This window comes from Pelagibius sp. CAU 1746 (assembly GCF_039839785.1).
In the GTDB taxonomy this organism is placed as follows: Bacteria; Pseudomonadota; Alphaproteobacteria; order Kiloniellales; family Kiloniellaceae; genus Pelagibius.
Window position 1 is genome coordinate 677,556 of sequence record NZ_JBDOQT010000002.1, and the last position, 55,140, is coordinate 732,695.

Annotated in this window: 55 protein-coding genes and 1 tRNA gene (2 of these 56 running past the window's edge); 25 read left to right on the forward strand and 31 right to left on the reverse strand. The window is 67.3% G+C overall.

Annotation, left to right across the window (positions count from 1 at the left end; genetic code table 11):
* The 7 genes from gmd to AAFN88_RS19980 all read right to left on the reverse strand — a co-directional run.
* Positions 1-1,029 carry the 5' portion of a GDP-mannose 4,6-dehydratase gene (gene gmd, locus AAFN88_RS19950; RefSeq protein WP_347522431.1) on the reverse strand. The gene continues 33 nt to the left of window position 1, outside the view, so only the first 1,029 of its 1,062 coding nucleotides appear in the window; the start codon lies at positions 1,027-1,029; its stop codon lies beyond the left edge, outside the window.
* A 32-nt stretch (positions 1,030-1,061) separates the two neighbouring features.
* Positions 1,062-2,009, reverse strand: coding sequence for a GDP-L-fucose synthase (locus AAFN88_RS19955; RefSeq protein ID WP_347522432.1), 948 nt, complete (start codon positions 2,007-2,009; stop codon positions 1,062-1,064).
* A 42-nt stretch (positions 2,010-2,051) separates the two neighbouring features.
* Complete coding sequence (locus AAFN88_RS19960) at positions 2,052-2,963, reverse strand: glycosyltransferase (protein WP_347522433.1); 912 nt, start codon at positions 2,961-2,963, stop codon at positions 2,052-2,054.
* Between the two features lie 27 nt (positions 2,964-2,990).
* Entirely contained in the window at positions 2,991-4,430 is a 1,440-nt protein-coding gene (locus tag AAFN88_RS19965) for a mannose-1-phosphate guanylyltransferase/mannose-6-phosphate isomerase (RefSeq protein WP_347522783.1), read from the reverse strand.
* Between the two features lie 22 nt (positions 4,431-4,452).
* Positions 4,453-5,406 carry a glycosyltransferase family 2 protein gene (locus tag AAFN88_RS19970; protein ID WP_347522435.1) on the reverse strand — a complete coding sequence of 318 codons (954 nt, stop codon included), beginning with the start codon at positions 5,404-5,406 and terminating at the stop codon, positions 4,453-4,455.
* Positions 5,407-6,076: 670 nt separating this feature from the next.
* Positions 6,077-6,151 (reverse strand) — tRNA-Val (locus tag AAFN88_RS19975).
* Positions 6,152-6,302: 151 nt separating this feature from the next.
* On the reverse strand, positions 6,303-6,662 hold the full coding sequence (locus AAFN88_RS19980) for a response regulator (protein ID WP_347522437.1): 360 nt from the start codon (positions 6,660-6,662) through the stop codon (positions 6,303-6,305).
* A 246-nt stretch (positions 6,663-6,908) separates the two neighbouring features.
* Here AAFN88_RS19980 and AAFN88_RS19985 point away from each other — a divergent pair, with 246 nt between their 5' ends.
* From AAFN88_RS19985 to AAFN88_RS20000, 4 genes are all read left to right on the forward strand, one after another.
* Positions 6,909-7,811, forward strand: a complete 903-nt coding sequence (locus tag AAFN88_RS19985) for an N-formylglutamate amidohydrolase (RefSeq protein WP_347522438.1) — start codon at positions 6,909-6,911, stop codon at positions 7,809-7,811.
* Positions 7,808-8,365 (forward strand): N-acetyltransferase family protein, encoded by a 558-nt coding sequence (locus AAFN88_RS19990; protein ID WP_347522439.1) that lies wholly within the window; start codon positions 7,808-7,810, stop codon positions 8,363-8,365. Before AAFN88_RS19985 ends, AAFN88_RS19990 begins: the two co-directional genes overlap by 4 nt.
* 413 nt (positions 8,366-8,778) lie before the next feature.
* On the forward strand, positions 8,779-9,411 hold the full coding sequence (locus AAFN88_RS19995; RefSeq protein ID WP_347522441.1) for a transglycosylase SLT domain-containing protein: 633 nt from the start codon (positions 8,779-8,781) through the stop codon (positions 9,409-9,411).
* A gap of 107 nt (positions 9,412-9,518) precedes the next feature.
* The gene (locus tag AAFN88_RS20000) at positions 9,519-10,058 is read left to right on the forward strand and encodes a PAS domain-containing protein (protein WP_347522442.1); all 540 of its coding nucleotides are present in this window, start codon (positions 9,519-9,521) and stop codon (positions 10,056-10,058) included.
* Positions 10,059-10,158: 100 nt separating this feature from the next.
* Here the strand turns inward: AAFN88_RS20000 and AAFN88_RS20005 are convergent, their stop codons facing one another.
* Genes AAFN88_RS20005 through AAFN88_RS20030 form a run of 6 tightly spaced genes read right to left on the reverse strand, consistent with a single transcriptional unit; the run spans position 10,159 to position 14,669 of the window.
* Positions 10,159-10,485, reverse strand: coding sequence for an NIPSNAP family protein (locus AAFN88_RS20005; protein WP_347522443.1), 327 nt, complete (start codon positions 10,483-10,485; stop codon positions 10,159-10,161).
* A gap of 32 nt (positions 10,486-10,517) precedes the next feature.
* On the reverse strand, positions 10,518-10,877 hold the full coding sequence (locus tag AAFN88_RS20010) for a hypothetical protein (RefSeq protein WP_347522444.1): 360 nt from the start codon (positions 10,875-10,877) through the stop codon (positions 10,518-10,520).
* Between the two features lie 5 nt (positions 10,878-10,882).
* Entirely contained in the window at positions 10,883-11,731 is an 849-nt protein-coding gene (locus tag AAFN88_RS20015; RefSeq protein ID WP_347522446.1) for a MaoC family dehydratase N-terminal domain-containing protein, read from the reverse strand.
* A complete protein-coding gene (locus AAFN88_RS20020; protein ID WP_347522447.1) occupies positions 11,728-12,852 on the reverse strand; it encodes a CaiB/BaiF CoA-transferase family protein in 1,125 nt (374 codons plus the stop codon). The genes AAFN88_RS20015 and AAFN88_RS20020 overlap by 4 nt, the downstream gene beginning before the upstream one ends.
* 6 nt (positions 12,853-12,858) lie before the next feature.
* Positions 12,859-14,022 carry an acyl-CoA dehydrogenase family protein gene (locus AAFN88_RS20025; RefSeq protein ID WP_347522448.1) on the reverse strand — a complete coding sequence of 388 codons (1,164 nt, stop codon included), beginning with the start codon at positions 14,020-14,022 and terminating at the stop codon, positions 12,859-12,861.
* 44 nt (positions 14,023-14,066) lie between these two features.
* Complete coding sequence (locus tag AAFN88_RS20030) at positions 14,067-14,669, reverse strand: HIT family protein (protein WP_347522449.1); 603 nt, start codon at positions 14,667-14,669, stop codon at positions 14,067-14,069.
* Between the two features lie 303 nt (positions 14,670-14,972).
* Here AAFN88_RS20030 and AAFN88_RS20035 point away from each other — a divergent pair, with 303 nt between their 5' ends.
* The 3 genes from AAFN88_RS20035 to AAFN88_RS20045 are packed head-to-tail and all read left to right on the forward strand — an operon-like array spanning position 14,973 to position 17,244.
* Positions 14,973-15,662 carry a class I SAM-dependent methyltransferase gene (locus AAFN88_RS20035; protein WP_347522450.1) on the forward strand — a complete coding sequence of 230 codons (690 nt, stop codon included), beginning with the start codon at positions 14,973-14,975 and terminating at the stop codon, positions 15,660-15,662.
* A gap of 11 nt (positions 15,663-15,673) precedes the next feature.
* Positions 15,674-16,018 carry a hypothetical protein gene (locus AAFN88_RS20040; protein ID WP_347522451.1) on the forward strand — a complete coding sequence of 115 codons (345 nt, stop codon included), beginning with the start codon at positions 15,674-15,676 and terminating at the stop codon, positions 16,016-16,018.
* Positions 16,015-17,244 carry a crosslink repair DNA glycosylase YcaQ family protein gene (locus tag AAFN88_RS20045; protein ID WP_347522452.1) on the forward strand — a complete coding sequence of 410 codons (1,230 nt, stop codon included), beginning with the start codon at positions 16,015-16,017 and terminating at the stop codon, positions 17,242-17,244. The genes AAFN88_RS20040 and AAFN88_RS20045 overlap by 4 nt, the downstream gene beginning before the upstream one ends.
* 6 nt (positions 17,245-17,250) lie before the next feature.
* Here the strand turns inward: AAFN88_RS20045 and AAFN88_RS20050 are convergent, their stop codons facing one another.
* The 6 genes from AAFN88_RS20050 to dgcN form a co-directional block, all read right to left on the reverse strand.
* Positions 17,251-18,657 carry a hypothetical protein gene (locus AAFN88_RS20050; RefSeq protein WP_347522454.1) on the reverse strand — a complete coding sequence of 469 codons (1,407 nt, stop codon included), beginning with the start codon at positions 18,655-18,657 and terminating at the stop codon, positions 17,251-17,253.
* 139 nt (positions 18,658-18,796) lie between these two features.
* Positions 18,797-19,990 carry a benzoate/H(+) symporter BenE family transporter gene (locus tag AAFN88_RS20055; protein WP_347522455.1) on the reverse strand — a complete coding sequence of 398 codons (1,194 nt, stop codon included), beginning with the start codon at positions 19,988-19,990 and terminating at the stop codon, positions 18,797-18,799.
* Positions 19,987-20,631, reverse strand: coding sequence for a ceramidase domain-containing protein (locus AAFN88_RS20060; RefSeq protein WP_347522457.1), 645 nt, complete (start codon positions 20,629-20,631; stop codon positions 19,987-19,989). Before AAFN88_RS20060 ends, AAFN88_RS20055 begins: the two co-directional genes overlap by 4 nt.
* A gap of 53 nt (positions 20,632-20,684) precedes the next feature.
* Positions 20,685-21,140 carry a hypothetical protein gene (locus tag AAFN88_RS20065; RefSeq protein WP_347522458.1) on the reverse strand — a complete coding sequence of 152 codons (456 nt, stop codon included), beginning with the start codon at positions 21,138-21,140 and terminating at the stop codon, positions 20,685-20,687.
* 26 nt (positions 21,141-21,166) lie between these two features.
* Complete coding sequence (gene dgcA / locus AAFN88_RS20070; protein WP_347522459.1) at positions 21,167-22,147, reverse strand: N-acetyl-D-Glu racemase DgcA; 981 nt, start codon at positions 22,145-22,147, stop codon at positions 21,167-21,169.
* Between the two features lie 7 nt (positions 22,148-22,154).
* Positions 22,155-23,153, reverse strand: coding sequence for an N-acetyltransferase DgcN (gene dgcN / locus AAFN88_RS20075; RefSeq protein ID WP_347522460.1), 999 nt, complete (start codon positions 23,151-23,153; stop codon positions 22,155-22,157).
* Positions 23,154-23,399: 246 nt separating this feature from the next.
* Between dgcN and AAFN88_RS20080 the strand changes: the two genes are divergently transcribed.
* Positions 23,400-24,809, forward strand: a complete 1,410-nt coding sequence (locus AAFN88_RS20080) for an MATE family efflux transporter (protein ID WP_347522461.1) — start codon at positions 23,400-23,402, stop codon at positions 24,807-24,809.
* A gap of 158 nt (positions 24,810-24,967) precedes the next feature.
* Here AAFN88_RS20080 and AAFN88_RS20085 read toward each other — a convergent pair whose 3' ends face one another.
* From AAFN88_RS20085 to AAFN88_RS20100, 4 genes are all read right to left on the reverse strand, one after another.
* Complete coding sequence (locus tag AAFN88_RS20085) at positions 24,968-25,381, reverse strand: hypothetical protein (protein ID WP_347522463.1); 414 nt, start codon at positions 25,379-25,381, stop codon at positions 24,968-24,970.
* Positions 25,382-25,690: 309 nt separating this feature from the next.
* A complete protein-coding gene (locus tag AAFN88_RS20090) occupies positions 25,691-27,244 on the reverse strand; it encodes an ATP-binding protein (protein WP_347522465.1) in 1,554 nt (517 codons plus the stop codon).
* Positions 27,245-27,249: 5 nt separating this feature from the next.
* Positions 27,250-28,020 carry a response regulator transcription factor gene (locus AAFN88_RS20095; RefSeq protein ID WP_347522466.1) on the reverse strand — a complete coding sequence of 257 codons (771 nt, stop codon included), beginning with the start codon at positions 28,018-28,020 and terminating at the stop codon, positions 27,250-27,252.
* A 60-nt stretch (positions 28,021-28,080) separates the two neighbouring features.
* On the reverse strand, positions 28,081-28,650 hold the full coding sequence (locus AAFN88_RS20100; RefSeq protein WP_347522467.1) for a hypothetical protein: 570 nt from the start codon (positions 28,648-28,650) through the stop codon (positions 28,081-28,083).
* A gap of 596 nt (positions 28,651-29,246) precedes the next feature.
* On the opposite strand from AAFN88_RS20100, the gene AAFN88_RS20105 reads away from it, so the two are divergent.
* From AAFN88_RS20105 to AAFN88_RS20125, 5 genes are all read left to right on the forward strand, one after another.
* On the forward strand, positions 29,247-30,347 hold the full coding sequence (locus tag AAFN88_RS20105; RefSeq protein WP_347522468.1) for a polyamine ABC transporter substrate-binding protein: 1,101 nt from the start codon (positions 29,247-29,249) through the stop codon (positions 30,345-30,347).
* Positions 30,348-30,468: 121 nt separating this feature from the next.
* Positions 30,469-31,647, forward strand: a complete 1,179-nt coding sequence (locus tag AAFN88_RS20110; protein ID WP_347522469.1) for an ABC transporter ATP-binding protein — start codon at positions 30,469-30,471, stop codon at positions 31,645-31,647.
* A gap of 139 nt (positions 31,648-31,786) precedes the next feature.
* The gene (locus AAFN88_RS20115) at positions 31,787-32,647 is read left to right on the forward strand and encodes an ABC transporter permease subunit (RefSeq protein WP_347522784.1); all 861 of its coding nucleotides are present in this window, start codon (positions 31,787-31,789) and stop codon (positions 32,645-32,647) included.
* Between the two features lie 4 nt (positions 32,648-32,651).
* Positions 32,652-33,473, forward strand: coding sequence for an ABC transporter permease subunit (locus tag AAFN88_RS20120; protein ID WP_347522471.1), 822 nt, complete (start codon positions 32,652-32,654; stop codon positions 33,471-33,473).
* Between the two features lie 57 nt (positions 33,474-33,530).
* Entirely contained in the window at positions 33,531-34,772 is a 1,242-nt protein-coding gene (locus AAFN88_RS20125; protein ID WP_347522472.1) for an O-antigen ligase family protein, read from the forward strand.
* Between the two features lie 9 nt (positions 34,773-34,781).
* On the opposite strand, the gene AAFN88_RS20130 is transcribed toward AAFN88_RS20125, so the two are convergent.
* A complete protein-coding gene (locus AAFN88_RS20130; RefSeq protein ID WP_347522473.1) occupies positions 34,782-35,048 on the reverse strand; it encodes a hypothetical protein in 267 nt (88 codons plus the stop codon).
* Between AAFN88_RS20130 and AAFN88_RS20135 the strand changes: the two genes are divergently transcribed.
* A complete protein-coding gene (locus AAFN88_RS20135; RefSeq protein WP_347522474.1) occupies positions 35,047-35,439 on the forward strand; it encodes a hypothetical protein in 393 nt (130 codons plus the stop codon). The two genes, AAFN88_RS20130 and AAFN88_RS20135, sit on opposite strands and share 2 nt — an antisense overlap.
* Here AAFN88_RS20135 and cysC read toward each other — a convergent pair.
* The 5 genes from cysC to AAFN88_RS20160 form a co-directional block, all read right to left on the reverse strand.
* Positions 35,381-37,333 carry an adenylyl-sulfate kinase gene (cysC, locus tag AAFN88_RS20140; RefSeq protein WP_347522475.1) on the reverse strand — a complete coding sequence of 651 codons (1,953 nt, stop codon included), beginning with the start codon at positions 37,331-37,333 and terminating at the stop codon, positions 35,381-35,383. The two genes, AAFN88_RS20135 and cysC, sit on opposite strands and share 59 nt — an antisense overlap.
* A 17-nt stretch (positions 37,334-37,350) precedes the next feature.
* Positions 37,351-38,145: a sulfate adenylyltransferase subunit CysD gene (cysD, locus tag AAFN88_RS20145; protein WP_347522476.1), complete on the reverse strand. Its 795-nt coding sequence runs from the start codon at positions 38,143-38,145 to the stop codon at positions 37,351-37,353.
* A 287-nt stretch (positions 38,146-38,432) separates the two neighbouring features.
* The gene (locus AAFN88_RS20150) at positions 38,433-39,413 is read right to left on the reverse strand and encodes a GDP-mannose 4,6-dehydratase (protein ID WP_347522477.1); all 981 of its coding nucleotides are present in this window, start codon (positions 39,411-39,413) and stop codon (positions 38,433-38,435) included.
* A 45-nt stretch (positions 39,414-39,458) separates the two neighbouring features.
* Positions 39,459-40,751, reverse strand: a complete 1,293-nt coding sequence (locus tag AAFN88_RS20155; RefSeq protein WP_347522478.1) for a nucleotide sugar dehydrogenase — start codon at positions 40,749-40,751, stop codon at positions 39,459-39,461.
* Between the two features lie 118 nt (positions 40,752-40,869).
* Positions 40,870-41,421, reverse strand: a complete 552-nt coding sequence (locus tag AAFN88_RS20160; protein ID WP_347522480.1) for a 3'-5' exonuclease — start codon at positions 41,419-41,421, stop codon at positions 40,870-40,872.
* Positions 41,422-41,673: 252 nt separating this feature from the next.
* Here AAFN88_RS20160 and AAFN88_RS20165 point away from each other — a divergent pair, with 252 nt between their 5' ends.
* The 8 genes from AAFN88_RS20165 (at position 41,674) to AAFN88_RS20200 (ending at position 49,428) form a co-directional block, all read left to right on the forward strand.
* Positions 41,674-42,342 carry a winged helix-turn-helix transcriptional regulator gene (locus tag AAFN88_RS20165; protein WP_347522482.1) on the forward strand — a complete coding sequence of 223 codons (669 nt, stop codon included), beginning with the start codon at positions 41,674-41,676 and terminating at the stop codon, positions 42,340-42,342.
* Positions 42,339-42,839: a transcriptional activator RfaH gene (locus AAFN88_RS20170; RefSeq protein WP_347522483.1), complete on the forward strand. Its 501-nt coding sequence runs from the start codon at positions 42,339-42,341 to the stop codon at positions 42,837-42,839. The genes AAFN88_RS20165 and AAFN88_RS20170 overlap by 4 nt, the downstream gene beginning before the upstream one ends.
* Before the next feature lie 132 nt (positions 42,840-42,971).
* Positions 42,972-44,006 (forward strand): UDP-N-acetylglucosamine 4,6-dehydratase (inverting), encoded by a 1,035-nt coding sequence (gene pseB, locus AAFN88_RS20175; RefSeq protein ID WP_347522484.1) that lies wholly within the window; start codon positions 42,972-42,974, stop codon positions 44,004-44,006.
* Entirely contained in the window at positions 43,994-45,232 is a 1,239-nt protein-coding gene (pseC, locus tag AAFN88_RS20180) for a UDP-4-amino-4,6-dideoxy-N-acetyl-beta-L-altrosamine transaminase (RefSeq protein ID WP_347522485.1), read from the forward strand. The genes pseB and pseC overlap by 13 nt, the downstream gene beginning before the upstream one ends.
* Positions 45,233-45,301: 69 nt before the next feature.
* Positions 45,302-46,084, forward strand: coding sequence for a glycosyltransferase family 2 protein (locus AAFN88_RS20185; RefSeq protein ID WP_347522486.1), 783 nt, complete (start codon positions 45,302-45,304; stop codon positions 46,082-46,084).
* Between the two features lie 12 nt (positions 46,085-46,096).
* A complete protein-coding gene (locus AAFN88_RS20190) occupies positions 46,097-47,020 on the forward strand; it encodes an NAD-dependent epimerase/dehydratase family protein (RefSeq protein WP_347522487.1) in 924 nt (307 codons plus the stop codon).
* Positions 47,017-48,357, forward strand: a complete 1,341-nt coding sequence (locus AAFN88_RS20195; RefSeq protein WP_347522488.1) for a 3-deoxy-D-manno-octulosonic acid transferase — start codon at positions 47,017-47,019, stop codon at positions 48,355-48,357. Before AAFN88_RS20190 ends, AAFN88_RS20195 begins: the two co-directional genes overlap by 4 nt.
* 57 nt (positions 48,358-48,414) lie before the next feature.
* On the forward strand, positions 48,415-49,428 hold the full coding sequence (locus tag AAFN88_RS20200) for a DUF3179 domain-containing protein (protein WP_347522489.1): 1,014 nt from the start codon (positions 48,415-48,417) through the stop codon (positions 49,426-49,428).
* 25 nt (positions 49,429-49,453) lie between these two features.
* Here AAFN88_RS20200 and AAFN88_RS20205 read toward each other — a convergent pair whose 3' ends face one another.
* Positions 49,454-50,122 carry a TetR/AcrR family transcriptional regulator gene (locus AAFN88_RS20205; protein ID WP_347522490.1) on the reverse strand — a complete coding sequence of 223 codons (669 nt, stop codon included), beginning with the start codon at positions 50,120-50,122 and terminating at the stop codon, positions 49,454-49,456.
* Positions 50,123-50,243: 121 nt separating this feature from the next.
* On the opposite strand from AAFN88_RS20205, the gene AAFN88_RS20210 reads away from it, so the two are divergent.
* The 3 genes from AAFN88_RS20210 to AAFN88_RS20220 are packed head-to-tail and all read left to right on the forward strand — an operon-like array spanning position 50,244 to position 54,739.
* A complete protein-coding gene (locus AAFN88_RS20210) occupies positions 50,244-52,676 on the forward strand; it encodes an MMPL family transporter (RefSeq protein ID WP_347522492.1) in 2,433 nt (810 codons plus the stop codon).
* Positions 52,621-53,472, forward strand: a complete 852-nt coding sequence (locus tag AAFN88_RS20215; RefSeq protein WP_347522493.1) for an outer membrane lipoprotein-sorting protein — start codon at positions 52,621-52,623, stop codon at positions 53,470-53,472. Before AAFN88_RS20210 ends, AAFN88_RS20215 begins: the two co-directional genes overlap by 56 nt.
* Before the next feature lie 4 nt (positions 53,473-53,476).
* On the forward strand, positions 53,477-54,739 hold the full coding sequence (locus AAFN88_RS20220; RefSeq protein WP_347522494.1) for a hypothetical protein: 1,263 nt from the start codon (positions 53,477-53,479) through the stop codon (positions 54,737-54,739).
* 89 nt (positions 54,740-54,828) lie between these two features.
* Here AAFN88_RS20220 and AAFN88_RS20225 read toward each other — a convergent pair whose 3' ends face one another.
* Positions 54,829-55,140, reverse strand: the 3' portion of a protein-coding gene (locus AAFN88_RS20225) for an SgcJ/EcaC family oxidoreductase (protein WP_347522495.1). 75 nt of this gene lie beyond the right edge of the window; only the last 312 of its 387 coding nucleotides appear in the window; the start codon falls outside the window, past its right edge; the stop codon is at positions 54,829-54,831.

Consider the following 55,140-nt stretch of genomic DNA (forward strand, 5'->3'; position numbering starts at 1 on the left):
GACGTCGAGATCGGCCTGAACCATTTCGGTCACCAGTTGCCGGAAGCTCGTCGTCGCCTGCCATCCAAGGACGTCCCGCGCCTTTGCTGGGTCGCCCAGCAGCAGCTCCACTTCAGTGGGACGGAAATAGCGTGGATCGATCTCCACCAGGAGATCGCCGCTTTGCGCATCGAGGCCTTTTTCCTCGACACCCGATCCTTCCCAGCGGATCGTCCTGCCCGTTTCGGCAAAGGCCAGTTCGACGAACTCCCGCACGCTGTGGGTCTCGCCCGTGGCCAGCACGAAATCGTCGGGCTGCTCCTGCTGCACGATGCGCCACATGCCCTCGACGTAGTCGCGCGCATGACCCCAGTCCCGCTTGGCGTCCAGGTTGCCCAGGTAGATCTTGTCCTGCAATCCCAGCTTGATCGCGGCAACCGCCCGGGTGATCTTGCGGGTCACGAAGGTTTCTCCACGGATCGGGCTCTCGTGATTGAAGAGGATGCCGTTGGACGCGTGCATGCCATAGGCTTCCCGGTAGTTCACCGTGATCCAGTAGGCATAGAGCTTCGCCGCGGCGTAAGGCGACCGGGGATAAAAGGGCGTCGTCTCGCGCTGCGGGGTTTCCTGCACCTTGCCAAAGAGCTCCGAAGTCGAAGCCTGGTAGAAGCGAGTCTTATCCTCCAGCTTCAGGATGCGGATGGCCTCCAGAATACGCAGGGTTCCCAAGGCGTCGGCATTCGCGGTGTATTCCGGCGTTTCGAAGCTTACCTGCACATGGCTCTGCGCCGCGAGATTGTAGATTTCGTCCGGCTGCGTCTCCTGGACAAGACGAATCAGGTTCGTCGCATCGGTCATATCCCCGTAGACCAGGCGAAACTTCGGATCGTTCACATGCGGGTCGACGTAGAGATGATCGACCCGGGCCGAATTGAATGACGAAGCACGGCGCTTTACGCCCCAGACGCGATAACCCTTCGCCAAGAGGAGCTCCGCGAGATAAGCCCCGTCCTGCCCGGTAACACCGGTTATGAGCGCACGCTTCTCCATCTACCAATCTACCCTTCATCCAATATCGTGTTCTAATTTCCGCGGAGCTGGCCGTGGTTCTTCAGGAACCACTCATAGTAGGCCTCGAGGCCGCTTCGCAGGGAAGTCTGCGCCGACCAGCCCAGGGAGCACAGAGCGCTGACGTCCAACAGCTTTCGCGGCGTCCCGTCGGGGCGCGACGTATCGAAGACGATCTCGCCGGGAAAGCCGACAATCTCACGGATCGTGGCCGCGAATTCGCCGATCGATATGTCGCGGCCGGTGCCGACGTTGATGTGATGTTCTTCGGAATAGTTCTCCATGAGGAACACACAGGCGTCGGCCAGGTCGTCGACATAGAGGAACTCGCGCATCGGACGGCCCGTTCCCCAGACGGTCACCGACTCGGCGCCGGCATTCTTCGCCTCATGGAAACGGCGAAGCAGCGCCGCCGGAACGTGGCTGTATTCCGGGTGAAAGTTGTCTCCGGGACCGTAGACGTTGGTCGGCATGGCGGAAATAAAATCGCTGCCATACTGCCGGCGGTAGGCGCGGCACAGCATGATGCCGCTGATCTTGGCGATCGCGTACCATTGATTTGTCGATTCAAGGGGCCCCGTAAGCAAGGCCTCTTCGACCATCGGCTGGCTCGCATCGCGCGGATAGATGCAGGAAGACCCGAGCAGGAGCAGTTTTTCGACCTCCGCACGCCGTGCGCCCTCGATGATGTTTTGCTCGATTGCGAGGTTGTCGTAGAGGAACGTCGCCGGAAGGCTGTCGTTGGCGTAGATCCCACCAACCTTGGCGGCGGCGACGAAGACAGCTTGAGGGCGCTGCTGGGCCATCCAATCCTCGACCTCCGCCTGGCGGGTCAAGTCCAGCTCCGAACGCGCGACCGTCAAGACGGTGCATTCCTCACGCTCCAGCCGCCGCGCGATGGCCTGCCCCACCATGCCGCGGTGACCGGCCACCCAAACCCGCTTCCCTTTCAGGCTATACATCGAGATGACACCCAGCGTTCATCACAATAGGCCACGAAGCCATCAGTACCACAGCCGTCCATAGTTGTTTCGCAGATAAGCTAAGGCCTCGCGGCCGAGCTGCTCCCGGGGCGCCGCGCGCATGTTGCGGATCCCATCCCTTATGCCGGAGAGATAATCGGCAATCCGGCCGCGCTGCAGGCAAGTAAAGAGATAGCGGCCCAGCCAGATCGCAATGTAGCTCGGTATATAGAGCACCGGAAGATAGGCGTGAGCCAGATGAAACCTGTTCCGTATCTGGTAGTAAACCTCGCTGCGAGGCTGATTGGCCCCGAATGCCGAGGGCTCGGGCCAGTGATAGGCCACGATGCCCGGCTCATAGACGATGTCATAGCCTGCAGCGATGACCCGATAGGAAAGGTCCAGCTCTTCCTCGCCATACATCATCTCAGGACGGTAAGCCCCGCACCGTTCGACCACCTCGCGCCGGACCGCGTAGCACCCGGCGAGAAAATAGGAAACCTTGTGGCGTCCCTCCGGCAAAGCCGGATCCTTCTTCAGGGCCTTCTTGCCGAAAGGCAGGAGAAGGCGCTCCTTCCCGCCACGGTAATCCTTGATCTTCCCGGCGAGCAGACCCAGTTTGGGATCCGCGCGAAATGCCTCGACGATCATCGACAGGCAGGAGCTGTGGGCGAAAGCACCGTCGTCGTCGATCGAGCAGTAGATGTCCCCCTCGCCCAGTTCCATCATTCTTGAGCGGACCGCCGAGACTCCCGACCACCTGCCATTTCGGAAACAGCGGACACGCGGATCGTCGAAGCGTTCCTTCAAAGCCTCGCAGACATCGAGAGACTGACTGGCATCGTCGAGCACGACGACCTCGAAATCGCCGTAGTCCTGACTCAGCACGCTGGAAATCGCCTTGCAGAGAGGCTCCAAGCGGTCGCGGGTCGCAATCTGTACCGAGACTTTCAAGGCCGCCTCGGAATGTCGCTTCGGCTGCTAGCGGCCATAGCTATCCTCAAGCCGTACAATGTCATCCTCGCTCAGGTAGTCGCCACACTGAACCTCGATGACTTTCAGCGGACCTGGCCCGCGGTTGGCGAGGCGGTGGATCTGTTTCGGCGCGATGAAGGTGGACTCGTTCTCTTTCAACTCGAACACCTCGTCGCCCCGTGTCACTTCGGCGACACCCTTGACGACGACCCAATGTTCCGAGCGATGATTGTGGAACTGCAGGGAAATCGAGGCGCCGGCCTCGATATTGAGCTCCTTCACCTGGAAACTCACTCCGCGGCCCAGGCCCTTGAAGGACCCCCAAGGCCGGTAATCCGTCGCATGGGACAGGTGTTCGCGGCGCCCCTGTGCCGCCAGGTGGTCCAGCACCCCCTTGATCGCGGTTGTGCCCTCGCGCTTCGTGACCATGACCACGTCGTCGGTATTGATGACGACGACATCCTCGAGGCCGGCGACCACGGTCAACCCCTCGCCCGCGCCGTAGACGAGGCTGCCGGACGTTTCTTCCAGGATGACATCGCCTACGGCGGCGTTGTTGGCCCCGTCTTTCGGCGATCGCGCCCAGATCTCCCGCCACGACCCTATGTCGCTCCATTCGAAATCGACCGGCAACACCATCGCGCGGTCGGTGCGCTCCATGACCGCATAGTCGATCGAGATGGCCGGAGACTCGCCATAAGCTTCGGCGTCCAGACGCAGGAAATCCCTATCCGCCACGGCATGTTCCGTCGCGGCGCGGGCGGCCTTCAGGACATCCGGCGCAAACCGCTCCAACTCGCCAAGCAGAGTCCTTGCCGAACATAGGAAGATGCCGGCGTTCCAACAGTGCCGCCGATCGCGCAAGTAGCGCTCCGCGGTCTCCCGGTCCGGTTTCTCGACAAAGCGGACGACCTCGACAGGATCTGGGCCGGCCGCCCCACCATCTTCGAGCTCGATATATCCGTATCCGGTCTCCGCGCGCGTCGGCTTGATCCCGAAAGTCACGATCTTTCCATCTCTGGCGGCGGTGGCGCTTCTGGACACGGCCTCTCTAAAGGCCGCCGCATCGGGAATGACATGGTCGGCCGGCAGCAGGAGCAGCAGCGGATCGCCTTGGCCGTCGTCCTGCCGCAGAGTGTGGAGGGCGGCAACGGCGGCGGCGGGCGCCGTGTTGCGTCCCTCGGCCTCGAGGATCAGGCCGGAGGGAGCGATGCCGGCGCGCTGCAGGAGTGACGCGATCAGGAACCGATGCTCTTCGTTGCAGATCACTACGGGCGCGGCGAAGCCGTCGCCCAAAGTTCGCCGGGCCGTCTGGAGCAGCAACGGCTCCTCCGCTTCGAACTGCAGGAGCTGCTTGGGGTAGAGTGCACGGGACAGCGGCCATAGACGCGTCCCGCTTCCACCGCAGAGGAGGACCGGATGTACCAACTGATCTGCCATCGACATTCTCAGATTACGGATTTGATCGTCAGGCGAGGGACTTGCGAAACGCACGGGACAGCACGGCAGGCCACGCTCTCACCCCCGCCGTGGGGATCGCGACGGCTCTTCTCAGAAGGAACACCAGGAAACCCCAAAAGGAAACCTTCACCCCCGCCAGCGCTTCCTCCCATGCCCCTCGCCTATCGCCGGCCTTCAACATAGCCATCATCGTCCGCGCCCGTTCGGCCGCGATCCAGCCGCGGAACCGGCCGGTCAGCGAGGGCGACAAAGCGCCGGTCGAAAGGAAACTCTGCGCGATGGCGATCCGTTCCCCGCACATCTGGACCTCGTGGCGGCGCTCGGCATTGAGCGTCGTCGAGCCCTCGTGCGCGAGGTAGCGGTATAGCACCCGCTTCAGCGGCAGGACCGGAACACCGGCCAACTTGAACCTGATTAACAACTCCCGATCGGCGCAGATATCGAAGGCGGTGTTGAAGGAGCCCCTCTCGTCGAAAACGCGACGCCTGAAGAAGTAGGCGTTGGTGGGCATGGAGCCGTGAAACAGCATATCCCAGCTCTGAGTTCCGTGCCCGCGGCTCGGCGCGGTTCGAACGACCTTGCGGTCCCCCGCACGACCGCTTTCCACCACCGCCAGGCCCGCGACGATCTCCACTTGCGGACCGGCCTCCAGGGCTTCCGATACGGCCCTCAGGGCGCCGGCCTCCAAGAGGTCGTCAGCGTTCACTATGCCGATGACCTCATGCCGCGCGGCGGCGATTCCCCGGTTCATCGCCACGTAGATACCGGGACGAGGCTCATGTATCAGCTCGATATGCGGATACTCCGCGACGATGTTCAACGTACCATCGGTGGAGCCGCCATCCACGATGACGTGCTGGACGGCCTCCGCGTCACCGGCCTGCCGCAGGACACTCTCGATGCAATCACGCATCGTATCGGCCATGTTCAATACAGGCGTAACGATGGAGAAGGTTACCAATCCTGCGGCCCTTCCTTTGGCTCCGCGGCGGCTTGCCTCGCTGCGGATACCCCGCTCCGCGGCTCAGATGCGTTCACGCCCGGCAAGCCTCCACCATGGGGAGCCACTCCTGCCCCGCCGCGCGGCCGGTGTTGTCTCGGCCGGCAAGCGCAACGCGATTCCGGCAAAATCAAAAACCAGGGCGGAACGTCCTTGATTGGAATTGCGCGGCTCCGCTGCGCCGCTCGTGGGCAAGCGCGCCTTTCGGGCACGCTACCGCCGTTCGGGTGAAGCCGGCTTCACCCGCCATAGCGTCGAATCAGGCGATCTTTCCTGCCATCGCGCCGTTTCACGCAGTGGGAGCTGGCGCTCCTCGCGCCGCATCGGCACCCTGTGCGGCACGACAAGACGGAGGCAGTGGCCCCCGCCGCTCGACGCCACCCATACCGGGCCTGGATGCGACAATCACGCCTTCTACCCTCCCCTGCTCCCGGTCGCAAGCCCCTGCCCCCGGTCGCAAGCACTTCCACCCGACGCGGCGCGGCCGCGAGCAGCCCCCGCACGAGGCGCCGCGCAGTGTGGCCGCGCCGATCGGACGGTCACGGCCATGCCGAGGTCAGAGGCCTGCGCGAGCAAACCTCCCGCGGCACGGCGGCGGGAACCAATATTTCCGCTAAGTCTTTGAAAAGAATGGTGGGCGTACCTGGGATTGAACCAGGGACCTCCTCGATGTCAACGAGGCGCTCTCCCGCTGAGCTATACGCCCGAAAGCCTAGAAACCGGGCCCGGAACAGGGTGCCCCGGGCCGGGGCCTGCCGGCGGAACCGCCGGAGGCAGGCGAAGTACCACTATCCCCCGGCTTTTTCAAGACCTTGCGCAGCCGGAAATTTCGCCCGCCGCGGCGCGGCCGGCCCGCCTCAGGCCGAGAGCATGGAATCGACTTCTTCCACCAGGTGCCGCAGATGGAACGGCTTGGAGAGAATCCGCGCGCCCTGGGGCGTCTGGTCGCGATTTTTCAGGGCCACGGCGGCGAAACCGGTGATGAACATGACCTTCAGGCCGGGCTGCAGCTTGGCCGCGCGCCGGGCCAGTTCGATCCCATCCAGGCCCGGCATGACCACGTCGGCCAGCAGCAGGTCGGCCCGGAAGCCGTCCAAGGCCTCCATCGCGTCCAGCCCGTCGCCCACCGCCACCACATGATGGCCGGCGTTGCGCAGCGCCTTTCCCAGGAACTCCCGCATCGAGGCGTCGTCTTCAGCAAGGAGGATTTGCGCCATAACCCCTGTGTTCACTCAATTTTTTAGCCTCCCGCACCCCTGCGCGAGGGAGGTTGCCGTTGGCCCGGCGCGATTCGTCCCGCGCGTGCTTCCAGTATAGACTAGCGGCAAAGCCCCAAGTAGACCTTAATGAGCGGCCGGACGGCCCCGGCCAAAGACGCCGGGCGCCGAAAAGCGGCGGCGAATCACGCATGACAGCCGCGCCCCTTTGTCCCTAAACTGGGCAAGAAACCAGCCCGAAGAGACATGGACGCGATCGCGCCGAGCGCCCAGGCCCCGAAGCCTCACGAAATCCTCCAGCCGGAGCGGCAGACCCTGCCGCTGGTCTTCGCCTCGCCCCACAGCGGCAGCGACTACCCGCGGGAGTTCCTCGCTTCGTCCCGCCTGGATCCGGTGAGCCTCAGGCGCTCCGAAGACTGCTTCGTCCACGAGATCTTCGGCTGCGCCCCCGAACTGGGCGCCCCACTGCTGCACGCTCTGTTCCCGCGCGCCTTCGTCGATCCGAACCGCGAGCCCTACGAGCTGGACCCGGCGGTTTTCAAGGACCGCCTGCCGCCCTACGCCAACACCTCCTCGCCGCGGGTCGCCGCGGGGTTGGGCACCATTGCCCGGGTGGTCGCCAGCGGCGCCAACATCTACCGCAGGAAACTGAGTCTGGAAGAAGGTCTGGAGCGGATCCGCGCCTACTACTGGCCTTATCACGAAGCCTTGCGCAGCCTGGTGGAAACCACCAAGGAGCGTTTCGGCTACTGCATTCTGGTGGACTGCCACTCCATGCCCTCCAACAGCCGGCCGGGCGGCCTCGCGGGCCGCGGGCGCAGCGCCAAACGCACGGCCTTCGTCCTGGGCGATTGCCACGGCACCACCTGCGCGCCCGCCATCACCCGGACCGTGGAGCGGGTGCTGACCGGTAAAGACTATCTGGTGGTGCGCAACACGCCCTACGCCGGCGGCTTCGTGACGCGCCACTATGGAAAGCCGCAGGCCCGCGTGCACTGCCTGCAGATCGAGATCAACCGCCACATCTATATGGACGAGTCGCGCATCGAGCGCCGACCGGCGCTCAAGACCCTGGCCGGCGACATGCGCGACGTGGTGACGGCGCTGGGCGCCCTTACTGAGACCGACCTGGGAATCCGCAAACAATGAGCGACTCCGCCGCCGCAAGTCTGGACCTGACCGTCCGCCAGGCCGAAGACGATGACATCCCCGCGATCCAGGCGATCTACGCACACCACGTGCTGCACGGCGTCGCCTCCTTCGAGCTGGAGCCGCCCGACCAGGCGGAGATGCAGCGCCGCCACGCCGGCACCCTGGCCAGCGGCCTGCCCTTCCTGGTGGCCGAGGACCGGCCTGGCAGCGGCGCCATTCTGGGCTTCGCCTACGCTGCCTCCTACCGGGCCCGTCCGGCCTATCGATGGACGCTGGAAGATTCGGTCTACGTGCTGCCCGGCGCGGGCGGCAAGGGCATCGGCTCGGCGCTGCTGAGCGAACTGATCACCCTCTGCGCCGGGCTTGGCTACCGCCAGATGGTGGCGGTGATCGGCGACAGCGCCAACGAGAGTTCGATCCGCCTGCATGCCCGCCACGGCTTCAGCGACGCCGGCGTCCTGAAGGCGGTTGGCTTCAAGCACGGCCGTTGGCTCGATTCCGTCTTCATGCAGCTCGCCCTCGGCCCGGGCGACGAGACTCCGCCGGACTGACCACAGCCAAGTCCACCCGCTCGCCGTTCGCCGAGGCAAAGGTCTCCCGGGCACCGAAGCCGTGCTGCGGCCGAAAAAAAAGGGCCGCGACAAGCGCGGCCCAAGTTTAGGGAGGAAATGCCCTATGGAACTGCGGCAGGCCCCGGCCAAAGCCGTGTCCGTACCGCAGTGCACAATATGCATCCGCCAAGCCGTTAATTCAATGGCTATTTCCTCAATTCATTGATTTACCGATGAAATCAGACGAGCGGCCTTAACGAAGCTGTCGTAGAGCTGACTGGATTATTGCGTTGCAATAGAGACCTTCTAGGTTCCGCAACCGGCAGTGAGCACCTTTCGGAGTCCACCGCCGCCGGCTGGCACGGTGATTGCTTTTTGAATCGGGCAACTTCGCCGACGATGGAGACGCCCCGGTGGCCCGAAAGCTTCTGAAATTCGCCCTTCTGGTCTGGGGGTGCGCCGTCCCGCTGGCCGGGCAGGCTGCTGAACCTCTTGAAAACGCGGATCGTTTCTGGGAGCTCTGCCGTCAGGAGACGGCCCGGGCGGAGACCGCCCGCGACCTGCCGCCGCACCTCCTGACCGCCATCGCCCGCACCGAGTCGGGCCGCTGGCATGCCGGACGCTCGGAAAACCTTGCCTGGCCCTGGACCGTGATGGCCGAGGGCAAGGGGCGATTCCTGCCCAGCAAGGCCGCCGCCATCGAGGAAGTGCGCCGCCTCCAGGCCCGCGGGGTGCGCAACATCGACGTCGGCTGCATGCAGGTGAACCTCCATTACCACCCCGAGGCCTTCGAGGACCTGGACGCCGCCTTCGACCCGGCGGTCAACGTCGCCTATGCCGCCGAGTTCCTGGTGGAGCTGCGCCGGGAGGCCCGTTCCTGGACCCGCGCGGTGGGGCAATACCATTCCCGCCAGGCGATCCGCGGCAACCACTATCGGGCGAAAGTCTTCAAGGCCTGGCGCGCCGAGCGTCACCGCGCCAACCGGGAACGCCGCGCCCGCCTGCAGGCCGCCCGCGAGGCGGACCGCCGGGACGGCGAGTCCTGAGGCGGGCAGGACGCAGCTTCGCCGCGGCGGCGACCGACGCCGCGTCTTTCTAGCACGCCGGCCGCGTGGCATTATAGGCAGACGAACGAAAGGCCGCGTCTGTCGTAATGGAAGAACTGCTTGAGCAGATCCAGGCTGCGAAGCTGGACCTGGCAAGGGACCTGCCCCGTTATCCGGATCTTTGCCGGGTCCTGGACTATTGGAAGAGCAAGAAGGCCGGCCGCACCATGCCCGCTCGCGCGGACATCGATCCGGTCGAAATTCCACGCCTGCTGCCGCGTGTCATGCTGGTCGATGTCGAGAGCGGTCCTGCCGGCGAGCTGGATTTCCGCTACCGCCTGAGCGGCACCGGCATAAGCAACGTTCACGGCTACGACGCGACCGGCCTGCGGCCCCTCGATCTGAAGCCGACAACCTACGGCAAGCTCATCGATGCCCACTACCGCGCCGCCGCCGGGGACCGCGCCCCCCTGGCCCATGTCATCGTCCTGGTCACCGACAAGAAGCACCGCTCCTATGCGCGCATCATCCTGCCGCTGTCCGACGACGGCGAGACGATCAACATGCTGATGACCGTGGACAGCGAAACCCAGAACCTGCTGCAGGAGTTCCTCGAAACCATCCAGGCCATCGGCCGGCGCGATTGAGGCCCCTCCGCTTCAGTCCTGAGCGACCGGCCCCGAATGACCGGCCCCGAATGACCGGCCCCGAATGACCGGCCCCGAGCGACCGGCCCCGACTCTCCGCTCAGGTCTTCGGCGGGTCGTAGAAGTCGACCGGCGTCATGAGCTTGTTGGTCTGGGAGACCAGCGCCCCCAGTTCGGCAGAGCGCCTGAGGTAGTCCTGCCAGCCGGGGTCGGCCTGCATGGCGGCACGCTTGCGCTCGCGGTCGGCGGCATTCTCGTAGACCCAGATGTGGACGTACTCGTTGGGATTTCCGGTCTCGGTCCGCAAGAAGGCCAGCGGCTGACCCAGGTGCCGGGTCTGCGCCGGCTTGCCGTATTTCTCATAGACCTCGAACTGGGCCTTCAACTGACCGGGTTTCACACGATAGGTACGCACGTCCAATAGCATTTCCGTCCTCGTCGTCTTCGTTGATGGGGGGCTTACGCCCAATCCAGGTTCACCGACCAGCAGTTCGGGCAGAGCAGCGCGCCGCGCGGCATCTCCGTCCCGCAGTGGCTGCAGCCTCCGTGCGGCTTGCGCAGGTGCGCGACGATCGCCTTGGCCTCGCGGTCGCCGCAGGGCAGCATGGTCTTCAATGTTTCCATGGCAGCCGCCGGTTGTTCCATCCGCGTCGCGGCGATCTTCTGCCGGTCGCTGCGCGGCAGGGAATCGCAGAGCAGCACCAGGGCGCGGCACTGCGGACAGACCACGTGCAGGCGGCCCTCGGGATTGAACATTTCATAGGTACGGCTCTGGTCCCGATATTTTTCGATGTAATGTGGAAGCATTGTCCTCGGCATGGCGGCTACTCCCATTCCACCTCGCCCTGCATGGCGAGGAAGCCGTCGGGATCGACGACCCAGAGATCGGCGCGCCTGGACGGCCCGTCCGGCGCGCCGCAGACCGTGAAGGACCGGTTGTCGAAGATCGGCCGCCGGGCGCGGAAGGCAAAGCGCGTGGCCCGCGCCGCCGGCGCTTCCCGGCGCAGTTGGCCGATCATCATGGTGGCCAGCAGCGGTCCGTGCACGATGAGGCCGGGATAGCCTTCTTCCTGCGTCGTGTAGGGATGATCGTAGTGGATGCGGTGACCGTTGAAGGTCAGCGCCGAGTAGCGGAACAGCAGCACCGGCGAAGGCGTCACCCTTTCGCTCCACGCGCCCGCGGCCGGCGGCGCCTCGCCTTCCGGCAGGGGGGCCCCCTTCTCGCCTGCCTCGCGGTAGACGATGTCGTGCTCCTCGACGATGCAGGGACCGGCCTCGTCCGAAACCACGTGCTCGACGGTGACGAAGGCGAGGCGCCCGCTGCGTCCGCTCTTTTCCGCCACCGACTTGATGGTGGAGCAGCGCGTCACCTCGGCGCCGACTTCCAGGGGCCTGGGAAATTCGAGCCGGCTGCCGGCCCACATGCGCCGCGGCAGCTCGATGGGCGGCAGGAAGCCGCCGCGCGCGGCATGGCCGTCCGGCCCCAGCGCCGCCGTCGGCGCCAGCGACCAGAAGTAGGCCCAGTGCCACAGGGGCGGCAGGGCGTCGCCCGGGTGCAGCAGCGGCGCGGCATCGTCCAGCGTCGCCTGCAGGGCCTGGGCACGACCGGCGGCGATGCTGTCGCGCAGCGTCTCGCTGCGCCCGACCCACTTGCTCCAGTCCCCATCGCTCATCCGGCGAACTCCTCGCGCAAGGCCGCCCCCTGCTGATCCACCGACGGGACGGCGCCGAGATCGACATCGCTGCCGCGGATCTCCACCGGCGGCGCCACCAGCTCGACCGGCCCCGTCGGCGTGCCGACGGTGACGCGGCGGAGCTGCGGGTGGGCGCTCAAGTCCGCCGGCGTGTTCACCGCTCCGTAGGCTATGGCGGCGGCGAAGAGGCGTTCGGCCAACTCCTCGCGGCTCAACCCGCTGAAGACTTCGTCGATAATGCCGTCGAGAACCGGCCGGTTGGCGACCCGTGCCGTGTTGTCCTGAAAGCGCGGGTCGCCCAGCATCTCCGGCCGTTGCAGCACCTCTTCCACCAGGCGCTTCCATTCGCGCTCGTTCTGGATCGAGAAAACCAGCTCCTCGCCGCCCCGGCAGGCGTAAACGCCGTAGGGCGCGATGGAGGGATGGTTGAGGCCGACGCGCCCCGGCGCGCCGGGGCCGTAGTCTTGGTGCAGCAGCGGCACGGTCATCCAATCGGCCATGCCGCTGAACAAGGAGGTCGCCAGCGCCGAGCCCTCGCCCGTGCGCCCGCGCCGCAGCAACGCCTCCAGCACCGCCTGGTAGGCGTACATGCCGCAGGCGATATCGCAGACCGAGACGCCGACGCGGCCCGGCCCCTCCGGACGGCCGGTGATGGCGGCCAGGCCGCTTTCGGCCTGCACCAGCAGGTCGTAGGCCTTCATCTTGGCGTAGGGGCCGCTCTCGCCGTAACCGGAGATATCGCAGGTGATGAGCCGCGGATGCGCCTTGCGCAAGACCTCATGGCCGAGGCCGAGACGCCCCGCCGCGCCCGGCGCGAGGTTCTGGATGAAAACATCGGCCTTGGCGAGGATGCGCCGCACCAGCGCCAGGTCGTCCGGCTGCTTCAGGTCGACGGCGAGGGATTCCTTGCCGCGGTTCAGCCACACGAAGTAGGCGCTCTCGCCGTGCACCACGCGGTCGTAGCCGCGCGCGAAGTCGCCTTCCGGGCGTTCCAGCTTGATCACCCGTGCTCCGGCGTCGGCCAGCTTGCAGGAGCAATAGGGCGCGGCCACCGCCTGCTCCAGGCTGACGACCAGAAGGCCTTCCAAGGGTTTGCTCATGATGCCCTAATAGCTGCGCGGCATGCCGAGCACGTGCTCGGCCAGGAAGGCGAGGATCAGGTTGGTGGAGATCGGCGCTACCTGATAGAGCCGCGCCTCGCGGTACTTGCGCTCGACGTCGTATTCCTCGGCGAAGCCGAAGCCGCCGTGGGTCTGCAGGCAGGCCTCCGCCGCCGCCCAGGAAGCTTCCGAGGCCAGCATCTTGGCCATGTTGGCCTCCCGGCCGCAGCGTTGGCCGGCGTCGAAGAGGGCCGCCGCCCGCTCCACCATCAGCGCCGCCGCCTCGCTCTGGGCGTAGGCTCTGGCGATGGGGAACTGGATGCCCTGGTTCTGCCCGATCGGCCGGCCGAAGACCTTGCGCTCGCTGGCGTAGCTGCTCGCCTTGTCGATGAACCAGCGCGCGTCGCCGATGCATTCGGAGGCGATGAGGATGCGCTCCGCGTTCATGCCGTCCAGGATGTAGCGGAAGCCCTTGCCCTCCTCGCCGATCAGGTTCTCCGCCGGGACCTCCAGGTTGTCGAAGAAGACCTCGGTGGCGGCGTGGTTCATCATCGCGCGGATCGGCTTGATGGTGATGCCCTTGCCCACCGCCTCGCGCAGGTCGACGATGAAGACCGAGAGCCCCTCGCCCTTCTTCACCACCTGCTCCTTTGGCGTGGTGCGCGCCAAGAGCAGCATGAGATCGCTGTGCTCGGCGCGGCTGGTCCAGACCTTCTGGCCGTTGACGACGTAGCGCTCGCCGTCGCGCTTGGCGAAGGTGGAGAGGCTCAAGGTGTCGGTGCCGCTGGTCGGCTCGGTGACGCCGAAGGCCTGGAGGCGCAAACTGCCCTCGGCGATGCCGGGCAGGTAGCGCTGTTTCTGCGCCTCGCTGCCGTGCCGCAGGACCGTGCCCATGGTGTACATCTGGGCGTGGCAGGCGGCGCCGTTGCAGCCGGACTTCTGGATCTCCTCCAGGATGGCGCAGCCGGCGGCCAGCGGCAGGCCGCTGCCGCCGTAGTCTTCCGGAATCAGGGCGGCCAGATAGCCGGCCTCGGTCAACTCCTTCACGAAGGCCTCGGGATAGGCCCGCTCGGCGTCCAGCGCGCGCCAGTAGGCGCCGGGATAGTTGGCGCAGAGGGCGCGCACCCCCTCGCGGATTTCGGGGAAGCTCTCGTTCGTCTCGACAGTCATAAGCTCGGGGTCACAGGCCCTGCGGCGGAGGTCTTGGGGGGAAGTCAGCCTACTAGAACACCGCGGCCCGGCAAAGGCCGAGGGAACATGGCACCCATGTCCTCAGCGCCCGGCCGGCCGCAACCGGCGGTCGCCAGGCTGCGGCTGATCCGGAAGGCCGCCACCGCCAGCTCCGCTTCGCAGGGAGCGTCAGGCGCTTCCTGCCCGGCCGCGGCAGGGCGGCGGGCGGCGACATCGCCGGCGGAGAGCAGGGGCACCGCCTGCAACTGGGCATGGGGCTGTAACTGGGCATGGGGCTGCAACGGGGCGCGGGACTGCAACGGCGCGTGGGGCTGCAACGGCGCGTGGGGTTCGGCTGCCGCCGGGAAGAGGAAGCCCACCCGGTCGACCTTGAAAACGGCGCGCTGGGCCGCGGCCAGACACTGGCCCAGGTCGAGCAGTTCGCGCGCCAGATCGGACGGCAAGGCGTTGAAGTGGGGAAAGTGCTCGCGCGGGATGATCCGCAGGTGCCCGGGACGGATCGGGGCCCTGTCGAGGAAGGCGACCAGACGGTCGCTCTGGTGGACGATGGGGGCGCGGACGCGGCCCGCGGCGATGGCGCAGAAGGGACAGCCGCCTTGGGCGGCCCGCGGATGAAGTGCGGTCATGGAACTGGCTCCGGAATGCGGTTGGGGGCCCAAACTTCGTTGGGGAACAAAAAACACCCCGGCCGTTACCGGCGGGGCGTCCGCATTTCCGAACAAGTGCGCAGCAGCGCGCCGAACCCCGCGTCAGTGGCGACGGCCGGGGCGTGGCATTCGTGCAGCGGTCTCGAAGCGCTTGTCCATGAAAGGAGCATAGCCGCCTTTGCGGGCGCTGAAAAGCCCGTCAGGAGGCTGGCAGCAAAGGGCGCCGCAAAGCCCCCTGAGGTCTGGCGAGGCCCCGCCGCCAGGGCCTAGAATGCGCCCGCCATGACCGAGACCCCCCTGCTCAAACACACGGAAGTCCTGCGCCAGCGCCTGGTGCTGGCGGGGGCGGCCGTTGCCGACGTCGGCTGCGGCGACGGCGGGCTGGTGCGCGTCCTGGCGCGCGGCGGCGCCTGGGCCATCGGCATCGATCCCGGCCCGCAGCAGCTCGCCCGCGCCCGGGCCGCCGAGCGCGCAGCGGACGAGGTCTACCTCTGCGCCCTGGGCGAGGCCCTGCCCCTGCCCGCGGCCTGCCTGGACGCTCTGATCTACTTCAACGCCCTGCACCACGTACCGGTCGAGGTCCAGGACGCGGCCCTGGAGGAGGCCGCCCGCGTGGTGCGGCCCGGCGGCCTGGTCTACGTCCAGGAACCCCTGGCCGAGGGCGATTACTTCGAGCTGGTGCGGCCCATCGAGGACGAGACAGAGGTGCGCGCCCGGGCCTACGACGCCCTGAAGACCGCCGCCGGCGGCCGACTGCGCGAGACCGAGGAGTTCCACTACCGCGCGCCCTTGCGGGTGAAGAGCGTCGAGGCCTTCCTCTCCGGCCTCGTCGCCGTCGACCCGGCGCGCCGCCCGGCGGTGGAAGCCGCCGAAACGTCGTTGCGGCAGGGTTTTCTGGCGGCGGCCGAACAGCGCGACGGGGCCTTCTGGTTTGAGATCCCGTCACGGCTCAACCTGCTGCGCCGGCACTGAGGATACAGACCGTGGCCATCCGCTATCTCTCCGAGCACGACTCCCCCGACGATCCCGGCGGCCTGATCCGCGAAGTGCTGAACCTGGGCGAGGACTTCCCCGGCCCGGCCGAAGACGTGGTGCTGGCCTGGATCCTGCGCCTCGGCCAGGACCGCGACCCGGGCCAGGCGGCCCAGCGGCTGATCGCCGACTACCGCCTGGAGGAGCAGCCGCAGCCCGGCGGCGCCTGCGGGCGCGTCATCGAGATGCTGAAGGAGACCGCCGAGTTCCCGGCCCAGCGCATGACCCGCCACATGTGCAAGCCGCGCCGGCGCGGCGGCTGGCGGCGCAACCGGACCGGCGACAAGCAGCCGTGACGCAGCCGAGGATCATCGACAATCGCACGGCGCGGCGTCTCTTCCTGGCGCGCCAGGGCCTCACCCTGCCGCCGCATCTGAAGCTCACCGATGCGGGCCTGCTGGAGCTCATCGAGCGCCTGGGATTCGTGCAGCTCGATTCCATCCAGACGGTGGAGCGCGCCCACCACATGATCCTCTTCGCGCGCAACCAGACCTACCGCCACAAGCAACTCGCCCGCCTGCACGAGCGCGAGGCGGCCTTGTTCGAGAACTGGACCCACGACGCCGCCGTCATCCCCAGCCGCTTCTTCCCGCACTGGAAACTGCGCTTCGCGCGCGAGGAGGCGCGCCTGCGCGAGCGTTGGCGCAAGTGGCGCGACGGCGACTTCGAGAGCGAACTGGCGAGCGTGCTGCGGCACGTCGCCGACAACGGCCGCGTGCTGGCCCGCGAACTGGGCAACGACGACGAGGCCACCCCCAAGACCAACGGCGGCTGGTGGGACTGGCACCCCTCCAAGACGGCGCTGGAATACCTCTGGCGCTGCGGCCACCTGGCCGTGGCCGCGCGCGACGGTTTCCAGAAGGTCTACGACCTGACCGAACGCACCCTGCCGCACGCGCAGTTGGAGGCGGAGTTCTCCGAGGCCGAGACGGTGGACTGGGCCTGCCGCGCGGCGCTGGAGCGCCTGGGCGTCGCCACCTCCGGCGAAATCGCCGCCTTCTGGGACCTGGTCACGCCCGCCGAGGCCAAGGCCTGGTGTCAGGCGCGCAAGGGAAACGAGTTGGAGGAAGTGCTGATCGAGAATGCCGGAGGGGGCAAGCCGCGCGCCGCCTTTTGCTTCGCCGATGAAGATCAAGGCTATGACTCCTGGGCCGGGCTGCCGGAGCCGCCCAAGCGGCTGCGCGTCCTCAGTCCCTTCGACCCGCTGATCCGCGACCGCAAGCGCACCGAACGCCTCTTCGGCTTCCACTACCGCATCGAGGTCTTCGTGCCCGCGGCCAAGCGCAAGTACGGCTACTACGTCTTCCCGCTGCTGGAGGGCGAACGCCTGATCGGCCGCATCGACATGAAGCACGAGCGCGGGCGCGGCGAACTGCGCGTGAAGGGCCTATGGCTGGAGCCCAAGGTGAAGCTCTCCGCCGCGCGCAAAAACCGCCTGGAGGCGGAGCTGGAGCGCCAGCGCCGCTTCACCGGCGCGGAGCGCGTCGTTTTCGGCAAGGGCTGGCTGAAAACCGCGGACTGAACGGACTCAGCCCTCCGCCCTGCGCTTCCACGCCGCGAGGATCTCGAACGCCTGGTCGCGCAGAAGCTGGTAGAGGCTGCCGATGACGACGATGGTGCAGAAGGCGGCGACGGCGATCCAGAGGTATTCCAGAAGCAGGCTCTGCGCCACCGGCGGCTCGGGCAGAGCGTCGACGCCGATCGTCGCCGCCGCTTCCTTGAGGTCGGACAGGGTCCAGGCCAGCTCTTCTTCGATGAAGGCCCCAAGCAGGAGCTGGTTGAAGGTATAGTAGCCGGCCACGAGGATCGCGGCGAGCGGCGCGGCCTGGGCGGCAAAGACGAAGAGAGCCAGCACCGTCGACTGAAGCCTGCGCCACAGGCCCGCCAGCCCCGTCAGGTTCAGCAGCAAGCCGTTCAGGACCCAGCTCTCGTCCAGCAAGTCGAGCCTGGCGGCAGGGAGCAGCGGCGCCAACTCGCGGCGGAGTTCCTGGCGCCGGCGGAACTGCACGATGTAGAGGTGGAAGGCGACCAGGAGAATCAGCGGCGACGCCGGCACCAGCAGCTCGCGGGTAACCTGCACCTCGATGCCCGGCGCCGAAAGCTTGCTGGAAGCCTCGGCCGCCCGTGCCGCCTGCCAGTTGGAGATATCCTCGATCGAGCAGTTCCCCAGATTGTTGGCTCCGCAGAAGGCTTCGATGACCATCACCGCCCGGAGAAAATCGCGGGCCTTGGGCAGGTCGTCCAACAGATTGGTCAGAACCGAGTCCTCCAGGACCCTGTCGTTGTAGCGTTCCAGGCTGAGACGGCGCAGATCCCGCCCGCGCGCTTCGGGCGTGATCAGCTCGCTGGGATGGATGCTGTCGGCCTTGATGACGATGTCGCGGCTTTTCTCCAATGCCTGGGTCCAGGCGTCGGCGAAGAGCAGATAGACGGCGAAACCGGTGAGGTGGTAGTAGTCCGCGGTCTTGAGGTCGAGCTCGAAGTAGCCTTCCAGCAGGCGGAGCGCTCCTTCGGAATTCTCGTGAAGGGAGCCGAAGTCGTCGAGGAAGTCGATCTCGTCATCGCTGAGCGTCTGCTTGGCGAGATCCTCCATCTGCTGCTGCAGATCCGGCGCCATCTTCGCGCTCATCGCCTCGGCCTGGGCGATCGCGCGCGAAACGTCCCGAATCTGCGCGGCGGCCTGCCGCAGCTCGGCGTGATAGGACGTAAAGCGCGCGCGGTTGGCCTTGAGGTAGCGGTCGACCTCGAGGACCGGCTGCAAAGTCTCGACGGCAGGCCCGATCTTCTCGGACACGAAGGTCCGGTCCTGGAACACCAGGAACATGACCGCCACCGCGAGCACCAGGTTCACATAGAAGAGGTTGCGCAGCCGCAAGGTGGTCGACGCCAAGCGGTCGATCAGGGTGGACTGGTGAGGGTCTTCGCTTTCCGACATGCCATCCCCCTTCGCATGCGGGTCCGCGCCATTCTATCCGATAAGCCGGCGAAGCCGAAAATCTCCATTGTGCCCGCAGCGGTTCATTCGGAGTAGGCCGCCTGGCGACGGCCCCTGCGAGAAGGCGGCGGGCCCGGGCCTAGCGCCGGCGGCCGGGGCGCCAGCGCGTCAGCGCGTAGAGGGCGAGCCCGGCCAGCAGGCCCCAGAAGGCGCTGCCGATGCCGAAGAAGGACAGGCCCGAGGCGGTGGCCAGGAAGGTGACGATGGCCGCCAGACGGTCCTCGGCGGCGGCCAGGGCCTCGGTCAGCGCCGAGCCGAAGGCGCCCAGCAGCGCGAGCCCCGCGACGGTGAGGATCAGGTAGGCCGGCACCGCGGCGACGAAGGCCGTGATGAGTCCCGCCAGCAACCCGAAGACCACGTAGAAGGCGCCCGAGACCACGGCGGCCCAATAGCGCCGGGCCGGATCCGGATGGGCGTCCTCGCCCGCGCAGAGCGCCGCGGTGATGGCCGCCAGGTTCACCGCGTGACCGCCGAAGGGCGCCGCCAGCAGGGTGAAGACGCCGCTGGTGGCGAAGAGCGGCCCCGGCGCCGGGCGGTAGCCGTTGGCGTTCAGCACCGCCATGCCGGGAATGTTCTGCGAGGCCATGGTGACGATGAAGAGCGGCAGGGCGATACCCACCAGCGCGCTTAGGGTGAACTGAGGCATGATCGGCAAGGGCTGCGGCCACAGCGCCGCGGCGTCCAAGCTCGGCACTTCGGTGGTGGCGAAGATCATCGCCAGGGCGGCGAGCAGGGCCGCGGGGATGGCGTAGAGCCGCTTGAAGCGCCAGGCCAGCGCCCAGGCCAGGATGACCGGCAACGTCAGTTCCGGCCCCTCCGCCACCGCGCGCACCGGCGCCAGGCAGAAGGTGAAGAGCACGCCGGCCAGCATGGCATTGGCCAGTGCCGGCGGGATGGCGGCGACCCAGCGGCCGAGCGGCCGCCACAGGCCGGCGGCGACGATCAGCACGCCGGACATGAGAAAAGCGCCGACGGCGGCGGCGAAACCGCCCTCCACCGCGCCGGTGGTGGCCAGCAGCGCCGCGCCCGGTGTCGACCAGGCGATGGAGACCGGCAACCGCGTCTTCAGGGAGAGCCAGACGCCGCAGAGGCCCATGGCGATGGCCAGCGCCATGAGTCCCGAGGCCGCCTCGCCCTGGCTTGCGCCGATCGCCAGCAGGCCCTGGATGACCACGGCGAAGGAACTCGCGAATCCGACAAAGGCGGCCAGCAGGCCGGCGCTGGCGGCCTGCAGGGAGAAACCGCCGCCGGCCCGAATGGAAATCTCGGTCACGCTTTTTTCGTCCCCTCAACCATCATGGTGCGGGTGAGACTGTAGAGCACCACGGCGTTCAGCAGGTGCCAGAGGAAGTGGGTGCCGACCGGCAGCGCCGCGCAGAGCGGCAGGTCGGCGGTGCGGAAGGCCAGTGAGAGGGCGAAGACGCCCGCCGCCGCCAGGATGCGGCGGCCCGCCGGGTGGCGCCGCCCGAAGTGCAGGAAGCCGCCGACGCCCAGCATGGCGGCCAGCGCCACGCCGTAGGTGGCGACGCTGAAGCCGAAGGCCAGCGGCATCGCCGTCACCAGCACCAGCACGACGGCGACGCCGGTCAGCGCGCCCCATCGCGCCAGGGCGGCGAAGCGGGTGAGCGCCAGGTACATGTAGAGCAGGATAAAGAGCGCGACGGGGATGACGTCGGCCAGCGCCGCCCAGACGGTGGCCAAGGTGTGGAAGAGGCCGCTGCCGATGCCGACCAGGAAGACCAGCGCCACCAGGCCCAGGACCGCCGGGTCGCGGCGCGCCGCCGCGTCCCGGCGCAGCGCGGCGACCAGCAGGATGCCGGCCAGGATGAAGGCGAGGTTGGTGACCGCGTTCAGCGGCTCGCCCCACAGCCCCGGGCCCAGTCTTTCGCAATAGAGATCGATGGCACGGTTCATGGCGCGGTCAACCTATCAGGTTCCTCCCCCGCGCGGCAGGGGCAAGGGAGATGCTACTGCTGCCGCGCGCCGGCCTGCCTGGCGAACTGGTCCTCGATGTACTGGACGACCTGCTGCAGCGACATGGTGAAGACGCCGGCCCGGCCCTGCTCGAAAGCTTCGCGCCAGACGATGTAGCCCTCGGAGATGTCCGGCGGAATGACACCGTCCTGCGTCATGGCGATGACGCTGGCCTCCAGAGCCTCCTGGCTGACCGGCACATGGACGAGATGATCCTGCACGTTGGTCTCCAGCATTGGATTCTTCAGCTTCAGGCCGTCGATATAGAGGTGGAAGATCGGCTTGGCACCGAAATCCCGGTCGACCCGCGCGATGTAGATCCGGGAGGCCTCCTCGCCGGGACGCGTGCGGTAGCTCCACACCTGGCCGACGTCGAAGGCGGCGGCCTCCGCCGGCAGAGCCAGCAATTGCAACAGCAGGACCAAGGTGACGGCCAGTTTCCGTTTCATCGGTTCCCCCATCCCCAAAAGGCGCCCTATCCCCAAAGCGCGGGGGCGGGCGGATAGACCAGGCTGCCTTCGATCTTCAGCGGCGGATCGCGGTCTTCGGCCAGCAGCAGCGGCGCGTCGATGTCGGTCAGCGCGACACCCTGGGCCAGCACCACCGCCGGCGCGCAGGCCAGCGAGGTGGTGAGCATACAGCCGACCATGATGCCGTAGCCTTCGGCCTCGGCCGCCTGCTTCAGTCGCAGCGCCTCGGTCAGGCCGCCGGTCTTGTCGAGCTTGATGTTGACCATGTCGTAACGCCCCTTGAGGGCCGCCAGGGTCGCCGTGTCGTGGCAGGATTCGTCGGCGCAGACCGGAACCGGCCGCTCGATCCCGGCCAGCGCGGCGTCGTCGCCGGCCGGCAGGGGCTGTTCCACCATGACCACGCCCAGGCGCTGCAGATCGGGCACCAAGGCGCTGTACTGGGCGGCGGTCCAGCCCTCGTTGGCGTCGACGACGATGCGGGCCTTGGGCGCATTGGCGCGCACCGCCTCGACCCGGTCCAGGTCGTCCGGCCCGGCCAGTTTCAGCTTCAGGATCGGGCGCTCCGCGTTCGCGGCCGCCTTGCGGCCCATCTCCTCCGGCGTGTCGATGGACAGGGTGAAGGCGGTGGTGACCGGACCGGGCTGCGGCAGGCCGGCCAGATCCCAATGGCGCTTGCCGGCGCGCTTGCACTCCAGGTCCCAGAACGCCAGGTCGACGGCGTTGCGCGCCGCACCGGCGGGCAGGCGCGACTGCAGGCCCCGGCGGTCCAGCCCCTCGGCGAGGGGACCGCCAAGCGCCTCGATCTCGGCGATGACGCCCTCCACCGATTCGCCGTAGCGCGGATAGGGCAAACACTCGCCGCGCCCGACGTGCGTGCCGTCGCTCAGCTCCGCCACCACCACGTCCGCCTGGGTGCGGCTGCCGCGGGAAATCGTGAATTTGCCACGTACCGGCCAGGCTTCGTGGCGCACCGTGAGTTGGACCATGCCGGACCTACTGCAGGCGGTCGACGATGGGCGCGACGCCCGTGGCGAAGGGGTCGACGGTGGGCAGGCCGTACTCGCCTTCCAAGCGGCCCAGGTAGTCGGCCACCTCGGCCTTGTCCATCTGCGAGGTATTGACGGCGATGCCGACGAACTCCGCCTCCGGATTGGTCAGGCGCGCGGCAGCCAGGTTGGCCTCCATGCAGTGCCTCAGATCGGGCAGGCGATAGTCCGGCAGGCCGCGCATGTGACGCCGCGTCGGCTCGTGGCACAGCACCAGCGCATCGGCCTGGGCGCCGTGCAGCAGCCCCAGGGAGACACCGGCGTAGGAGGCGTGGAACAGCGAGCCCTGGCCCTCGATGATGTCCCAGTGGTCGGCGCTGTTGGCCGGCGAGAGATACTCGACGGCGCCGGAGATGAAATCCGCCACCACGGCGTCGATGGAAACGCCCGACCCGGCGATGAGGATACCGGTCTGGCCGGTGGCGCGGAAGTCGGCCTTCATGCCGCGCGCGCGCATCTCCTTCTCGATGGCCAGCGTCGCGTACATCTTGCCGACGGAGCAGTCGGTGCCGACGGCGAGCAGGCGCTTGCCCGAACGCTTGCGGCCGTTGGCAACCTCGAACTCGCGGTCGGGATGGCGCACGTCGAAAAGCCTGCGGCCGTGCTGTTCGGCCGCCGCCTTCAGCACCGCCACGTCGGCCAGGCGGTTGTGCAGGCCGGCGGCCAGGTCGTAGCCTAGCAGCAGGGCCTTCTCCAGCACCGATATCCATTTCTCCGAGAACACGCCGCCGCGGTTGGCGACGCCGATCACCAGGGTCTTGGCGCCGGCGGCGGCCCCTTCCTCCAGGGACATGTCGGTAAGACCGAGGTCGGTCTGGCAACCCTCCAGGCGAAGCTGGCCCAGGCACCAGTCCGGACGCCAATGCGCGACGCCTTGAGCGGTCTTGGCCGCAAGCTGGTCCGGCGCGTCGCCGAGAAACAGAAGATAAGGATGCTGGATTGCCATACGCCCCTCGGATGTCGGTTTGCCGCGCCAGCCGGAAGCCCGGGGGCGGTCGTTCTTGAAGCTGTCTGCGCGCCCCTTTCCGGGCGCTTCAGGGCCGGCATCTTAGTGATACCGGCGGGTTGCGCCAAGCCGCGACCCGCCCGATTCTTGCAAAGCAGCCCAGCCTTTGCCCTTTCGCCGCGGCGACCTATGATCGCGCCCCCCGCTCCGATCCGTCTACGCTACCGCAAGAGGACCTCCCGCGCGATGACCGTCAGCCCGGCGACAGAACCGGCCCGCCCCGGCGGCCAAGCCCCCGGCAACCAAACCGGGGACTGGAACCGCCGCGTCTGGCGCCTGGCGGGGCCGATCATTCTGGCAAATCTGACCACGCCGCTGCTGGGCGCGGTGGACACCGCGGTGGTCGGCCACCTGCCCGACCCCAGCTTCATCGGCGGGGTCGCCGTGGGCAGCGTCATCTTCAGCTTCATCTTCTGGGGTTTCGGCTTCCTGCGCATGGGGACCACCGGCTTCACCGCCCAGGCCCACGGCGCCGGCGACACCGCCGAACTGCGCGCCTGCCTGCTGCGCCCCCTCGGCCTGGCGCTGGGCTTCGGCCTGCTGGTCATCCTGCTGCAGAGCCCTGTGCGCTCCATCGCCCTCTGGGCCATGGACGCCAGCGCCGAAGTCGAAGGCCATACCGCGGTCTACTTCGACGTCCGGGTATGGAGCGCCCCCGCGGCTCTGGTGAACTACGTCGTGCTGGGGTGGCTGCTGGGCGTGCAGCGGGCGCAGGCGGCGCTGGTCCTGCAACTGCTGCTGAACGGCACCAACATCCTGCTCGACCTGGTCTTCGTCATCGGCCTCGATTGGGGCGTGGCCGGTGTCGCCTGGGCCACCTTCCTCGCCGAATCCGTAGCGGCGCTGGCCGGGCTCGCCTTCATCCTGGGCGCCCTGAAGCTGCGCCCCGTCCGCACCGACTGGATACGGCTGCGCGATCCGGCCCGCCTGGCCGCATTGCTGCGGGTCAACTTCGACATTTTCCTGCGCACCCTCTGCCTGGTCCTCGCCTTCGCCGTCTTCACCTCGGACGGCGCCGGTTTCGGCGACGTCATCCTGGCCGGCAACGCCATCCTGCTGCAGTTCCAGTCGATAGTCGCCTACGGCCTGGACGGTTTCGCCCATGCCGCGGAGATCCTGGCCGGCAGCGCCCTGGGCGCGCGCAACCGCGCGACCTTCCGCCGCGCGGTGGTGGTCTGCACCCTTTGGGGCCTGGCCGGCGCCCTCGTCGCCACCCTGGTGCTGCTGGCCGTCGGGCCGCTGCTCATTGCCCTCTTCACCTCCCTGCCCGAGGTGCGCGCGAGCGCCGAAACCTATCTCTGGTGGGTGATCGCCTCGCCGCTGATCTCGGTGTGGAGCTTCCTGCTGGACGGCATCTTCATCGGCGCCACGCGGACGGCCGCCATGCGCAATGCCATGCTGGCCTCGCTCGCGGTTTTCCTGCTGGCCGACTGGCTGCTGCTGGGCCCGCTGGGCAATCACGGCCTGTGGCTCAGTTTCATGATTTTCATGGCGGCGCGCGCCGTCACGCTGGCCGTCTGCTACCCGGCGCTGGAGGCCACGCTGGCGCCGCAGGGCGACGCCGGTGCAGGCGCGGGGGGACGGCGTTCGGGCTAGATCGGATCACGATGAGACGGACCCGCAATGTGGTCCGGTCTGGTCGTGTGAATCCGATCTATCTCAAAGATATTGAGCAGAGTCACAGGGCCGGTGGATCGCGTTCGGCGATTCCAGCCGGGCCGGTTCCTCGGGGAGCGGCGATCAGGATATGGCGGTCAGGATGCGGCGGCGCCGACCAGGCCCGCGGCGCTCAGCAGGGGACGGCTTGGCTGATCCATCACCACTTGAAGGATCGCATCGCTGTCGTCGATGGCCGCGGCGTCGCAAGGCAGGATGGCGACCCGCAGCGCCCCCAGCGGCATGCCGATATCGCCCAGCGACTGCATCAGGCGGTCGCAGAGACCGCCCGCGCCTTCCTCGTCGGTGATGCCCTGGGGATGAATGAAGATGACGAACAGCGAGCCGTCGTCGGCCAGTTCGGCAATCAGCGAGCGGTCGTCGATACCGCCGAGCCGGCTGTCGCAGCCCGGCGCCAGGGACACCCGGCAGAGCGAGAGACGCAGATGCAGGCCGCGCAGCCGCCGCAGACTGCTGGCGATGCCTTTCGGCAGGCTGGAAGGACGCGGCAATGCGGCGAGCGCCGGCCGGGTATTCGGGCCACCCGGCCGGCGCAGGGGAAGCTCGGGGGAGTACCCGAAGGGAGGGGCCGTCAGAATGCTTCCCCTTTCCCACCGCATGTCCGCTGAATCGTTCCCGACCGGGCCGAGGGGAACGCCGTCAAGGCATTGGACATGTGTGGTCTGTTTGCTCCGCATCGACCTGAAGATACTGCCCCCTTCAACTAACGGGTGCGTCAAAGTTGTGGCGATGAAGTTTAAGGAAATTAATGATTTAGCAATAAATTGCGCAGCAACACCTTAACTCACCCCAAAAGAGCGTTAGGCGGCAAGAGGAAAGCGCATGACCATTGCGAGCCCGCCGTCCGAGCGGTTCTCCGCGCGGACGCTGCCGCCGATCGCCTGCAGGTTGCGGCGCACGATCCACAGGCCGATGCCCATGTGCGGGCTGCCCTCGCCGCCGTCACCCTCGCAATCGGCGGGAAGCGGCTTGGAACGCAGGGAAACGTAACGTTCGAAGATGCGCGTCAGTTCGCCGGAGGGTACGCCGGGGCCGCGATCCAGCACCGCCAGCTCCGCCCGTCCCTGCACCGCGCGCAACTCCACGATGATCTTGGAACCCGCCGGCGAGATCTCGATGGCGTTGTCGATGACGTTCTCCAACACCGTTTCCAACAGATCCTCGCCGGCCAGCACGAAGATGTCGGGCTGCAGGCGGGCGTCGAGGATCAGGCGCCTGCCGGCGAAGGTGTCGGCATAGGCGGCGAGCATACGCTCGACCATCCGCGTCAGGGAGATCTTCTGGCGCGGCGGGTCCAGCAGTTCGGCCGTGGTTTCCTCGAGGCGGCGGGCGTAGGCCACCAGGTGATCGAGGCGGTCGATGGAGACTTCCAGCACGTCGAGCGCGCGCTGGCCGCGCACCTCGTCGGGGGAGACGAAGCGCCGCAACGGCTCCAGCGACTGGCGCATGATGGCGATCGGCGTCTTGAAGGCGTGGGCATTGTCCTCGGCGGCCAGACGGATGCTTTCCGCGGAATCCTGCAGCGCCATGGTCATGCGGTCGAACTCCTCGGCCACCGGGGCCAGTTCGGGCACCCGGTTCTGCTGGGCGAAGCTGACATGGCTGGCGCCGGTACGGATACTGCGGGCCAGGCGGCGAAAGCGCATGAGGCCGCGCCAGATCGATACGAAGAGGCCGATGGTGAAGATCGCCATGGCGAAGTAGATGGCCGCGGCGATGCGCACCTCGATGGTCTTCCAGTAAGGCTGGTCGATGGAGGTGCCCAGGAATTCCGCCGTCGAGTGGGTGGTGATCACCGCCCAGCAGCCGGCGCCGGTATTGATCGGGGTGATGGAGGTCAGCAGTTCCTCCGCGCCCGAAGGGCGGCGGTGGCGCAGGGCCATGGAGAGCTCGCCCCAACAGCTCTGCGCCAGGTTGTCGAAGACCCCGCGCTCGACCAGGCGGTCGCGCTCCTCGGCCAGCTCGGTGGGGGCGATGGTGGGTTGCGAGGCGACGAAATAGAAGCTTTCGGCGCCGTATTCGCCGGCCGGCCGGAACAGCACCTTCACCCCGGTCTGCTTGGTGGCGAAGCGCGCCACCTCGTCGTTCAGCAGCGGCAGGGACGAGATTTCCTGCTGCTCAAGCAGCGGGCGCAGGCTTTCCGCCACCATGCGGCCCTGCTCACGCACGCTTTCCATCAGCAGGAAGCGCTTTTCCGCATCGGCCTCGCGGAACTGGATATAGAGAATCACCGGGACCGCGCAGAAAATCGCCAGCAGCAGCATCAGCTTGCTGATCAGCGAGCGAAACGGCAGGCCGGGGGCGAAACTGCGCGGCGCAGCCGGCGACGCCGGACCTTCGACCCGCACAGCCATGAGGATCAGGCTCCGCCCTTACCGTTCTGGTCGCGCCAGCGGTAGCCGAAGCCCGGATAATTCTCAATGCCGTCGAAATTCTCGTCGACGTCGCGGAACTTCTTACGGATGCGCTTGATGAAGGAGCGCACGTTGGCGCGGTAGCCGTCCGGCCCGTAGCCGGCGACGAAGTCCTTGCCGCGCACGATGTCGTAGATCTGGCGATAGGAGACGTCCCCGCCCTGTTGGGAGACCAGGAACAGCACGATGGCGAACTCGGTGAGGGTGAGGTCCACCTGCTTGCCGTCCCAGAAGGCGCGGCTGATGTCGGTCTTCAGCTCCAGCGGGCCGTTGCGGATCACCGCCGGGGTCTGGCCGCCGCCCTCGGCGGAGGGCTTCACGCCTTCGGTGATGAGCTTCAGGCGCTGCAGGATGATCGGCAGGCGCCGCGACTTGTCGATGAAGTCCACGGCGCCCCACTTGAGGGCGGCCTCCTCGTAAATCTCGTCGCTGAGCACGGTCAGGAAGATCACCGGCGTCTGAATGCGGCATTCGCGCATCCGGCGCAACACCGCCAGGCCGTCCAGGCCCGGCATGCGCCAATCCAGCAGCACCGCCTCGGCCTCTTCGCCGGACATCATGAATTCCAGGGCGCTTTCCCCGTTGGCGAAATCGACGACCTCGTAACCTTCCTCGGCGAGATTGAGCCCCAGGGACTCACGGAACAGGTCGTCGTCATCAACGATGAAAACACGATTGAAAGTGGTCTCTGTCACGACCGGCTGTACAGCCATCATTGTCACTGCGCTTGCCAGCGCCCCCTTACTGTTTGCCTGCTCCTCGCATATGGCTACCTGCTAACTGCCGTCGGCCGTCCCATTCGCCGGCTGAATCGGGGAAGCGTCCTCGCCGCCCCGGCTCGCCTCGGCCTGCACCAGCAGTTCGCTCAAACAAAGACGGGCGAAATCCTTGGGGTCCGCGTCGCTCGACGCATCCCCCTCGGCCCCGCCTTTCACTTCGTACGTCAATACACGAAAATCGGTCCCACCCACTTTGGGATAGAAAAATACATGTAGGACACAGCTGGCCCCGTTGTAGGCCCAGATCTTCGCCGGCGGCTCCTCGATCAGCAGCGCCGGCTCGCCGAGCAGCGCCGTGGTCCGCTCGAAGTCGAGGCCGACCAGCGAATCCGGCTCCACCTCCGGCACCTTGGCCGCTTCGATCGCCGCCGGGGGCACCTCGGGCTTACGAATCGGAAGCGGCGGCGGCGGCTTCAGCTTGGCCACTTCCTCCGTTATGTCCTCGGGGAACCTGCCCGCATTGCTCAGCGCCTGCTCTTCAGCCGCAGGGCGTGCAGTTTCGGTGGCCGGACCGCGAAAATCTGGGAACTGGATGCCCAGTTCCGCACACGCGGAAAGACCCAGCAATGCCGTCCCCAGGACCCCGATTAGGAGTCTCATTATCGTTTTCCTGACCTTCGCACCATTCCGGTTCTGAACCGGAACCCTTCAATCGTGAACCTCAATTTCTTAACGAAATCCTAAGATAGATGTCGGGGAGCAGTACCGTGTCCGGTGCGCAGCATCAAGATGCGACCCCAAGTGCCTAGTCTGCAACGCATCCTGGCGGGTGTGACAAATTTGGCCCAGCCATCGGAGAAGCCGGCAAAAGTGTTAAGCGCCGCGATGCAGCTCTGGCACGTCTCCAACCTCCGGCCGTTCAGCGGAACTCCCCGCCCGGATGTATCAGGGTATCGCCAAGGGGTAGCCCCCTCAACCGTGATGTTTGCCCGGCAAAAGCGGCGAAGTTATGGCGGACCGCGGACCGCATCGGCACGGCGGTGCCGGCCGCCCGCCGCTCGGCGGCAGCGGCGCCGGGCCGCGCCAATTCACACCGCCGGGCCGTTATCCGGGATTGACAAGCCCCACCGGGACGGCTTGATATCAAGGAGAGCGCGGCCTGCAGGGCCGTGATAAGGCATGCGAAAACACCGACATGAAGTCAGGTCAACAGGGATGCAGGCATGACAAAATCACGTTATTTCGCCCCGGCGGGCGCGGCAATCGCCCTCGCCCTGACGATGGGCCCGGTCCAGGCACAAGAAAAAGTCGTCAACGTTTTTAACTGGTCCGATTACATCGACGAATCGATCCTCGAGGACTTCGAGAAGGAGACGGGCATCAAGGTCGTCTACGACGTCTTCGATTCCAACGAGGTGCTGGAGACCAAGCTGCTGGCCGGCGGCACCGGCTACGACGTGGTGGTGCCCACGGGCTCCTTCCTGTCGCGCCAGATCCAGGCCGGCGTGTTCCAGAAGCTGGACAAGGACAAGCTGCCGAACCTGAAGAACATGTGGGACGTGGTGGAAAAGCGCACCGCGACCTACGACCCCGGCAACGACTACTCCATCAACTACATGTGGGGCACCACCGGCATCGGCTACAACGAGGAAAAGATTCTTGAGCGGATGCCCGACGCACCGGTCGAGTCCTGGCGCATGGCCCTCGATCCGGACGTCATCTCCAAGTTCGCCGACTGCGGCGTCCACTTCCTCGATGCTCCGACCGAACTGATCCCGGCGGCGCTCAACTACCTCGGCGAGAATCCCGACAGCAAGGATCCCGACGTCATCGCCAAGGCCGAGGACGTGCTGATGGCCGTGCGCCCCTACGTCCAGAAGTTCCACTCCTCTGAGTACATCAACGCCCTGGCCAACGGCGACATCTGCATGGCCGTCGGCTGGTCCGGCGACGTACTGCAGGCCCGCGACCGCGCCGACGAGGCCGATAACGGCGTCACCGTGAAGTACTCGATCCCGAACGAGGGCGCCCTGATGTGGTTCGACCAGATGGCGATCCCCGCCGATGCCCCGCATCCCGAGGAAGCCCTGGCCTTCTTGAACTACATCATGGAGCCGGAGGTCATGGCCAAGGCGTCGAACTACGTCTACTACGCCAACGGCAACAAGGGCTCGCAGGAGTTCCTGGATGAAGAGGTGATCGGCGATCCGGCGATCTACCCGCCGCAGGCCGCCCTGAACTCCCTCTATACGGTTACGTCCTATCCGCCGAAGGTCCAGCGGGTCGTGACCCGCCTCTGGACCAAGGTGAAGAGCGGCCAGTAAGCCTAAGCGACGGCCCCGCCCCGACACCGGCGCGGGGCCGTCCGCCATTTGGGAGACAGGCCGCGCGGGGCGCAGCGGGCCGGGCCCGGCGCCCTCCGGCGGCAAGGGGGGACAGGACGGGATGAGCGGAGCAGGCACTGCAAGCAACCAGGCGCGCAGCGGCTCTTCGGCCTCGCGCCAGCGTTGGGCCCCTTGGGAAGACCCCAACGAGAAACCCCACGTCCGGATCGTCGGCGTGACCAAACGCTTCGGCGACTTCGTCGCCGTCGACAACGTCTCCCTCGACATCTACAAGCGCGAATTTTTCTCCCTGCTCGGCCCCTCGGGCTGCGGCAAGACCACGCTGCTGCGCATGCTGGCCGGCTTCGAGGTTCCCAGCGAAGGCCAGATCCTGCTGGAGGGCGAGGACATGTCCGGCGTGCCGCCCTACGAGCGGCCGGTGAACATGATGTTCCAGTCCTATGCCCTCTTCCCGCATATGTCGGTCGAGCAGAACATCGCCTTCGGGCTGAAGCAGGACCGCGTGCCCAAGGCCGAGATCGCCCAGCGCGTTGCGGAGGTCATCGAGATGGTCCAACTCGGCCAGTTCGTGAAGCGCAAGCCGCACCAGCTTTCCGGCGGCCAGAAGCAGCGCGTCGCCCTGGCCCGCAGCCTGGTGAAGAAGCCGAAGATGCTGCTGCTGGACGAGCCTCTGGGCGCACTGGACAAGAACCTGCGCACCCAGACCCAGTTCGAGCTGATGAACATCCAGGAGGAGACCGGAATCACCTTTGTGATCGTGACCCACGACCAGGAGGAGGCGATGACCGTCTCCAGCCGCATCGCGGTCATGGACCACGGCAAGATCGTCCAGGTCTCGACCCCGGGCGAACTCTACGAGGCCCCCAAGACCCGCTACGTCGCCGACTTCATCGGCGAGGTCAACATCCTGGAGGGCCGCGGCGCCCAGCGTGAAGGCGACCACCTGTTGCTGCAGTGCCCGGAGGCCGGTTGCACGATCCAGACCGGCCCCTATGCCGAAGAAGGCGGAGACGCCGCGCTGTGGGTTGCGCTGAGGCCCGAGAAAGTGCGCATCTCCAAGGAAGCGCCGGCGGACGCCAGCCGCAATTGCATGACCGGCGAAGTCTGGGACATCGGCTATCTGGGCAATCTCTCGACCTATCACGTCAAACTGGACAGCGGAAAGATGATCACCGCGACCCAGGCCAACATGGCCCGCCTCATCGAACGGCCGATCACCTGGGAGGACCGGGTCTACCTCACCTGGGCGCCCGACGCCGCCGTGGTTCTGCGGGACTGAGGACGCCAGCGTGTCATCCTCCCCGCCGCCCGCCCCCGTTTCGCAGGCCCCCGTTTCGCCCGCCCCCGTTTCGCAGGCCGCCGTCGAGACCGCCGCAGCCGCCCGGCAGAAAAATCAGCGCCTCCTCAAATACCTCGTCATCTCCGTTCCCTACCTCTGGCTGCTGGTCTTTTTCCTAACGCCCTTCCTCATCGTGCTGAAGATCAGCCTCGTCGAAGTACGGGTGGCGATACCGCCCTATTCCGAGTTGATCACCTTCGTCGAGGACGGCTGGATCGCCTTTCACGGCTCGCTGGAAAACTATCTCTGGCTTTGGGACGATCCGCTCTACATCAACTCCTACCTCAGCTCCCTGAAGATCGCCGCGACCTCGACCGTGATGACGCTGCTGGTCGGCTATCCCATCGCCTACGCCATGGCGCGGGCGCCGCGGCGCTGGCGCTTCGCCCTGCTGATGCTGGTGATCCTGCCGTTCTGGACCTCCTTCCTGATCCGCGTCTATGCCTGGATCGGGATTCTGAAAAAGGAAGGTCTGCTGAACCTGGCGCTGACGAGCCTGGGCCTGATCGACGAGCCCCTGACCATCCTCAACACCGATACCGCCGTCTACATCGGCATCGTCTATTCCTACCTGCCCTTCATGGTGCTGCCGCTCTACGCCAACCTGGAGAAGATGGACCTGAGCCTGCTGGAGGCCGCGGCCGACCTGGGTTGCCGGCCCATCAAGGCCTTCTGGGTGGTGACCATGCCGCTGTCGATGACCGGTATCGTGGCCGGCTGCTTCCTGGTCTTCATCCCCGCGGTCGGCGAGTTCGTCATCCCGGACCTGCTGGGCGGGTCCGAGACCCTGATGATCGGCAAGACCCTGTGGACCGAATTCTTCAAAAACCGCGACTGGCCGGTCTCCTCGGCGGTGGCCGTGATCCTGCTGCTGGTTCTGATCATCCCGATCGTCCTGTTCCAGCGCCAGCAGGAACGCAACGCGCGAGCGAGGGCCTGAGCACATGAAACAGGGCCTCACCTGGTTCAACGTCGCCTCGCTGCTGCTCGGCTTCCTCTTCCTCTATCTGCCGATCGCGCTGCTGATCATCTACAGCTTCAACGAATCGCGTCTGGTGACGGTCTGGGCCGGCTTTTCGACCAAGTGGTATGCCGAGATGCTGCGGAACGAAGGCCTGATGAACGCCGCCTGGGTGACGCTGAAGGTCGCCTTCACCTCCTCCACCTTCGCCACCGTGCTGGGCACCCTGGCCGGCCTCATCATGTCGCGCTTCGGCCCCTTTCACGGGCGCACCCTGTTTTCGGGCATGATCTACGCGCCTCTGGTCATGCCGGAGGTCATCACCGGCCTGTCGCTGCTGCTGATGTTCGTGGCCGTCGCCCTGGACCGCGGCTTCGTCACCGTCACCCTCGCCCACATCACCTTTTCCATGTGCTACGTGGCGGTCGTGGTGCAGTCCCGCCTGGCCGGCTTCGACCGCTCCATCGAGGAGGCGGCCATGGACCTGGGCAGCCCGCCGGGGCGCACCTTCTTCCAGATCACCCTGCCGATCATCGCCCCGGCGGTGATCGCCGGCTGGCTGCTGTCCTTCACCCTGTCCCTGGACGACCTGGTGATCGCCAGCTTCACCACCGGGCCCGGCGCCACCACCCTGCCGATGAAGATCTACAGCCAGGTGCGCCTGGGCGTGACGCCGGAAATCAACGCCGTCTGCACCGTCCTGGTCGGCCTGGTGGCGGCCGCCGTGCTCACCACCTCGCTGATCACCCGGCGCCAGGAGATACGGCGCGAGGCCGAGGAGCGTCAGGCCGTCGCCAACGGCTGACGGCGTGCCTCCGCTGAACGGTTTCCTTGCCCGTGGCGATCCTCTACAAGATTCCCCGTGACAACCGCTCCTGAATCCCTGCGCGCCGAGACGGCGCGCCGCGCCCGCCTCGGGCTGCTTCTCGCTTGCTTTGCCTTGTTGCTGACCCCGCTCGCGCTGCTGGCCGACAAGGCGGTGGTTCCCCTGGTGCTGGCCACCGCCGCTGCCGGCGGACTGCTGCTCGGCACGCCGGCGCTGCCCTGGCGCATCGTCGACCGCCCCCTGGCCCTCTGCCTGGGGCTGTTGACCGGCTGGTGCCTGATCGCGTCGGCCTGGAGTTTCGATGCGGCGGACGCGGCCAAGCTGGCGGCGCGGATCGGCCTGCTGCTCTTCGCGCTGCTTTACCTGACGGGCCTTACCCGCTTCCTCGACGCGGCCCAGCGCCGCCGGGTGGCGCTGGGCTTTTGCCTGGGGTTTGCCGCCACCCTGCTGCTGGTGGTCGTCGAGCTGGCGTTCCAGTCACCGCTCCTCACGCTGCTCCGCGGACCGCTGGCCGGCGACTATGCCACCTATTCCCGCCTCAACCGCGGCATCTCCGCCCTGGCCGTGCTGACCTGGCCGCTGGCGCTGCTGGCCTGGCAGCAGCAGCGGCGCGCCGTGGCGCTGGCCCTGCCGCCCGCCGTCTTGGCGCTGACGCTGTTTTCCGAATCCTCGGCGTCCATGGTGGCGCTCGCCGCGGGCCTGCTGGCGGCCGCCTTGGCCGCCTGGAGCCGCGGGGCCGCGCGGCTGGTGCTGGTCCTGGCCATTGCCGGCGCGCTCTTCGCCGCACCCTTGGTGGTCGAAGTCGTCCAGCAGGCCGATCTGGAGCGCAGCCGGATCATCCCCGAAACCGGACAGTACCGCCTGCACATCTGGAGCGTGGTCAGCGAGCGTTTTTCCGAGCGCCCCATCTTCGGCTGGGGTTTCGACTCTTCTCCGGCCTTGCCCGCCGGCGACGCCCAGCCCTTCCGGACCGGCGGCAAGATCATTCCCTCCCACCCGCACAACGGAGGGCTGCAGATCCTCGTGGAGTTGGGGCTGATCGGCGGCCTGATGACCCTGGGCCTGCTGGCGGTCGTTGCCGGACGCATCGACCGCCTTGCGCCGGCACAACGCAGCGCCGCGGCGGCGATGACCGTCACCCTTCTGGGCATCGCCTGCACGGCCTACGGCATCTGGCAGAGCCACTGGCTGTCGGTGATCGGCGCGGCGGCAGCGATCTTCGTCGCCCTGCTGCCGGCGCCGGAGGAAGCGTCTTCCGTCCCGCCGCCGCGCAGTTAGCGGGGGCCGCTAGCCCCCTTGGCGGGCGTTGCCTTGGGCGAAGGCGAGAAAACTGCCGAAGATGTTGTAGTGATAGGCGATGTAGATGCCGCTGATCACCGCGGAGATCATGAAGGCGGCGATGGTCGCCGCCAGGACCCCCGCCACGCCGTAGGCCAGCGCGCCGTACCAACTGAAATAGGCATTCAGCAGGATGCAGGTCAGGCTGCTGACCGACATCGGCAGGATGGCCTTGCGCAGGTGGAGGAAGGCCTGGTTGTGGTAGAAGTAGCCCATGGCCACGGTGCCGGCGATGGCCCAGGGAATGAGGCCGAAAGAGGCGGCGAACGACGGTCCGACGACCAGCGGCGCGGCCCTGGAGGCCGTCACCGCGTTCTACGACGATCCCGACTGGCTCGGCAGGATGCGCTACTTCGACGCCAGCTACCGGGGAAACGAAACGGAAATGTTCCGCCGCTTGGCGGTCGGCATCCGCGAGACGCTGCAGGACAGCGGCCTGACGCCGTTGCTGCTCGCCCCCAGCGCCGCCATGCCGCGCGCGACGGGCGCTGTCGCGGCCGCGGCCGAACTGCCGCGGCGCGGCGGCGCCGCCGCGGCGGAGCCGGAGGTCAAGCCTGAGGCCGCTCGCCGCGTTTCAGGACAAAGACCTTCTCCACGTAGCGGATGATCCGCTCCACCGATTCGGGCACCGTCTCGGTCGCGGTATCGACGACCAGATCGGGCGCTTCGGGCGCCTCATAGGGCGCCGAAACGCCGGTGAACTGACGGATTTCGCCGGCGCGGGCCTTCTTGTAGAGGCCTTTGGGATCGCGCTGCTCGCAGGTCTCCACATCCGCCTTGACGTAGATCTCGTGGAAGCGGCCGGGCGCCGAGGCGCGGGCGCGATCCCGGTCGACCCGGTAGGGCGAGATAAAGGCGGTAATGCAGATGATGCCGCTGTCGGCGAAGAGAGCCGCCGCCTCGCCGACACGGCGGATGTTCTCCGTGCGGTCTTCCGGGGAGAACCCGAGATTGGCGTTGAGGCCGCGGCGCACGTTGTCGCCATCCAGCACGTAGACCTGGTAGCCCTTGGCGAAAAGCCGCTGCTCGACCTCCATGGCGAGCGTCGACTTGCCGGCGCCGGACAGGCCGGTGAGCCACAGCACGCCGCCGTGGTGGCCGTTGCGCGTCGCCCGGTTGTCGGCGGTCAGGCGGTGCTCCACCGAGATGACGTTGGTCGACTTCACCTCGACGACCTGGCGCTGGTCGGGCAGGCCCTCCATGGAGATGACGCCGCCGCCGACGGCGTCGTAGTCCTCGATCAGCACGAAGCGGCCGGTCTTCGGCAGATCGCCGTAGTCGTCGAGGCACAACACCTGGCGGCTGCGCAGGGTCACTTCAGCCACGGCGTTGCGCTCCACGGAATCGCCGGCGGAACTCTCCAGCGTCTGAGTGTCGACGATGCGCTCGATCGATTCCACCGTGACTTCGGCCTGCTGCGTGAGCAGCCTCAGCTTGTAGCGGCTGCCCACGGTCAGCGGCTTGTGGCCGAGCCAGAACAGGCGGGCATGGAACACGGTGGTCAGCTTGGGCGGATTGCCCACGTGACTGACCGTCTCCCCGCGCTCCACGAAGAGCTGCTCGTCCAGGGTGATCCCCACCGACTCGCCGGCCGCCGCGCTTTCCGGCTTGTCGTCCTCGGGCCACCCCTCGATGGTGCGCACCCGCGCGGTCTTGTTGGAGGGCGAGAACAGCACCGTGTCGCCCACCGAAATGCCGCCGCTCTCGATACGGCCGGCCAGGATGCGCCGGGCGTCGAACTTGTAGACGTCCTGGATCGGCAGGCGCAGCGGCTGGGCGCCGAGGCCCGGGTGGCCGTGAAACCCGTCCAGGGCGGAGAGCACCGTCGGGCCGTCGTACCAGGGCGTGCGCCAGGACCGCTTGGCCATGTTGTCGCCGTCGCGCGCCGAAATCGGCACGATGACCATGGGCGATGCGCCGATGGATTCGAGGTATTCGGTAATCTCCTTCGAGACTTCCTCGAAGCGCGCCTGGTCGAAGTCGACCAGGTCCATCTTGTTCACCACCACAGCGACCTGGCGGATGCCCAGCAGGTGCAGCAGATAGGCATGGCGGCGCGACTGCTCGCGCACGCCCTCGGCCGCGTCGACCACGACGATGGCCGCGTCGGCGCTGGCGGCGCCGCTGACCATGTTCTTCAGGAACTCCCGATGGCCCGGCGCGTCGATGATGACGTAGTCGCGCAGCGCCGTCTTGAACCAGATCTGCGTGGTGTCGATGGTCACCGCCTGGTCGCGCTCGGCCTGGAAGGCGTCGAGCACGAAGGACCATTCGATCGCCATGCCGCGGCGCGCGGAGACGGCCTCCAGCTCCTCGACCTTGCCCGGCGGCAGGGAATCGGTGTCGTACAGCAGCCGGCCGATCAGGGTTGATTTGCCGTGATCGACGTGGCCGACGATCACGATGCGATGCAGCGCCCGGGCGCCGTCGGTGTCCGCGTTTGCCAAAGCCTGGCCCTTCAACTGGTCCGGCGTCAGGGCGGTGGTGCCGTTGTCCTTCATCTTCGCACCCTCTTCCCTTACATGTAACCCGTGGCGCGCAGCCGCTCGAAGGCGTCCTCGCGCTCGTGGTCCATGGCGCGGCCGGCACGCTCCGATGTGTTGGTGGTCCGCAGTTCCTTGATGATGTCCTCGATGGAGGCGGCGTCGGACTCCACCGGGTTAGTGATGTCCTCGTCGCCCAGGGAGCGGTAGCGCTTGCCGTCCTTGGACAGGTACAGCGGTACGATGGGAATGCCCTCACGCTGCGTATAGAGCCAGATGTCCAGCTCCGTCCAGTGCAGCAGCGGGTGGATGCGGATGTGGGTGCCCGGCGGGAAATCGGTCTTGTACTGGTCCCAGAACTCCGGCGGCTGGTCGCGGAAGTCCCAGCCGCCGCCCTCGCCGCGGGGACTGAAGACGCGTTCCTTGGCGCGGGTCGCCTGCTCGTCGCGGCGGATCCCGGCGATCACCCCCTTCAACTCGTGCTTGGCGATGGCCTGGCGCAGCCCCTCGGTCTTGCGCGCCGCCGAGCGGGCCGCCGGCGGCAGCGAGGGGTCGATCTCCTCGATCGGCGGGCAGACCTCGCGCAGGAAGTCCAGGCCCCACTCCTCGGCATAGCGGTCGCGGAACTCGTACATCTCCTTGAACTTCTTGCCGGTATCGACGTGCATGACGGGAAAGGGCACAGACCCGAAGAAGGCCTTGCGCGCCAGCCAGATCATCACGTTGGAGTCCTTGCCCAGGGACCAGAGCATGGCCAAGGGCTCGATCCGGGCATAGGCCTCGCGGAGGATGTAGACGGATTGCGCTTCGAGAGCGTCCAAATGATCCATAAAGGAATAGGTCCTCAGCCTTTGAGGGATGCTGCAGATGCGAAGGCGGGGTATACGCCTTTCCCGCCGTCAATCAAGGAACATACCGATGATAGGTCAAGGCCGCATCTGCGGCCGACGGCCTGGCCCGGCGCATTCCCAGGGAAACTGGCCCAAGGAAACTGGGCACCCGCGCGTCGCGGGCGCCGCCATAAAACATTTTACTTTTTATGGATGCAAATTATTTTTTTATACAAAATTAATTTGTAAATTATACCTGCCGTGCAGGGAACAGGTCCCGCTCGCGGCTAGACGCCGTGATAGCCGCGGTACCACTCGACGAAGCGGGGAATGCCGTCGTCGATGGAGGTCTTGGGCTCGAAGCCAAGATCGCGGCGCGCCGGCTCGATATCGGCATAGGTCTCTTTCACGTCGCCGGCCTGCATTGGGGCGAACTCCTTGATCGCCTCGCGGCCGCAGGCCCGCTCGATCACCTCGACGAAGCGCAGCAGCGGCTCGGCGCGGTGGTTGCCCAGGTTGTAGACCCGGTGCGCCGCGGCCTCGCCCTGGCGCTGCGGCGGGCGCGCCGTCACCGCCAGCACGCCGTCGACGATGTCGTCGATGTAGGTGAAGTCGCGGCGCATGTCGCCGTGATTGAAGATGCGGATCGGCCGCCCTTCGAAGATCGCCTTGGTGAAGATGTAGGCCGACATGTCCGGCCGCCCCCAGGGCCCGTAGACGGTGAAGAACCGGAGGCCGGTGCCCGCCAGGCCGTAGAGGTGGGCATAGCAATGGGTCATCAGCTCGTCGCTGCGCTTGGTGGCGGCGTAGAGCGAGACCGGGCTGTCGACCCGCTGCTCGGTCGAGAATGGCAGGTCCTTGTTGCCCCCGTAGACCGAGGAAGAGGAAGCATAGACGAAGTGGCGCAGCTCCGGCAGGCGGCGCGCCAGTTCCAACATGCAAAGATGCCCCATCACGTTGCTCTCGACGTAGGCGAAGGGGTTCTCCAGGGAGTAGCGCACGCCCGCCTGCGCGGCCAGGTGAATGATCTCCGTCACTTCGGGGAACTCTCCGGCAAGCGCCGGGATCTTCTCGCGGTCCTGAATGTCGAGGCGCCTGAAGGTGAAGCCGTTGCGCCCGCAGAGCCGGTCGAGCCGGGCCTGCTTGAGGGCCGGATCGTAGTAGTCGTTGACGTTGTCGATGCCGATCACCGCCCGGCCCTGATCGACGAGCCGCAGGGCGACATGAAAGCCAATGAAACCGGCCACTCCTGTGACAATGACGCTCACGGCGCGGTCTTTTCCGGTTTTCTGTCCAACACCCTCTTCACCTCCTCAGATCGAATAGCGCCGGACGCCGGCCGGCAGATCGCCCGGCGTCCAGAGGTCGCGCAGGTCGAAGACGATGCCCCCGGCGGCCAGCAGGCCGCCGAAGTCCGCCGCCGTCATGCCGCGGTAGGCGTCATGAGCCACGGCGCCGACGACGCAGTCGAAGCCTTCGGCCCGCGCCAGGTCCGCCACGGGTTCCAGCCCGCACAGCGCCGCGGCCTCGTCGGGATCGGCCAGCGGATCGTGAACATCGACCCGGCAGCCCTTGTGGCGCAGCGCGGCGATCAGGTCCACCACCTTGCTGTTGCGCAGGTCGGGCACATTCTCCTTGAAGGTCAGGCCCAGGACCAGGATCCGGGGGGCCGGCTGGCGGCCCGAGGTCTCGGCCAGCGCCCCGAGAATCCGTCCGGCGAAATAGCCGGCCATGGAATCGTTGGTCTGGCGCCCGGCCAGGATCACCTGGGGATCGAGCCCCAGCACCTCGCTGCAGTGGGCCAGGTAGTAGGGATCGACGCCGATGCAGTGGCCGCCGACCATGCCGGGGCGGAAATCCAGGAAATTCCACTTCGTGCGCGCGGCCGCCAGGACGTCGTAGACCGAGAGATCCATCTTATTGAAGATCTTGGTCACTTCGTTGACGAAGGCGATGTTGATGTCGCGCTGGGCGTTCTCGATCACCTTGGCCGCCTCGGCGGTCTTGATGCTGGCGGCGCGGAACACCCCGGCTTCCGTGACCTTGCCGTAGACCGCCGCCAGCAAGTCGGTGACCTCCGGCGTCTGCCCGGCCACCACCTTGGTGATCTTCTCCAGCGCATGGACCCGGTCGCCGGGGTTGATGCGTTCCGGCGAGTAGCCCAGGAAGAAGTCCCGCCCGGCTTTGAGGCCCGAGGCCCGCTCCAGGATCGGGCCGCAGACCTCCTCCGTCACGCCGGGATAGACGGTCGACTCGTAGACCACCACGGCGCCGGGGGCGAGAGCCGCGCCCACGGTGCGGCTGGCGGCCTCGACCGCGGCCAGGTCCGGCCGCTTGCCGGCATCCACCGGCGTCGGAACCGTGACGATGAAAAGGTCGCGCCCGGCCAGCGCCGCCGGGTCGTCGCTGAACGCCACCGCCGCCGCGCGCAGGACGCCGCTCTCGACCTCGCGGGTGCGGTCGCGTCCCTCCTCCAGTTCGGCGATGCGCCGCCGGTCGACATCGAAACCCAGGACGTCGAAATGCCGGCTGAGGGACACGGCCAGCGGCAGGCCCACGTAGCCCAGGCCGACCACGGCCAGTTGCGGATTCTGCGGCAGGGTCACGCGGGGCACGTCCTCTTCGTCGGCGGGCTGTCGATCGGCGGGCGCGCCGCGGGAACGGCGCTGCCCTCTTTTAGTGCAAACCGCCGCCGTATTCAGCCGCAATCGCCCCGATCCCGGCTCACAATGCCGCGGCGATGCCCGCCTCGAGGATTCGCACCACCGAGCGCGCATCGTCGATCGCACGGTGGGCCGTGCCTTCCCGGTCCAGGCCCATGCGCTTCAGGGCGCCGCCGAGACCGCCCGCACGCGACAGCCCAAAATGAGCGGCGAAGACCTTTTTGACGTTCACGTAGGGAACCCCGGCGAAAGGGTTCTCGATCCCATGTTTGCCGCAATCCCGGCCGAGCTGCGCCCCGTCATAGTCGCCCCAGGCCAAGAGGGTGAAGCCGCCGTCCCGGCCGGCCCAGCCATGGAAAGCCGCCAGAACGTCAGGAAACCCCGGCGCCCGGTCGACGTCGCTCTGGCGAATCGTGGTCAGCTCCGTGCAAAAGGCCGACAGCTTGGGCGCCATGAAGGGCTTCACGAAGCTCTGAAACTCCAGCGCCGGACGCGCCTGGGGTCCCGGCTGGTCGAAGCGCACGGCGCCGATTTCGATGATCTCCGAGGGGGCTTCCTCCGCCCCCCGCCGCCAGCAGGTGGCTTCCAGATCGAACACAACGTAGCGCTTCAACGCTCCGGCACTCCCAATCCATTCCTTAGAGTAGAACTGTAAACCATTACATACCGACTTAAAGTTACGAAACCCCATCTTGCCATGGACCGGCTATAAGTCCTTGTAAACCAATCAACTCCATGAACTCGCTTAATGATTCGTAAAATCGTTCATGCGCTGAACACTTGACAGCCGCGATTCCCCGCGGGTAGACAGGCCCTGAGGCAAACGCCCTCGCAAGGGGGCAGGGCCGAGCAGGCGGAGCCCCCATTGAGCACCCATTCAGGCTCACCGATCGAACAGGACCAAGAGGCGGAATCGACGCGGCTGATGCTCGATGCGATCGAGACCCGCGATCACGTCACGCAGCGCGGGCTGGCCAGCGAACTGGGAATCGCGCTCGGCCTGACCAACATCTACCTCAAGCGCTGCATAAACAAAGGCCTGATAAAGGTCCGCAAGGCCCCGGCGCGGCGCTACGCCTACTACCTGACCGCCAAGGGCTTTAGCGAAAAGGCCCGCCTGACCGCGAAGTTCCTCGCCCGCTCCCTGAGCTTCTTCCGCCTGGCCCGCGAAGACTGCGCGGAGCTGTTCGGCGCCTGCGAGGCGCGCGGACTTACCCGGGCCGTCCTGGCTGGAGCCGGCGACCTCTGCGAGATCGCCACCCTGGCGGCGCTCGATTCCGGCATCGAGGTCGTGGCGATCTTCGACGAGGAGACCAACCGCCAGCAGTTCGCCGGCGTTCCCGTGGTGCGCAGCCTGGAGACCCTGCCCGAAGACGCGGTCGTCGTCGTGACCGACATCAAGGACCCGCAGGCCGTCTACAACCGGCTCGCGGCGGCACTGGATCCGGAGAGGGTTCTGTTCCCGAACCTGCTCAGGCTTTCCCGGCACCGCGCGCCCCGCGTCGCGGTCGGGCAATCGGGAGCGGCAGGATGAAACAGTGGTACGTCGCGCACACCCATGCCCATGCCGAAGAGCGGGCCCGGCTCAATCTCGAACGTCAGGGTTTTCGGACCTACCTGCCCCGCTACCGGCGTGAGCGCCGCCACGCCCGCCGGCGCGACGTGGTGCGGGCGCCGCTGTTTCCCGGCTATATCTTCGTCCAGATCGACCTGGAGGACGCGCCGTGGCGATCGATCAACGGCACCTTCGGCGTAAACCACCTGATCTGCTACGGCGAGAAGCCGGCGGCGGTGCCCGACGGCGTGGTCGAGGAAATTGCCGCCCGGGAGAACGCGGAGGGGCTGATCGAACTGCAGCCCAAGGGCTTCCGCAAGGGCGAGGCGCTGCGGATCGTCTCCGGCGCTCTGGCCGATTGCCTCGGCTTCTTCGAGAAGATGGCCGACCGGGAGCGGGTCGTCCTGCTGCTCGAACTGCTGGGCAGAAAAGTGCGCGTCGAGGCCCCGCTGCGGGCGATCGCCGCCGGCACCTGACCCGCCGCCCTTCGCAATTGAGCATCCCGGCGAAGTGTTTGTAAGCCAGATGCTTAGACCGCTTTTCGGGCAGGATTAATCCCTGATTCATACAGTTTTTTAATGAATTGAGTGCATAACCGACGAACCATGATGTCGGAACAGCACAAATTCTCAAACGGCAACTGCCTCAACCTGGACGGAAAGTCGGTCCTGGTCACCGGCGGTACCGGATCCTTCGGCAAGAAGTTCATCGAGACGGTCCTGGACCGCTACACGCCACGCCGGGTCATCGTCTTCTCGCGCGACGAGCTGAAGCAGTACGAGATGGCGCTCAGCCTCTCTACCGACAAGTATCCCGCGCTGCGCTATTTCATCGGCGACGTCCGCGACGTGGACAGGCTGGACATGGCGCTGCGCGATGTCGACGTGGTGGTCCACGCCGCCGCCCTGAAGCAGGTTCCCGCGGCCGAGTACAATCCCTTCGAGTGCATCCAGACCAACGTGATCGGCGCCGAGAACGTGGTGCGCGCCTCCCTGCGCAACCGCGTCAGCAAGGTCATCGCGCTGTCGACCGACAAGGCGGCCAATCCGATCAACCTCTACGGCGCCAGCAAGCTGGCTTCGGACAAGATCTTCGTCGCCGCGAACAACCTCTCGGGCCGTGACGGCACCTCCTTCTCGGTGGTGCGCTATGGCAACGTTATGGGTTCGCGCGGCAGCGTGATCCCCTTCTTCCGCAAGCTGATCGACGAGAACGCCGACAGCCTGCCGATTACCGACCCGGAAATGACCCGCTTCTGGATCACCCTGCAGCAGGGCGTCGACTTCGTGCTCTCCAGCCTGGCGATGACTCGTGGCGGCGAGCTCTTCGTCCCGAAGATTCCCAGCATGAAGATCACGGAGCTGGCTCAGTTCATGGCGCCGGATCTGCCGCACAAGGTGGTCGGTATTCGGCCCGGCGAGAAGATCCACGAGGTGCTGATCACCGAGGACGACGCCCGCAACACGCTGGACATCGGCGACCGCTACATCATCTATCCCGAATTCAGCCAGCACGGTAAGCTGAACCAGCAGTACGGCGAGGCCAAGGCCGTTCCGGCGGGCTTTCGCTTTGCCAGCAACATCAACGACGACTGGCTGGGCGGCGCGCGGTTGGCCGCCATGATCTCAGAATGCGGAAAATAGCTCCCTCACAAGGACCCTTCCTGCCCTACGGGCGCCAGCTTATCGAAGAAGACGACATCGCGGCGGTGACCGCGGTGCTGCGCGGCGACTGGCTGACCACCGGCCCGGCCGTCGCGGCCTTCGAGCGGGCGCTCTGCGAAGCCACCGAGGCGCGTCATGCCATTGCCTGCGCCAACGGCACGGCAGCGCTGCATCTGGCGGCCCTGGCCCTCGACCTCGCCCCCGGCGACCGGGTCGTCGTGCCCAGCGTCACCTTCCTGGCCACCGCCAACGCGGTGCGCCTGGCCGGCGGCGAGGTGGTCTTCGCCGACTGCGACGCGGACAGCGGCCTGATGGAGGTTCCCCAGCTCGCCGAGGCCCTGGAGCACGCGGCGGCCGCGCCCGGCGGGCCGCTGAAAGCGGTCTTTCCCGTGCACCTGACCGGCCAGTGCGCCGACCTGCCGGCGCTGGCGGCCCTGGCGGCCGAGCAGGGCCTCACCCTGGTCGACGACGCCGCCCACGCCATCGGCAGTCGCTACCGCGCCGCCGACGGCAATACGAAGCCCATCGGCGACGGCCGGCTGAGCGCCATGACCGCCTTCTCCTTCCACCCGGTAAAGACCATCGCCATGGGCGAAGGCGGCGCGCTGACCACCAACGACGACAACCTCGCCCTGCGCCTGCAGCGGCTGCGCTCCCACGGCATGGTGCGCGAAGAGCGGGAGTGGCAGCACCGCGACCTCGCCTTCGATGCCGACGGCAGCGCCAACCCCTGGTACTACGAGATGCCGGAAGTCGGCCTCAACTACCGGGTCACCGATATTCAGTGCGCTCTCGGCCTCAGCCAGATGAAGAAGCTGAAGCGCTTCGCCGCGCAACGCCGCCGCCTGGCCGACCGCTACGACCGGCAACTCGCCGGCCTGGCGCCGCTGGTGCGGCCCATCGCCCGCTCTGCGAGCTCTGAAGCGGCCTGGCATATCTATCCGCTGCTCATCGACTTCGCCGGCGCCGGCATCAGCCGCGCGCGGGTGATGGCGCGCCTCAAGGCCGCCGGCATCGGCAGTCAGGTGCATTACATCCCGGTCCATATGCAGCCCTATTACCGCCGGCGCTACGGCGATCTCGACCTGCCGGGAGCGCAGGCCTACTACGAGCGTACGCTCTCGCTGCCGCTCTTCGCCGGCATGGAGGACTCCGACGTCGACCGGGTGGCCGCCGCCCTGGCCGAGGTCTTGGGGCGGGGCTGACCACCGGGCAGCCGCCTGCAGGAGGGCGCAGTTGCTGAGGTCCGCGGATTTCCGCTACAAAGCTCCGTCATGAATTCCCCTCCACCCCCCACCCCCGACACGCCCCCCCTGGTGTCCGTCGTCACCGCCGCCTACAACGCGGAGGATTTCATCGCCCAGACCATCGCCTCGGTCCGGGCGCAGAGCCTCGCCGAGTGGGAAATGCTGGTTGCCGACGATTGCTCGGACGACGCCACCGCGGAGATCGTCGCCGCCGCGGCAGCCGAGGACCCGCGCATCCGCCTCATCCGGCTGGAGCGGAACGGCGGCGTCGCCCGGGCGCGCAACGCCGCCCTGGAGCGGGCGCGCGGCCGCTACATCGCCTTCCTGGACAGCGACGACCTCTGGCTGCCGGAAAAGCTGGCGCGCCAGATCGCCTTCATGAAGGCGCACCGTGCCGCCGTTTCCTACACCGCCTTCCGGCGCATCAACGAGGACGGCAGCGTCCTGGGACGCTTGGTCCGCGTGCCCGCGCGCCTGACCTACCGGGAGCTGCTGAAAAACACCGCCATCGCCACCCTGACCGGCATGGTCGACACGGCCAAGACCGGGCCGATCCGCATGACCGAGGCGCGGCGCGACGACTTCATTCTCTGGCTGTCGATCCTCAAACGCGGCTTCACCGCCTACGGCCTGCAGGAAGACTTGGCGCGCTACCGCGTGGTGTCCGGCTCGCTCTCCAGCAAGCCCAAGCGTTCGGCCGCCTGGACCTGGTCGGTTTACCGCCGCGTCGAGAAACTGAATCCGCTGCACGCCCTGTGGTGCATGGCCCACTACGCCACCCGCGCCGTGCTCAAACGGCTGGTCTTCTAGATCATGGCCCCCGTGCTGGTGACCGGAGCCAACGGCTTTGCCGGCGCGGCGATCTGCCGTCACCTGGTCCGGCACGGCTGGCAGGTGCGGGCCTGCGTGCGCAACGCCGCCGCCGCGGTCCCCGAGGGCGTCGAAAAGGTTGTCGTCGGCGAGATCGGGGAGGCGACCGACTGGAGCGCAGCCCTGGCCGGCGTCGACGCGGTGGTGCACTGTGCGGCCCGCGTCCACGTGCTGCGCGAGACCGCGGCGGATCCGCTCACCGCCTTCCGCCGCGTCAACGTCGACGGCAGCCGCGAGCTCGCCGTCCAGGCCGCCGCCGCCGGAGTGCGCCGCTTCGTCTTCCTCAGCTCCATCGGCGCCGCGGTGGCGGAGCGCCAGCCGGCGGCCGCCAGCCCCTATCAGCGGAGCAAGCTGGAAGCCGAGGCCGCGCTGCGCGAAGCCGCCGCCCGCAGCGGCATGGTCCTGGTCATGCTGCGCCCGCCCCTGATCTACGGCCCCGGCGCGCCGGGCAACTTCCGCCGCCTTGCCCGCTTGGTTGCCGCCGGGCGGCCTTTGCCCCTCGCTGCCATCGACAACAAGCGCAGCCTGCTGTTCATCGGCAACCTCGCCGGCGCGGTAGAAGCGGCATTGCGCTGCGACACGGCGCCAGAAGGCCCCCTGGCGCTTTGCGACGGCGAGGATCTTTCGACGCCCGAGCTGGCGCGGCGTATCGGCCGCGCTTGCGGGCGGCCGGCGCGCCTCTTCGCCGTCCCGGCATTGCTCCTGAAGGGGGCCGGGCGCCTGTTCGGCCGGAGCGCCGGCGTCGCGGCGCTGACCGGCAGCCTTACCGTCGACAACGGGCCTATCCGTAAGAGTCTTGGATGGTCTCCCGACTTCAGTGTAGAGGAAGGTCTGACGATGACGTTCCGCGACACGCCACAGGACGCCGCCCGGTGATTCCCCCGGACCGCGAGCGCACCGCCCAGGGGGGCCTCGGGCGCGCCCTGGCTCGCGGCGTCTTCGCCGCCTACAGGGGGCTCGGCACCCTGGCGGCGCCGGCGATCCGCCACTATCTGAACCTCCGCCGCCAGCGCGGCCGCGAAGACCCGGCGCGCATGGAAGAGCGCTTCGGCCGGCCCAGCGTCGCCCGCCCCGCCGGACCGCTGATCTGGATCCACGGCGCCAGCGTCGGCGAGGCGCAGTCCGCCCTGCCGCTCATCGAGCGCCTGCGCCGCGACTGGCCGGGCTTCAGCATCCTGGTCACCACCGGCACGGTGACCTCGGCCCGGCTCATGGCCGAGCGGCTGCCGGAAGGGGTGATCCATCAATTCGTGCCGGTCGACCTGCCCAGCGCGGTCAACCGCTTCCTCGGGCATTGGCACCCGGAAGTCGGCCTGATCATCGAATCCGAGTTCTGGCCCAACCTGCTGCGCAAAGCGGCCTGGCGGGGCACCCGCTTGGTGCTGCTCAACGGCCGCATCTCGCCCGGCTCCTACCGCGGCTGGCGGCGCGCCCGCCCGGTCATCGCCGAACTGCTGTCGAAATTCTCCCTGGTGCTGGCACGCTCGCCGGAGGACCACGAGCACCTCGCGGCCTTGGGGGCCGGCAACGTCGCCTGCCCCGGCAACCTGAAGGCGGCGGCGGCGCCGCTGAGCGCCGATCCGGAGACTCTGGCGCGCCTGGAGGCGGCCCTTGCAGGCCGAGCGCGCTGGCTTGCCGCCTCGACCCATCCCGGCGAGGACCGCATGGCCGGCGAGATCCACCAGGCCCTGCGCGACCGCCTGCCGAGGCTGCTGACCCTGCTGGCGCCACGCCACCCCAACCGTGCCGAGGAGATCCGCCGCGAACTGGAGACCCTGGGCCTCAACGTCGCCCAGCGCAGCCTGGGCGAAGCGATCGAGCCCGGCATCGACGTCTACCTGGCCGACAGCATCGGCGAGATGGGGCTGTGGTATCGCCTGGCCGAGGTGGTTTTCGTCGGCGGCTCCCTGGTGCCGCACGGCGGCCAGAACGTCCTGGAGCCGGCGAAGCTGGACTGCGCCATCCTGTCGGGCCCGCACACCGCGAACTTCGCGCGCATGGCCGCCGACATGGCCACGGCCGGCGCCCTGCGCCAGGTGGACAGCGCGGCGGCCCTGACCGCGGCGGTGGCGGAACTGCAGGAGAATGCGGAGCTGCGCCACGGCATGATCGCCGCCGCCCGCAGCTACGCCGACGGCCAGGCCGGCGTGCTGGAGCGGACCATGGACGCCCTGGCGCCTCTGCTGGCGGAGGTTTCCGGCCGCAAGGCCTGACGTCCATCAAGCGGAAGTGATTGGCCCAGGCCGCCGCGGCGCCTCCATGATGGCGACATGAAGACGCCGCTTCGCCCGCGCCCGCGCGGCTGGGTCGCTGTCGGTCTGGCCGCCCTCGTGTTTTCCTTGGCCCTGGTCCTGGCCACGGCAGACGGCGCGCGGGCCGGCCCGGATCGCTGGGCCGCAGCCTGGCCCGCGACCGACTTCTCCCAAGCCTCCGTCCCCTTCGACGAGATTCTCTCCGGCGGACCGCCCAAGGACGGCATTCCCGCCATCGACGACCCGCGCTTCGTGGCGGTGGCCGAGGCTGCGGACCTGGCCCCGGCGGAGCCCGTGATCGGCCTGGAGATCGCGGGCGACGCCCGCGCCTATCCGCTGCGCATTCTCACCTGGCACGAGATCGTCAACGACACCGTCGGCGGCACGCCGGTCGCGGTGACCTACTGTCCGCTGTGCAACGCCGCCATCGTCTTCGACCGCCGGGTCGCCGGCGCGGCCACCACCTTCGGCACCACCGGCCTGCTGCGCCACTCGGACCTGGTCATGTACGACCGCGCGACCGAGAGTTGGTGGCAGCAGTTCCTCGGCGAGGCCATCGTCGGCGCGCACACCGGCAAGCGCCTGGCTCTGGTACCATCGCGTCTGGAGTCCTGGGAGAACTTCGCCGCGCGTTTTCCCGAAGGCAAAGTGCTGGTCCCCGCCGATCCGAAGCTGCGCCCCTACGGCGCCAACCCCTACGTCGGCTACGACAGCGCCGCGCGGCCCTTCCTCTACGACGGCAGCCTGCCCGAAGGCATCGCGCCCCTGGCGCGTGTGGTGGCCGTCGGCGAGGAGGCCTGGAGCCTGGAACTCCTACGGCGTGAGGGGAAGATCGAAAGCGGCGGGCTGGTCCTGACCTGGACGCCGGGCCAGGCCTCGGCGCTGGACAGCCGGAACCTTGCCGCGGGACGCGACGTGGGCAACGTCGTGGTGCAGCGCCGCGGCGCCGGCGGCCTCGAGGATGTGGCCTACGACGTGACCTTCGCCTTCGTCTTTCACGCTTTCCGGCCTGAAGGCGTCATCCGGCAATAGATCCGGGAATTCGTACCGCGGCGATTCAGTCTCGGCGGTACTGCTCCAGGAAGACCTCGACGACGGTCTTCACGTGGGCCGCGATCTCCGCCTCCGTGACCTTGGCCTGCACACCCAGCATCATACGCAGGTGCAGCGGGTCCTTCAGCAGCGCGAAGAGAAACTTGGCGGCGACCTCGGGGTTGGGCACGCGCAGCCGGCCCATCTTGTCCTGGGCCCGCAGATAGTCCTCGAAGCTGCCGAACCAGCACTTGGGGCCGGTTTCGAAGAAGGTCCGGCCCAACTCGGGGAAGCGCTCGGCCTCCGCCGTCACCGTGCGGAACAGGCTCACCGCTTCCGGCGAGGTGATCAGCCGCAGGAAGCGCATGCCCCGGTCCGTCAGCATCTCCCGCGGTTCGACCTCCGGATCGAGCTCCCAGACGCTCTCCCCCGACAACCTGCCGCAGTGGCGCGTCATGACCGCGGCGAAGAGCACGTCCTTGCCGGGAAAATGGCTGTAGACGGTGCGCTTGGAGACCCCGGCCTTGGCGGCGATGGCGTCCATGGAGACCGCGCCGTAGCCCGACTGCGTGAACAGCTCCGTCGCCGCGGCGACGATCGCCGTGCGCTTCGGCGAAGCCGATTCCTCGCCGTTTGCCGCCATCTCCGGCGGGCAGCCTGTCAGGGCGCTGTCAGTTTCGACGTCTTCAGCCATCACCAATCGCTTGACATCCACGTCAAGACCATATGTAAACTGCACAGTGTAGTTTACAACAAATCGCTTGTCACAACACTACCACGAAGACCGGCATCCAAGCGACAACGGGGCAGCGTCCATGGTATACCAAGGCCACGAAAGCGGCGGAAACGCAAGCAAATCCGGGGGAAATCCAGAAAGCGCCCAGGGCAGCGACGGCTGGGTGGTGGCCTATGCCCGCTGGGTCATCCGCTGGCGCTGGGCGGTGCTGCTGGCCTGCCTGCTGGCGGCCCTGGCCCTGGCCGGCGGCGGGCGCCTCCTGGGTTTTTCCACCGACTACCGGGTCTTCTTCAGCGAGGAGAACCCGCAGCTTCGGGCCTTCGAGTCCCTGCAGCAGGTCTATACCAAGGACGACAACATCCTGATCGTGCTGCAGCCGGCCGAGGGCGACGTCTTCACGCCCAAGACCCTGGCCGCGCTGCGCAGGCTCACCGAAGCCTCCTGGCAGTTGCCCTACTCGCGGCGGGTCGATTCCCTCACCAACTTCCAGCACAGCTACGCCGTAGGCGACGACCTGACCGTCGAGGACCTGGTGCCGGCGCGGCTGCTGGAAGACGGCACGGTCCCAACACCGGAGCGCCTGGCGGCGATCCGCGCCATCGCCCTGGAGGAGCCGCTGCTCGCCGGCCGCCTGGTCGCCCCCGACAGCCGCACCACCGCGGTCAACGTGACTCTCACCCTGCCCGGCGAGAGCGAATTCGAGGTCCCCGAGGCCATGGCCGCGACCCGCGAGCTGGTCGCCGCCTTCGAGGCCGACCACCCGGACATCAAGGTGGCGGTCACCGGCCTGGTGGCGCTGAACGCCGCCTTCAGCGAGGCCAGCCTGTCCGACCTCTCGACCCTGGTCCCCATCATGTACGGGATCATCGTCGCCGGCCTGCTGGTCTTCCTGCGCTCCATCGCCGGCACCGTCGTCACCCTGCTGGTCGTCGGCCTCTCCGCGGCCAGCGCCATGGGGCTGGCCGGCTGGCTCGGCATCCAACTGACGCCGCCCTCCTCCACCGCGCCGACCATCATCCTCACCCTGGCGGTGGCGGACTCCATCCACCTGCTGGTCACCCTGCTGCACGCCATGGGCCAGGGCGCCGACAAGCGCGCGGCCATCGTCGAGAGCCTGCGCGTCAACTTCAGTCCGGTCTTCCTGACCTCGCTGACCACGGCCATCGGCTTCCTGAGCCTCAATTTCTCCGACGCCCCGCCGTTCCGCGACCTGGGCAACATCACCGCCATGGGCGTGACCGCGGCCTGGATCTATTCAGTAACCTTCCTGCCGGCTTTCCTGGCGGTGGTGCCGCTGCGCGCGCCCAAACGACGAAGCCAAGGTAACGACGCCATGGCGCGCCTGGCGGAATTCGTGCTGCGCCGCCGGCGCGCCCTGCTGTGGGGCATGACGGGGCTGGTCGTGGCGCTGGCGCTGTGGATCCCGCGCATCGAGCTGAACGACCAGTTCGTCAACTACTTCGAGCCCTCGATCCCCTTCCGCACCGACACCGATTTCGCCATGGAGAATCTTTCGGGGATCTATCAGATGGAGTTCTCCCTGCCTGCGGCCGAGGCGGGCGGCATCAGCGAGCCCGGCTATCTGGCGAAGATAGATGCCTTCTCCGCCTGGCTGCGCGCGCGCCCGGAGGTGGTCCATGTGCAGTCCATGACCGACATCTTCCGCCGCCTGAACAAGAACATGCACGGCGATGATCCGGCCTGGTACCGCCTGCCCGAGGAACGGGAGCTGGCGGCCCAGTATCTGCTGCTGTTCGAAATGTCCCTGCCCTACGGCCTGGACCTCAACAACCAGATCAACGTCGACAAGTCCTCGCTGCGCGTCATCGCCACCTTGAAGAACATCACCACCCGGCAGGCGCGGCTGCTGAGGACCGCTGCCGACGGCTGGGTCGCCGCCAACATGCCGGGCGCGGCCAGCGAGCCCACCGGCCCCTTCGTCATGTTCGCCTATATCTCCGAGCGCAACATCAAGTCCATGCTGCTCGGCACCGGCCTGGCCCTGGTGCTGATCTCGCTGTCGCTGATCCTGGCGCTGCGCAGCCTCAAGGTCGGCGGGCTCAGCATCATCCCCAACGTGATCCCGGCCGTCATGGCCTTCGGCTTCTGGGGCTTCCTGGTGGGCGAGATCGGCCTGGCGTCTTCCGTGGTCGCGGCCACCAGCCTTGGGATCATCGTCGACGACTGCGTCCACTTCCTCAGCAAGTACCTGCGCGCGCGGCGCGAGAAGGGCGCCAGCCCGGAAGACGCCGTGCGCTATGCCTTCGCGACGGTGGGCCGCGCGCTCTGGGTCACCTCGGCGGTGCTGGTCGCGGGCTTCGCAGCCCTGGCGCTCTCGGCCTTCGAGCTGAACCAGAGCCTGGGCCTCTTGACCGCGCTGGCGATCTTCGCCGCCCTCATCGCCGACTTCCTGCTGCTGCCGCCGTTGCTGCTGGCCATCGACAAGGAGAAGAAGCATGCCGATACCCCTCACGCCCTTGCACGGACAGCCGATGCACAGGCGGCCGACTGACCGGCTGGCGCTGGCCGCCGCCATTCTCACGGTGCTGCTGGTCGGTTTCGCCGGGGCCGCGCTGGCGGAAACTCCGGAGGAGAAGGGCCGGGCCATCGCCGAGGAAGCGGACCGCCGCGACCTCGGCTTCGAGGACAGCTATGCCGAGCTGAAGATGGTGCTGAGCAACAAGCAGGGTGAAAGCAGCACGCGCGAGCTGCGCGTGCAGACCCTGGAAGTGCCGGCGCGGGAGATCGGCGACAAGTCGCTCATCGTCTTCGACCATCCCCGCGATATCGAGGGCACGGCCTTCCTCAGCTTCACCAAGATCCTGGAGCCCGACGACCAGTGGCTTTACCTGCCGGCGTTAAAGCGGGTGAAGCGCATCTCCTCGGCCAACAAGTCCGGCCCCTTCGTCGGCAGCGAATTCGCCTACGAGGACATGCTGTCGCAGGAAGTCGACAAGTACGACTACCGCTGGCTGCGCGACGAGGCCTGCGGCGAGATCACCTGCTTCGTGGTCGAGCGCACTCCGCTGTACGAGAACTCCGGCTATGCGCGCCAAGTGGTGTGGATCGACCAGCAGGAGTACCGCGCCCAGCGCGTCGACTTCTACGACCGCAAGGACTCGCTGCTCAAGACCCTGACCTTCGGCGGCTACAACCGCTACCTGGACCAGTACTGGCGCGCCGACGACTGGTACATGGAGAACCACCAGACCGGCAAAACCACGCGGCTGACCTTCGGCAACTGGGAGTTCCGCCTCGGCCTGGACGATAACGACCTGGACCCCAACCGCCTGAAACGGCTGCGCTGACGCCATGCGAGGGGGGAGGTTCAAAGGTGCCGCCGCGGCGCCCTTGGCGGCGCTGCTGGGTGTCTTCTGCCTGGCGGCGCCGCAAACGGCACAAGCGCAGGAAGAAGAGCCGCTCATCGACTGGTCGACGCTGGACTTCTCCGGCTATGTCGCCGGCGAGACCCGTATCTTTCCGCAATCGCCGCGTTACGACCAGCAGAAGAACACCCGCGTTTCGCCGTCCCTGGTGCTGCAGCCCGAACTGCGCTACCGCTGGAACCGGCGCGACGACCGCGTGACCTTCGTGCCCTTCCTGCGTCTCGATGCCGACGACGAGAACCGCAGCCACGCCGACATCCGCGAGCTGAGCTGGTACCACGCCGGCGACGACTGGGACACGGTGCTGGGCATCAGCAAGGTCTTCTGGGGCGTCGCCGAGTCGCGCCACCTGATCGACATCGTCAACCAGACCGACCTGGTGGAGAGCCCGGACCAGGAGGACAAGCTGGGCCAGCCCATGGCCAACCTCAACCTGCTGCGCGACTGGGGCACGCTGTCCTTCTTCGTGCTGCCCGGCTTTCGCGAGCGCAGCTTCCCCGACGACGACGCGCGCCTGCGCGGCGCCCTGCCCATCGCCTCCGGGGACGCCACCTACGACTCCTCGGCCGAGCAGTGGCACGTGGACTTCGCCCTGCGCTACTCGCACTCCTTCGACAACTGGGACGTCGGCGCCGCACACTTCCACGGCACCAGCCGCGAGCCGGCCCTGCTGCCCGCGGTCAGCGACAACGGCCAGCCGGTGCTGCGCCCGCACTACGACCTCATCGACCAGACCAGCCTGGACGTGCAGTACACCACCGGGCCCTGGCTGCTGAAGTTCGAAGGGATGACCCGCTCCGGACAGGACAACCGCTTCTTCGCCGCGGTCGGCGGTTTCGAGTACACCCTCTTCGGCGTGGCGGAGAGCGACGCCGACCTGGGCCTGCTGGCCGAGTACCTGCACGATGGGCGCGGCGACAGGACCCCACAGACTCCCTTCGAGGACGATCTCTTCCTCGGCACGCGGCTGACGCTGAACGACGTGGAGGACACCACGCTGCTGGCCGGCGTGATCCTGGACCTCGACCAGGAGGAGCGGGTCTTCTCGGTCGAGTTCGAGCGCCGCCTGAACGACAGCCTGAACCTGGAGATCGAGGGGCAGGTCTACGACAACATCGACGACAACGACCTGCTGAGCGGCTTCGCCCGCGACTCCTTCGTCGAGATCCGGCTGTCCTGGTTTTTCTGAGGCCCGAACCCAACCGGTCGCGTGTCGGACGGCGCCGCAGCCAAGGTGGCGGAAAGAGCCACTACGGCATTTACTGGGCAAGCTGAAACTTACTTCAAGTTCCACATCTGCCGCTTGATCAGCCACTCCCCCGAGGGCTGCTTCTGCAGTAGCCAGGTCTTGGTCGCCTTGAAGGACCTTTCGGTCCCACCGTCATGGGGAACCGTGTTGACCGCCGCCTCCGCGATCCCAAAGACCCAGTCATCGTTGATGTGCAAAGCATCCAGGGGCTTGGACTGGATGCTCCACTTGGCGACGTCATAGTCTTTTTGCTCGCTTTGCGCGATGGCTTCCGGGCCGTGCTCGGGCTCCGAGCCGGGCGGCACCCTGATCGCATCTTCTGCGAACAGCTTGCCGTAAGC

Excerpts from the sequence above, each read along its gene's own strand:
- AAFN88_RS20090 (WP_347522465.1), bottom strand. The coding sequence starts at position 27,244 with ATGGCTGTGCGGGTCGAAGGTCCGGCGTCGCCGGCTGCGCCGCGCAGT.
- AAFN88_RS20005 (WP_347522443.1), bottom strand. The coding sequence starts at position 10,485 with ATGCTATTGGACGTGCGTACCTATCGTGTGAAACCCGGTCAGTTGAAG.
- AAFN88_RS20095 (WP_347522466.1), bottom strand. The coding sequence starts at position 28,020 with ATGATGGCTGTACAGCCGGTCGTGACAGAGACCACTTTCAATCGTGTT.
- AAFN88_RS20035 (WP_347522450.1), top strand. The coding sequence starts at position 14,973 with ATGACCGAGACCCCCCTGCTCAAACACACGGAAGTCCTGCGCCAGCGC.
- AAFN88_RS20205 (WP_347522490.1), bottom strand. The coding sequence starts at position 50,122 with ATGGCTGAAGACGTCGAAACTGACAGCGCCCTGACAGGCTGCCCGCCG.
- AAFN88_RS20130 (WP_347522473.1), bottom strand. The coding sequence starts at position 35,048 with ATGGGCTACTTCTACCACAACCAGGCCTTCCTCCACCTGCGCAAGGCC.
- cysC (WP_347522475.1), bottom strand. The coding sequence starts at position 37,333 with ATGAAGGACAACGGCACCACCGCCCTGACGCCGGACCAGTTGAAGGGC.
- AAFN88_RS20000 (WP_347522442.1), top strand. The coding sequence starts at position 9,519 with ATGGAAGAACTGCTTGAGCAGATCCAGGCTGCGAAGCTGGACCTGGCA.
- dgcA (WP_347522459.1), bottom strand. The coding sequence starts at position 22,147 with ATGGTCCAACTCACGGTGCGCCACGAAGCCTGGCCGGTACGTGGCAAA.
- AAFN88_RS20065 (WP_347522458.1), bottom strand. The coding sequence starts at position 21,140 with ATGAAACGGAAACTGGCCGTCACCTTGGTCCTGCTGTTGCAATTGCTG.
- AAFN88_RS19955 (WP_347522432.1), bottom strand. The coding sequence starts at position 2,009 with ATGTATAGCCTGAAAGGGAAGCGGGTTTGGGTGGCCGGTCACCGCGGC.
- AAFN88_RS20050 (WP_347522454.1), bottom strand. The coding sequence starts at position 18,657 with ATGTCGGAAAGCGAAGACCCTCACCAGTCCACCCTGATCGACCGCTTG.
- AAFN88_RS20200 (WP_347522489.1), top strand. The coding sequence starts at position 48,415 with ATGAAGACGCCGCTTCGCCCGCGCCCGCGCGGCTGGGTCGCTGTCGGT.
- AAFN88_RS19980 (WP_347522437.1), bottom strand. The coding sequence starts at position 6,662 with ATGGCGCAAATCCTCCTTGCTGAAGACGACGCCTCGATGCGGGAGTTC.
- AAFN88_RS20185 (WP_347522486.1), top strand. The coding sequence starts at position 45,302 with ATGAATTCCCCTCCACCCCCCACCCCCGACACGCCCCCCCTGGTGTCC.
- AAFN88_RS20020 (WP_347522447.1), bottom strand. The coding sequence starts at position 12,852 with ATGAGCAAACCCTTGGAAGGCCTTCTGGTCGTCAGCCTGGAGCAGGCG.
- dgcN (WP_347522460.1), bottom strand. The coding sequence starts at position 23,153 with ATGGCAATCCAGCATCCTTATCTTCTGTTTCTCGGCGACGCGCCGGAC.
- AAFN88_RS20110 (WP_347522469.1), top strand. The coding sequence starts at position 30,469 with ATGAGCGGAGCAGGCACTGCAAGCAACCAGGCGCGCAGCGGCTCTTCG.
- AAFN88_RS20030 (WP_347522449.1), bottom strand. The coding sequence starts at position 14,669 with ATGACCGCACTTCATCCGCGGGCCGCCCAAGGCGGCTGTCCCTTCTGC.
- AAFN88_RS19985 (WP_347522438.1), top strand. The coding sequence starts at position 6,909 with ATGGACGCGATCGCGCCGAGCGCCCAGGCCCCGAAGCCTCACGAAATC.
- AAFN88_RS20025 (WP_347522448.1), bottom strand. The coding sequence starts at position 14,022 with ATGACTGTCGAGACGAACGAGAGCTTCCCCGAAATCCGCGAGGGGGTG.
- AAFN88_RS19990 (WP_347522439.1), top strand. The coding sequence starts at position 7,808 with ATGAGCGACTCCGCCGCCGCAAGTCTGGACCTGACCGTCCGCCAGGCC.
- AAFN88_RS20120 (WP_347522471.1), top strand. The coding sequence starts at position 32,652 with ATGAAACAGGGCCTCACCTGGTTCAACGTCGCCTCGCTGCTGCTCGGC.
- AAFN88_RS20220 (WP_347522494.1), top strand. The coding sequence starts at position 53,477 with ATGCGAGGGGGGAGGTTCAAAGGTGCCGCCGCGGCGCCCTTGGCGGCG.
- AAFN88_RS20215 (WP_347522493.1), top strand. The coding sequence starts at position 52,621 with ATGCCGATACCCCTCACGCCCTTGCACGGACAGCCGATGCACAGGCGG.
- AAFN88_RS20060 (WP_347522457.1), bottom strand. The coding sequence starts at position 20,631 with ATGAACCGTGCCATCGATCTCTATTGCGAAAGACTGGGCCCGGGGCTG.
- AAFN88_RS20210 (WP_347522492.1), top strand. The coding sequence starts at position 50,244 with ATGGTATACCAAGGCCACGAAAGCGGCGGAAACGCAAGCAAATCCGGG.
- pseB (WP_347522484.1), top strand. The coding sequence starts at position 42,972 with ATGTCGGAACAGCACAAATTCTCAAACGGCAACTGCCTCAACCTGGAC.
- AAFN88_RS20135 (WP_347522474.1), top strand. The coding sequence starts at position 35,047 with ATGGCCACGGTGCCGGCGATGGCCCAGGGAATGAGGCCGAAAGAGGCG.
- AAFN88_RS20015 (WP_347522446.1), bottom strand. The coding sequence starts at position 11,731 with ATGAGCGATGGGGACTGGAGCAAGTGGGTCGGGCGCAGCGAGACGCTG.
- AAFN88_RS20010 (WP_347522444.1), bottom strand. The coding sequence starts at position 10,877 with ATGCCGAGGACAATGCTTCCACATTACATCGAAAAATATCGGGACCAG.
- pseC (WP_347522485.1), top strand. The coding sequence starts at position 43,994 with ATGCGGAAAATAGCTCCCTCACAAGGACCCTTCCTGCCCTACGGGCGC.
- cysD (WP_347522476.1), bottom strand. The coding sequence starts at position 38,145 with ATGGATCATTTGGACGCTCTCGAAGCGCAATCCGTCTACATCCTCCGC.
- AAFN88_RS20170 (WP_347522483.1), top strand. The coding sequence starts at position 42,339 with ATGAAACAGTGGTACGTCGCGCACACCCATGCCCATGCCGAAGAGCGG.
- AAFN88_RS20080 (WP_347522461.1), top strand. The coding sequence starts at position 23,400 with ATGACCGTCAGCCCGGCGACAGAACCGGCCCGCCCCGGCGGCCAAGCC.
- AAFN88_RS19965 (WP_347522783.1), bottom strand. The coding sequence starts at position 4,430 with ATGTCGATGGCAGATCAGTTGGTACATCCGGTCCTCCTCTGCGGTGGA.
- AAFN88_RS20105 (WP_347522468.1), top strand. The coding sequence starts at position 29,247 with ATGACAAAATCACGTTATTTCGCCCCGGCGGGCGCGGCAATCGCCCTC.